Source organism: Cupriavidus lacunae (assembly GCF_003353055.1).
In the GTDB taxonomy this organism is placed as follows: Bacteria; Pseudomonadota; Gammaproteobacteria; order Burkholderiales; family Burkholderiaceae; genus Cupriavidus; species Cupriavidus lacunae.
Genome location: NZ_QKWJ01000008.1, coordinates 115,064 through 171,127, shown reverse-complemented (window position 1 = coordinate 171,127; position 56,064 = coordinate 115,064). Strand labels below are relative to the sequence as shown.

At 67.2% G+C, this 56,064-nt stretch carries 52 protein-coding genes, 1 pseudogene and 1 riboswitch (2 of these 54 only partly in view); of the genes and pseudogenes, 25 read left to right on the top strand and 28 right to left on the bottom strand.

Going from position 1 to position 56,064, the window contains the following annotated elements:
• From DN412_RS09995 to DN412_RS09980, 5 genes are all read left to right on the top strand, one after another.
• On the top strand, positions 1–869 hold the 3' portion of the coding sequence (locus tag DN412_RS09995) for an efflux RND transporter periplasmic adaptor subunit (protein WP_115014439.1). It extends 286 nt beyond the left edge of the window; 869 of the gene's 1,155 nt are visible here — the last part of the coding sequence; its start codon lies beyond the left edge, outside the window; it ends in the stop codon at positions 867–869.
• Positions 870–871: 2 nt separating this feature from the next.
• Positions 872–3,967 (top strand): efflux RND transporter permease subunit, encoded by a 3,096-nt coding sequence (locus tag DN412_RS09990; protein ID WP_115014436.1) that lies wholly within the window; start codon positions 872–874, stop codon positions 3,965–3,967.
• Between the two features lie 66 nt (positions 3,968–4,033).
• Positions 4,034–4,204, top strand: coding sequence for a hypothetical protein (locus DN412_RS43385; protein ID WP_161563993.1), 171 nt, complete (start codon positions 4,034–4,036; stop codon positions 4,202–4,204).
• Between the two features lie 265 nt (positions 4,205–4,469).
• Entirely contained in the window at positions 4,470–5,759 is a 1,290-nt protein-coding gene (locus tag DN412_RS09985; protein WP_115014435.1) for an MASE1 domain-containing protein, read from the top strand.
• Positions 5,756–6,970 (top strand): alpha/beta fold hydrolase, encoded by a 1,215-nt coding sequence (locus DN412_RS09980; RefSeq protein WP_115014432.1) that lies wholly within the window; start codon positions 5,756–5,758, stop codon positions 6,968–6,970. Before DN412_RS09985 ends, DN412_RS09980 begins: the two co-directional genes overlap by 4 nt.
• A 21-nt stretch (positions 6,971–6,991) precedes the next feature.
• Here the strand turns inward: DN412_RS09980 and DN412_RS09975 are convergent, their stop codons facing one another.
• Both DN412_RS09975 and DN412_RS09970 read right to left on the bottom strand, forming a co-directional pair.
• The gene (locus DN412_RS09975) at positions 6,992–9,301 is read right to left on the bottom strand and encodes a patatin-like phospholipase family protein (RefSeq protein ID WP_115014430.1); all 2,310 of its coding nucleotides are present in this window, start codon (positions 9,299–9,301) and stop codon (positions 6,992–6,994) included.
• Between the two features lie 192 nt (positions 9,302–9,493).
• Positions 9,494–10,459: a DNA-binding protein gene (locus DN412_RS09970; protein WP_115014428.1), complete on the bottom strand. Its 966-nt coding sequence runs from the start codon at positions 10,457–10,459 to the stop codon at positions 9,494–9,496.
• Positions 10,460–10,571: 112 nt separating this feature from the next.
• Between DN412_RS09970 and DN412_RS09965 the strand changes: the two genes are divergently transcribed.
• Complete coding sequence (locus DN412_RS09965) at positions 10,572–11,699, top strand: site-specific integrase (RefSeq protein WP_115014426.1); 1,128 nt, start codon at positions 10,572–10,574, stop codon at positions 11,697–11,699.
• 245 nt (positions 11,700–11,944) lie between these two features.
• The gene (locus DN412_RS09960; protein WP_078200037.1) at positions 11,945–12,370 is read left to right on the top strand and encodes a hypothetical protein; all 426 of its coding nucleotides are present in this window, start codon (positions 11,945–11,947) and stop codon (positions 12,368–12,370) included.
• A 31-nt stretch (positions 12,371–12,401) separates the two neighbouring features.
• Here the strand turns inward: DN412_RS09960 and DN412_RS09955 are convergent, their stop codons facing one another.
• The 4 genes from DN412_RS09955 to cls form a co-directional block, all read right to left on the bottom strand.
• Positions 12,402–12,590, bottom strand: a complete 189-nt coding sequence (locus DN412_RS09955) for a hypothetical protein (protein WP_115014424.1) — start codon at positions 12,588–12,590, stop codon at positions 12,402–12,404.
• A gap of 78 nt (positions 12,591–12,668) precedes the next feature.
• Positions 12,669–12,971, bottom strand: coding sequence for a hypothetical protein (locus DN412_RS09950; RefSeq protein WP_115014421.1), 303 nt, complete (start codon positions 12,969–12,971; stop codon positions 12,669–12,671).
• 345 nt (positions 12,972–13,316) lie between these two features.
• The gene (locus DN412_RS09945; protein ID WP_115014419.1) at positions 13,317–13,961 is read right to left on the bottom strand and encodes a TetR/AcrR family transcriptional regulator; all 645 of its coding nucleotides are present in this window, start codon (positions 13,959–13,961) and stop codon (positions 13,317–13,319) included.
• Between the two features lie 125 nt (positions 13,962–14,086).
• A complete protein-coding gene (gene cls / locus DN412_RS09940; protein WP_115014416.1) occupies positions 14,087–15,523 on the bottom strand; it encodes a cardiolipin synthase in 1,437 nt (478 codons plus the stop codon).
• 391 nt (positions 15,524–15,914) lie between these two features.
• Here cls and DN412_RS09935 point away from each other — a divergent pair, with 391 nt between their 5' ends.
• Positions 15,915–16,670, top strand: a complete 756-nt coding sequence (locus DN412_RS09935) for a response regulator transcription factor (RefSeq protein WP_115014414.1) — start codon at positions 15,915–15,917, stop codon at positions 16,668–16,670.
• Positions 16,671–16,838: 168 nt separating this feature from the next.
• Here the strand turns inward: DN412_RS09935 and DN412_RS09930 are convergent, their stop codons facing one another.
• On the bottom strand, positions 16,839–18,680 hold the full coding sequence (locus tag DN412_RS09930) for an EAL domain-containing protein (RefSeq protein WP_115014412.1): 1,842 nt from the start codon (positions 18,678–18,680) through the stop codon (positions 16,839–16,841).
• 235 nt (positions 18,681–18,915) lie between these two features.
• On the opposite strand from DN412_RS09930, the gene DN412_RS09925 reads away from it, so the two are divergent.
• Positions 18,916–20,532, top strand: a complete 1,617-nt coding sequence (locus tag DN412_RS09925) for a methyl-accepting chemotaxis protein (protein WP_115014409.1) — start codon at positions 18,916–18,918, stop codon at positions 20,530–20,532.
• Between the two features lie 193 nt (positions 20,533–20,725).
• Positions 20,726–21,322, top strand: coding sequence for an HAD domain-containing protein (locus DN412_RS09920; protein WP_115014407.1), 597 nt, complete (start codon positions 20,726–20,728; stop codon positions 21,320–21,322).
• A 74-nt stretch (positions 21,323–21,396) separates the two neighbouring features.
• Here DN412_RS09920 and DN412_RS09915 read toward each other — a convergent pair whose 3' ends face one another.
• Positions 21,397–21,903 (bottom strand): MgtC/SapB family protein, encoded by a 507-nt coding sequence (locus DN412_RS09915; RefSeq protein ID WP_115014405.1) that lies wholly within the window; start codon positions 21,901–21,903, stop codon positions 21,397–21,399.
• A 132-nt stretch (positions 21,904–22,035) separates the two neighbouring features.
• Here DN412_RS09915 and DN412_RS09910 point away from each other — a divergent pair, with 132 nt between their 5' ends.
• Complete coding sequence (locus tag DN412_RS09910; RefSeq protein WP_115014508.1) at positions 22,036–22,404, top strand: 5-carboxymethyl-2-hydroxymuconate Delta-isomerase; 369 nt, start codon at positions 22,036–22,038, stop codon at positions 22,402–22,404.
• Between the two features lie 235 nt (positions 22,405–22,639).
• Here the strand turns inward: DN412_RS09910 and DN412_RS09905 are convergent, their stop codons facing one another.
• Complete coding sequence (locus DN412_RS09905) at positions 22,640–23,098, bottom strand: HU family DNA-binding protein (protein WP_010809407.1); 459 nt, start codon at positions 23,096–23,098, stop codon at positions 22,640–22,642.
• A gap of 291 nt (positions 23,099–23,389) precedes the next feature.
• The gene (locus DN412_RS09900; protein ID WP_115014403.1) at positions 23,390–23,641 is read right to left on the bottom strand and encodes a hypothetical protein; all 252 of its coding nucleotides are present in this window, start codon (positions 23,639–23,641) and stop codon (positions 23,390–23,392) included.
• 109 nt (positions 23,642–23,750) lie between these two features.
• Here DN412_RS09900 and DN412_RS09895 point away from each other — a divergent pair, with 109 nt between their 5' ends.
• The 3 genes from DN412_RS09895 to DN412_RS09885 are packed head-to-tail and all read left to right on the top strand — an operon-like array spanning position 23,751 to position 26,142.
• Positions 23,751–24,110 carry a PepSY domain-containing protein gene (locus DN412_RS09895; RefSeq protein WP_115014402.1) on the top strand — a complete coding sequence of 120 codons (360 nt, stop codon included), beginning with the start codon at positions 23,751–23,753 and terminating at the stop codon, positions 24,108–24,110.
• Between the two features lie 16 nt (positions 24,111–24,126).
• On the top strand, positions 24,127–24,801 hold the full coding sequence (locus DN412_RS09890) for a response regulator transcription factor (RefSeq protein WP_115014401.1): 675 nt from the start codon (positions 24,127–24,129) through the stop codon (positions 24,799–24,801).
• Positions 24,802–26,142, top strand: a complete 1,341-nt coding sequence (locus DN412_RS09885; protein WP_115014400.1) for a sensor histidine kinase — start codon at positions 24,802–24,804, stop codon at positions 26,140–26,142.
• On the opposite strand, the gene DN412_RS09880 is transcribed toward DN412_RS09885, so the two are convergent.
• Positions 26,143–26,640: an Mpo1 family 2-hydroxy fatty acid dioxygenase gene (locus tag DN412_RS09880; protein ID WP_078200023.1), complete on the bottom strand. Its 498-nt coding sequence runs from the start codon at positions 26,638–26,640 to the stop codon at positions 26,143–26,145.
• 202 nt (positions 26,641–26,842) lie between these two features.
• Between DN412_RS09880 and DN412_RS09875 the strand changes: the two genes are divergently transcribed.
• From DN412_RS09875 to DN412_RS09855, 5 genes are all read left to right on the top strand, one after another.
• Positions 26,843–27,613, top strand: coding sequence for a Crp/Fnr family transcriptional regulator (locus tag DN412_RS09875; protein ID WP_115014399.1), 771 nt, complete (start codon positions 26,843–26,845; stop codon positions 27,611–27,613).
• Between the two features lie 27 nt (positions 27,614–27,640).
• Complete coding sequence (locus tag DN412_RS09870; RefSeq protein ID WP_115014398.1) at positions 27,641–28,507, top strand: arylamine N-acetyltransferase family protein; 867 nt, start codon at positions 27,641–27,643, stop codon at positions 28,505–28,507.
• Between the two features lie 231 nt (positions 28,508–28,738).
• Positions 28,739–29,503, top strand: a complete 765-nt coding sequence (locus DN412_RS09865) for an SDR family oxidoreductase (protein WP_078200020.1) — start codon at positions 28,739–28,741, stop codon at positions 29,501–29,503.
• Between the two features lie 98 nt (positions 29,504–29,601).
• A complete protein-coding gene (locus DN412_RS09860; RefSeq protein WP_115014397.1) occupies positions 29,602–31,350 on the top strand; it encodes a class I adenylate-forming enzyme family protein in 1,749 nt (582 codons plus the stop codon).
• Positions 31,351–31,383: 33 nt separating this feature from the next.
• Entirely contained in the window at positions 31,384–32,226 is an 843-nt protein-coding gene (locus tag DN412_RS09855; RefSeq protein WP_244222608.1) for an acid phosphatase, read from the top strand.
• 24 nt (positions 32,227–32,250) lie between these two features.
• Here the strand turns inward: DN412_RS09855 and DN412_RS09850 are convergent, their stop codons facing one another.
• The 3 genes from DN412_RS09850 to DN412_RS09840 form a co-directional block, all read right to left on the bottom strand.
• Positions 32,251–32,733, bottom strand: a complete 483-nt coding sequence (locus tag DN412_RS09850; RefSeq protein WP_115014396.1) for a CreA family protein — start codon at positions 32,731–32,733, stop codon at positions 32,251–32,253.
• A gap of 24 nt (positions 32,734–32,757) precedes the next feature.
• Positions 32,758–33,243 carry an acyl-CoA thioesterase gene (locus DN412_RS09845; RefSeq protein WP_078200017.1) on the bottom strand — a complete coding sequence of 162 codons (486 nt, stop codon included), beginning with the start codon at positions 33,241–33,243 and terminating at the stop codon, positions 32,758–32,760.
• 169 nt (positions 33,244–33,412) lie between these two features.
• Entirely contained in the window at positions 33,413–33,694 is a 282-nt protein-coding gene (locus DN412_RS09840; protein ID WP_010814166.1) for an HU family DNA-binding protein, read from the bottom strand.
• A 506-nt stretch (positions 33,695–34,200) separates the two neighbouring features.
• On the opposite strand from DN412_RS09840, the gene DN412_RS09835 reads away from it, so the two are divergent.
• Both DN412_RS09835 and DN412_RS09830 read left to right on the top strand, forming a co-directional pair.
• Complete coding sequence (locus tag DN412_RS09835) at positions 34,201–35,403, top strand: ammonium transporter (RefSeq protein ID WP_078200016.1); 1,203 nt, start codon at positions 34,201–34,203, stop codon at positions 35,401–35,403.
• A gap of 215 nt (positions 35,404–35,618) precedes the next feature.
• Positions 35,619–36,476: a mechanosensitive ion channel family protein gene (locus tag DN412_RS09830; RefSeq protein ID WP_115014395.1), complete on the top strand. Its 858-nt coding sequence runs from the start codon at positions 35,619–35,621 to the stop codon at positions 36,474–36,476.
• 19 nt (positions 36,477–36,495) lie between these two features.
• On the opposite strand, the gene DN412_RS09825 is transcribed toward DN412_RS09830, so the two are convergent.
• Complete coding sequence (locus DN412_RS09825; protein ID WP_078200014.1) at positions 36,496–37,701, bottom strand: Bcr/CflA family multidrug efflux MFS transporter; 1,206 nt, start codon at positions 37,699–37,701, stop codon at positions 36,496–36,498.
• 390 nt (positions 37,702–38,091) lie between these two features.
• Between DN412_RS09825 and DN412_RS09820 the strand changes: the two genes are divergently transcribed.
• Complete coding sequence (locus tag DN412_RS09820) at positions 38,092–38,679, top strand: hypothetical protein (RefSeq protein WP_115014394.1); 588 nt, start codon at positions 38,092–38,094, stop codon at positions 38,677–38,679.
• Between the two features lie 124 nt (positions 38,680–38,803).
• Here the strand turns inward: DN412_RS09820 and mdoH are convergent, their stop codons facing one another.
• From mdoH to DN412_RS09805, 3 genes are all read right to left on the bottom strand, one after another.
• A complete protein-coding gene (gene mdoH / locus DN412_RS09815) occupies positions 38,804–41,431 on the bottom strand; it encodes a glucans biosynthesis glucosyltransferase MdoH (RefSeq protein ID WP_115014392.1) in 2,628 nt (875 codons plus the stop codon).
• Complete coding sequence (locus DN412_RS09810) at positions 41,404–43,002, bottom strand: glucan biosynthesis protein G (RefSeq protein ID WP_115014503.1); 1,599 nt, start codon at positions 43,000–43,002, stop codon at positions 41,404–41,406. The genes mdoH and DN412_RS09810 overlap by 28 nt, the downstream gene beginning before the upstream one ends.
• Positions 43,003–43,384: 382 nt before the next feature.
• Positions 43,385–43,756: a hypothetical protein gene (locus DN412_RS09805; RefSeq protein WP_078200011.1), complete on the bottom strand. Its 372-nt coding sequence runs from the start codon at positions 43,754–43,756 to the stop codon at positions 43,385–43,387.
• Between the two features lie 198 nt (positions 43,757–43,954).
• On the opposite strand from DN412_RS09805, the gene DN412_RS09800 reads away from it, so the two are divergent.
• The gene (locus DN412_RS09800) at positions 43,955–44,377 is read left to right on the top strand and encodes an RT0821/Lpp0805 family surface protein (RefSeq protein ID WP_115014390.1); all 423 of its coding nucleotides are present in this window, start codon (positions 43,955–43,957) and stop codon (positions 44,375–44,377) included.
• Between the two features lie 207 nt (positions 44,378–44,584).
• Here the strand turns inward: DN412_RS09800 and DN412_RS45640 are convergent.
• From DN412_RS45640 to ribB, 5 genes and pseudogenes are all read right to left on the bottom strand, one after another.
• Positions 44,585–45,004 (bottom strand): annotated as a pseudogene (locus DN412_RS45640) (mechanosensitive ion channel domain-containing protein); the annotation flags it as partial.
• A 579-nt stretch (positions 45,005–45,583) separates the two neighbouring features.
• Positions 45,584–45,874 (bottom strand): hypothetical protein, encoded by a 291-nt coding sequence (locus DN412_RS44450; protein WP_244222607.1) that lies wholly within the window; start codon positions 45,872–45,874, stop codon positions 45,584–45,586.
• 533 nt (positions 45,875–46,407) lie between these two features.
• The gene (locus DN412_RS09790) at positions 46,408–46,635 is read right to left on the bottom strand and encodes a hypothetical protein (protein ID WP_115014387.1); all 228 of its coding nucleotides are present in this window, start codon (positions 46,633–46,635) and stop codon (positions 46,408–46,410) included.
• 162 nt (positions 46,636–46,797) lie between these two features.
• The gene (locus tag DN412_RS09785) at positions 46,798–47,385 is read right to left on the bottom strand and encodes a surface-adhesin E family protein (RefSeq protein WP_115014500.1); all 588 of its coding nucleotides are present in this window, start codon (positions 47,383–47,385) and stop codon (positions 46,798–46,800) included.
• 103 nt (positions 47,386–47,488) lie between these two features.
• Positions 47,489–48,184 (bottom strand): 3,4-dihydroxy-2-butanone-4-phosphate synthase, encoded by a 696-nt coding sequence (gene ribB / locus DN412_RS09780; protein WP_145970221.1) that lies wholly within the window; start codon positions 48,182–48,184, stop codon positions 47,489–47,491.
• 181 nt (positions 48,185–48,365) lie between these two features.
• A riboswitch (FMN riboswitch) is annotated at positions 48,366–48,524 on the bottom strand.
• Positions 48,525–48,916: 392 nt separating this feature from the next.
• Between ribB and DN412_RS09775 the strand changes: the two genes are divergently transcribed.
• Positions 48,917–49,381 (top strand): acyloxyacyl hydrolase, encoded by a 465-nt coding sequence (locus DN412_RS09775; RefSeq protein ID WP_244222606.1) that lies wholly within the window; start codon positions 48,917–48,919, stop codon positions 49,379–49,381.
• On the opposite strand, the gene DN412_RS09770 is transcribed toward DN412_RS09775, so the two are convergent.
• From DN412_RS09770 to DN412_RS09750, 5 genes are all read right to left on the bottom strand, one after another.
• Complete coding sequence (locus tag DN412_RS09770) at positions 49,356–50,249, bottom strand: helix-turn-helix domain-containing protein (protein ID WP_115014380.1); 894 nt, start codon at positions 50,247–50,249, stop codon at positions 49,356–49,358. The genes DN412_RS09775 and DN412_RS09770 overlap by 26 nt on opposite strands.
• A gap of 35 nt (positions 50,250–50,284) precedes the next feature.
• Positions 50,285–51,274: a LysR family transcriptional regulator gene (locus tag DN412_RS09765; protein WP_115014378.1), complete on the bottom strand. Its 990-nt coding sequence runs from the start codon at positions 51,272–51,274 to the stop codon at positions 50,285–50,287.
• Between the two features lie 30 nt (positions 51,275–51,304).
• Positions 51,305–52,285: an amidohydrolase family protein gene (locus DN412_RS09760; protein WP_115014375.1), complete on the bottom strand. Its 981-nt coding sequence runs from the start codon at positions 52,283–52,285 to the stop codon at positions 51,305–51,307.
• On the bottom strand, positions 52,282–53,619 hold the full coding sequence (locus DN412_RS09755) for an MFS transporter (RefSeq protein ID WP_244222605.1): 1,338 nt from the start codon (positions 53,617–53,619) through the stop codon (positions 52,282–52,284). The genes DN412_RS09760 and DN412_RS09755 overlap by 4 nt, the downstream gene beginning before the upstream one ends.
• 84 nt (positions 53,620–53,703) lie before the next feature.
• Entirely contained in the window at positions 53,704–54,648 is a 945-nt protein-coding gene (locus DN412_RS09750) for a YncE family protein (RefSeq protein ID WP_115014372.1), read from the bottom strand.
• 257 nt (positions 54,649–54,905) lie between these two features.
• Here DN412_RS09750 and DN412_RS09745 point away from each other — a divergent pair, with 257 nt between their 5' ends.
• Positions 54,906–56,064 carry the 5' portion of a hemolysin family protein gene (locus tag DN412_RS09745; protein WP_078200005.1) on the top strand. Its footprint extends 155 nt past the window's final position, so the window shows 1,159 of its 1,314 coding nt (coding positions 1–1,159); the start codon lies at positions 54,906–54,908; its stop codon lies off the right edge, out of view.

Here is a 56,064-nt window from a genome sequence, read left to right as displayed (position 1 = left end):
AAGCCAAGCTGGCCTCCGCGCGCGTGGCCGGCCGCGTCGAACGCATCCTGGTCTATGAAGGCGCGAAGGTGAGTGCCGGCCAGCCGCTGGCGGAGCTCTATTCGCCGGAATATATCGCGGCGCAGAACGAGTTCCTGCTTTCGCACAATGCCTATCACACGCTCAGCAGCAGCGACCTGAAAGAGCTGCTGGATGACGCCAGGCTGACCATGCAGTCGTCCGAGAACAAGCTGCGTGTGCTGGGTGCGACCGCCGCGGACATTGCCCGCATTCGCGAGCGCGGCGCGATTTCCGAGACGCTCACGATCCGGGCGCCGATCGCCGGCACCATCGTCAAGCGCGACATGGACCAGGGCTCGTACCTCAACGTCGGCGATTCGCTGATGAGCATCATCGACACGCGCGTGATCTGGTTCACCGGGAACCTGTATGAGACCGACATCAAGGGCGTGCGCCTCGGCCAGGCCATCGAGGTCGAGACCCCGGCATACCCGGGGCGCCGCTACACCGGCCGCGTCAGTTTCATCGCGCCGAATGTCGACGCCGACACCCACACCCTGCAGGTGCGCTGCGACGTGCCGAACCCGGACGGTATGCTCAAGCCCGAGATGTATGCCACCGCCCGCATCGTGACCGGCAACGCGCAGGCGCTGGTGGTGCCGCAGTCAGCGATCGTCAAGGACCAGGGCAAGCTGGTGTTGATGACCATGCCCGACGAGAAGCACGTCGAACGCGTGCTGGTGCAGGGCACGCCGCGCAGCGACGGCACCTTCGCCGTCACCGGCGGCGTGCCGTTCGGTGCGCCGCTCAGGGTCGTGACGCAGGGCGGCATGCTGCTCAATGAAATGCTGCTCAAGCAGGAGTCCTGATCATGGTCTTCTCGCCGATCCGCAGCGTCCTGAAACGCCGCCTGGTCATCGTATTTCTTGCCTGCGGCCTGCTGGCCGCGGGCGTGCTGAGCTTCCTGCGGCTGCCGCTGCAAGCCTATCCCGGCGTGGCGCCGGTCACCGTGCAGGCCATCACGCAGTGGCCCGGCCGCAGCACGGTCGAAGTCGAGCAGCAGATCACCATCCCGGTGGAGAACGCGCTGGCCAGCGTGCCCGACGTGCAGTCGTTCCGCTCGGTATCCTTGTTCGGTCTGTCGGTGGTGACGGTCAAGTTCAAGGAGGGCGTGGACAATTTCAAGGCGCGCCAGAACTTCGTGACCTACCTGTCGCAGGCGAACCTGCCGCAAGGCGTGCAGCCCAGCCTGTCGCCGGACGGCGACGCCACCGGCGAAATCCTGCGCTATCGCATCGAGGCCAACGGCGTGGACGTGACCACGCTCAAGACCTACCAGGACTACAGCGTCTACAAGGAGATCAAGCACGTAGCCGGCGTGGCGGATATCACCGCCTTCGGCGGCATGGTCAAGCAGTACCAGATCGTTCCCACGCCCGAGAAGCTGCAGGCCTATGGCCTGTCGCTCAAGCAAGTGGTGGATGCGGTTGCCAACGCCAATGCCAATACCGGCGGCGGCCTGATGAAGGCCGGCGAGCAGCAGTTCGTGGTGCGTGGCGTCGGCCTGCTGCAGACGCTGGACGACATCCGCAATGTCACCGTGTCAGCGGTCAATGGTGTGCCGGTGCGCGTGCGCGATATCGGCGAGGTGCGCATCGGCAACAACCCGCGCCTTGGCATGGTCCAGTTCGACCAGCACGACGACATCGTCGAAGGCATTGTGCTGATGAAGCGCGACGAGAACGCCACCGAGGTGCTGGCGCGCGTGCGCGACAAGATTGCAGAAGTCAACCAGCACGTGCTGCCGGCCAATATCCGCGTCAAGACCTTCTACGACCGCCAGAACCTGCTCGACATCACCATGGGCACGGTCGAGCATGCCCTGTTCGTCGGCATTTCGCTGGTGCTGGTGGTGCTGTTCATCTTCCTCGGCAGCTTCCGCGCGGCGGCCGTGGTGGCGGCGGTGATTCCGCTGGCACTGTGCGTGTCCTTCATCAACATGGACCACTTCAAGGTGCCGGCCAACCTGATCTCGCTCGGGGCGATCGACTTCGGGCTGATCGTGGACGCCGCGGTGATCGTGATGGAAAACATCATGCGCCACCTGGAAGAAGGGAACACGAACGTGGAGGATGCCATCGTCCGGGCCACCAGCGAAGTGCAGCGGGCCATGATCTTCTCTACGGGCATCATCATCGTCGCGTACTCGCCGCTGTTCTTCATGGGCGGCGTGGAGGGCATCATCTTCAAGCCGATGGCGTTCACCATGGGCTTTGCGCTGCTGGCATCGATCGTGCTGGCGCTCACCTTCGTGCCGGGGGTTACCTCATTCGTCTTCAGCGGCGCGCTGCGGCCGCACTCGCCGCGCTTCATCGAGGTGATCCTGCGCGGCTACAAGCCGCTGCTGCGCAAGCTGCTGCAAAGGCCCGGGCTGGTCTTCCTGGTTGCGTTCCTTGGCCTGGCCGCGACCCTGTACAGCTCGCGCTACCTGGGCACCGAGTTCCTGCCAACGCTGGAAGAAAACAACCTGTGGCTACGGATCACGCTGCCCAATACGGTCGACCTCGACTATTCGGCTTCGATCGCGCGCGACCTGCGCGGGTTCTTCCGCCAGCAGCCCGAAGTGAAGACGGTCTCGGTGCAGATCGGCCGCCCTGACGACGGCACCGATTCGACCGGCGTGTTCAACCAGGAGTACGCCCTGTACTTCAAGCCACCGGCGGATTGGCCCAAGGGGGCCACCAAGCAGCAGGTCGTGGAGCGGCTGTCCAGGCACCTGGATCGCATCCCTGGTATTGAGTACAACTTCTCCCAGTACATCCAGGACAACGTCAACGAGGCGCTGTCCGGGGTCAAGGGCGAGAACTCGGTCAAGATCTACGGCGCCGACCTGCAGACGCTGCAGGACAAGGCCAGGGAAGTCGAATCGATCCTGAAGAAGGTGCCGGGACTGGCTGATGTCGGCATCTTCAAGGAACTGGGCCAGCCCACGCTCAATATCACCGTGGACCGGGAAAAGAGCGCGCGCTTCGGCATGAACGTCAACGACATCCAGTCGGCGGTGCAGTTTGCCATCGGCGGCGATGCGGTGACGCAAATCCTGGAGGGCGAGAAGACCTTCGGCCTGTCGGTGCGCCTGAACGATGCCGCCCGCAACAATCCGGACGTGATCAGCCGCCTGCTGGTCGACACCCCCGACGGCCAGCGCATTCCGCTGTCGATGGTGGCCAAGGTGGAGGCCACCGACGGACCGTTCTTCGTCTACCGGGAATCCGGCAAGCGCTATATCGCGATCAAGTTCGGCGTGCGGGGGCGCGACCTGGGCAGCGCGGTGGCCGAAGCACAGGACAAGGTGGCGGGATCGGTGTCGCTGCCGGCCGGGTACACCATGTTCTGGGACGGCCAGTTCAACCAGATGAAGGTCGCGCAGAAGAAGCTCGCGGTGATCGTGCCGCTGACCATCCTCGTCATCTTCCTGCTGCTGTACAGCACCTTCGGCAACTTCAAGGATGCGCTGATGGTGGTGCTGAACGTGCCGTTCGCGGCCATTGGCGGCCTGCTGTCGCTGCATATCGCGGGCGAGACGCTGAGCATCTCCGCGGGCATCGGCTTCCTCTCGTTGTTCGGCATCGCGATCCAGGACGGAGTGATCCTGATCTCCTACATCAACCGCCTGGCGCGCGAAGATCACCTGCACGAAGCCGTGGTCGAGGGTGCCGCCCTGCGCTTGCGCCCGGTGGTGATGACGGCGATGCTGGCCGGCCTGGGGTTGTTGCCCGCGGCCCTGTCGCACGGTATCGGCTCCGAGGCCCAACGCCCGCTGGCGCTGGTGATCGTGGGGGGCATGGTGACAACCACCTTGCTGACGCTGCTGGTGCTTCCGGTGGTGTTCGCCTGGGTCAACCGTCATCGGGCCCGTCCGGGAGGGCCGGATGCGGTCTCCCTGACCCCGGCCGAAGGTGTCTGATCTCGTCTGAACCCTGATCGTTGCGTAGGCCGGCGCGGATTGCGCCGGCCGCCTGAGGAGCTTGCCATGTTCAAAAAGCGTGTAATCCGGATCTCGCTGGCCGCGGCGCTGTGCGTGGCCGTGTTCGGGGCCCTTGCCGCGCCGGCGAAAACCGGCCAGAAGCAAGGCCGGCAGCCGGCCAAGGCTGCCAGCCAGGCAAATCGCAACTCCGTGCTGCCCGCGAACACCCGCCGCTAGCGCATCGGGGCTGCCTGTCGCCCCCCGGCACCGGCCTGCTCGGGCCGGTGCCCGTCCATTGGCGTGCGCTGCCTGCCACCCTGCGCATCGACGCCAGCCGGCCATTCTGGCAAAGTACGATCCTTTTGCAGCCTGGATCGCCGTCTGCCGCGCCCAGGCTGCCGCGCAGTGACGCAAGAATCACAATGACGGCGCATCCAGAAAAAAACATCACACTTGGCGCCGGGAATCGGCGCAAGCCGGCAGCCAGCCAAGGAGCACCATCGTGAAACCAAGCCATCGCGCCGCCGCGTTGCTGCTATGGGCGGCGTTGTATTTCTGTTCGGGCTATATCTCCCATCAGATCAACGGGCCGTTCGCCGCCACCGGCTATATCTGGCTGCCCGCCGGCGTTACGGTGGCCGCCTTCATGCTGGCGCGGGCATCGCGCTGGCTGCCGCTGGGGCTTGCCTTTTTTGCCGCGCAGATGCTGCTGGGCTGGGTAGAAGGCCGCGAAGCCTGGCGCATGCTGCTGTTTTCCCTTGACGAGATCGGATTCGCGGCGGTAGCCGTGGCAGTCGTGCGCCTGACCGGATTTTCCACCGAAGGGCTGGCCTTTGTGCGCGGGCTGCTGACAGCCGGCCTGATATGCAGCACCGCCAGCGCCGCCTTCGGGGCCGGTTGGTTCACCCTGGTGATGGGCGTCCCCTTCTGGCCGACCGCCAGCGTCTGGGCCGCCGCGGACCTGGTCGGCATCCTGATCGTGACGCCGGTCCTGGCTGGCTGGTCGCACTTTCACGCCATGCGCTCGGGAGGCATGAGCCGTGGCGACTTCCTGTTCGGCCTGGCCGCCTTCGCCGCGCTGGTGCTGACCACCATCGTCATCTTTGACGGCGCGGGCTTGCCCGTGTTGCCGCACGGGATCGTATTCGCGCTGACCTATATCCCGCTTTTCTTCACCGCCGTGGTCACCCTGCTGTGGGGCGGGCGCGCCGGGTCGGTGACGGTGGCCATCCTCGCCTGCTTCGTCCTGCTCAACACCAGTCAGGGCGACGGGCCATTTGCCGAAAGCGCCGCCCATCACGGCCGCTCACTGCTGGAGGCCCAAATCTACCTGGCCGTCGCCGCCCTGCTCACCCTGCTGATCAACACGCTGAAGACCAGCCGTGAACAGTTGCACGAACAGGCGGCCAGCCGGCAGAACGACATGGAGCTGGCGTTGGCCGCCAGCGCGCAGTTGATCTACCGCCTGGACCCGCATAGCGGCAAGCTCCGCTGGAGCGGCAACCTGCAGCGCGCCCTGGGCGTGGCACAAGCGGCGTTCGCCGATCTGGACCAGGTGCTCGCCAGCGTGCATCCGGACGATCGCGCCAGGGTGCGGAGCCGCTGGCTGCGCGAAAGCGATGGCGAAGCGCGCGGCGACCTCCGCTTCCGCCTGCAGTTGCCGCCCGGGAGCACGACCACGGTCGTCGACATGAGCGGCCCGTTGCTGGATGCCGACGAATCGGTCGCGGTCATCGCCGGCGCCTGGCGCCTGCAGGAAGCCGCGCAGGCTGAGGGGCGGAACGCGGCATGAAAGCCCCAAAGGGCGCCGGCACCGGCGCCTTGCTGATCCACGGCCTGGGCGGCACCCAGTATGACCTGGGGCCCATGCACAAGGCATTGCGCCGCGTCGGTGTGGAAACCCATGCCGTCACGCTGCCCGGCCACGGCGGCCAGCCGGACGATCTGCTCCCGGTCGTTGCCGAGGACTGGCTGGACTCGGTCACCCGTGCCTATGACGAGCTGGTCGACAAGTATGAAACCTTCCATGTCATGGGAATGTGCATGGGCGCGCTGCTGGCCCTGGCGCTCTGCGAACGCCGGCAGCATCGCAAAGGCCAGTTGGTGGCATTGTCCGCGCCGGTATTCATCGACGGCTGGTCGACCCCCTGGTACCGTTTCCTGCGCTACCCCGTCTATCACATTCCCGGCCTGTCCGCCCGCATCAGGGTGGACGAGGACGAGCCCTTTGGCATCAAGAACGACCTGGTGCGGGCCGTGGTCAAGGCCAAGTTCGAGCGCGGCGACAACTTCCACTATCGCTGGGTCCCGCTGGCCTGCGTGAGGCAGGTCGACCGGCTGCGCCGCTGGGTACTGGGCGGCGCCCACCGGATCGCCTGCCCCACCCTGGTCGTGCATGCACGCGAAGACGAGCTGACCAGCCTGCGCTCAGCCGACTTCCTCGAGGCCGCGGTGCCGGATGTGCGCAAGGTCGTGCTGGAAGACAGCTATCACATGATCTGTGTCGACAACGACCGTGAGCAGGTCGTCAGCAGCGTGCTGGACTTCTTAGGTTTCGATCCGGCGCGCGCGCGCCGCCAGTCCCGCCGCCTGGTCGAAGTGCCGATGGAGGCGGAGGCGATCGGCACGCTGGTCGGCGAGTATATTGCGGCGCTGACCACGCAGCACTTCGAGGCAGTCTTCCCGCTGCTGGCGCCCACGGTGCAATGGCGCCACCTGGCCACCCATCCACTGGCAGGCACCTACGACGACCGGGATGCGGTGATCGCCATGTTTGCGCGGCTGGGCGAGCTCGCCGGCGGCCAGCCAGTACACATCACCGCAACGAGCGCACCCCGTATCGAAGGGCAGACCGCGGAATTCGGACTCGCGGTTTCCTTCGTCGCGGACGGTGTGCCGGTCGCATGGCGAGGCACCCAGTTCCTCCAATGCAGCAACGGCAGGATTACCGCTGTCGAATACCGGCCCTCGGCCGGCGTCAGCGCCGACACGGCCACCACCTGACGGCATCGTGCCCCCCCGGGATCAGAATACCCGGCCCAGCTGCAGATAGAGATTCCACACACCCTGCGGCGCCGCGGCAAAGCCGAAGTAGAGTGGCCCGATCACGCTGTTGCCCCCGATAAACAGGCTGGCACTGGACTTGTACGGCCCGCTGCCAAAGTTCTTGCGGCGCAGCCAGACGTCGCCGGCCTCCAGGCTGACGCCCACCACGGTGGTGCGCAAGCCTGGCAGGATGAACTCCCGCAGGTCGTTCAGGTAGGTCATGCGGCCGTACAGCAGGTAGTTGCCGGAAAACTGATCGGGCGAGTAGGCCGACAAGTGCTGGAAGCCGCCAAGGGTGAAACCCAGGCCACCGGTCAACGTGTTGTCCCCTCGGTGGTCGCCGTAGGTGAGCGCCCCTTCGGCCGCCAGGTTGAAAGTATGGCGGCCGTAGCTGGTCGCCCACAGCGCTTTGCCCCGGACGTCGTTGTAGCGGTTGTCGGTGCCACCCAGGGCCAGCTGGTTGATCGCGAACAGGTAGTAGCCCTTGCGCGGAAACAGGGAATCGTCCAGCTGGTCGATAGTCAGCTGCGCCCGGACCGTAGGCTGGCGCACGTAGCCGGTCGGGAACAGGCGGCCACGCGCGGGCGTCAGGCTGTACGCCGCGGCGTAACGGACCTGCTGGTAGTTCATGCCGGCGCGGAACTCGCCGAGCCTGCCGATCGGCACACCCAGGTCCATCCCGGCCATGGCCGTATCGACCCGCACCGCCGTCAGCGGCACAGTACTGTCACCGGACGCGCTGTCCGCAAACAGGTCGACGCGCTTGCGCTTGTATTCCGCATAAGGCGCGATATAGAACCCTTGCCGGTCGAACACGGGTTGACGCAACTCGGTATGCCACTTGGCCTGGTTGCTGCCCAGCACGATGTCATTGCGCCACTCCAGCCCGCTCTGCGTAATCCACGGATAGCGGTGGCCAAGCTGCAGATTGAAGCCGCCCTGGCCGTTGAACGTCGTGGAGACGCCGAATCCGGCCAGCAGGAAATGCGGCCCCCACGATTTTTCCTGCGCCTCCACCTTGAGCACATTGCGTCCATCTTCGTTGACGAGTTCCTGGGTCACGCTCTCGAAGTCGCCGGTGGTGGACAGCTGCGCCAGGTTCCGGTTGAGCGCACCTGCATCGTACGCATCGCCCTCGTGCAGCCCCAGGTACTGGCGCACGTATGAAGGCGGCACGCGCCCATGGGTGTGGATCTCGATCACGTCGATGGGCGTGTGCGCGGCCAGCGCCGGGCCCGGCTTGCGCGCGGCAAGATAGTCCTGCCATGCCGCGGCCGGCAGCGACAGCGCGGCCAGCCGCGAAGCGGCATCATGCGCCGCCGCCCAGCCGCCCTGCACGCCGTCGCCGGCACGCGAGAAGTCCGTGAACGAGAGCTGACCCAGCTGCGGCTCGAGCAGGATGTCACGGGCCCCGAGCAATGCCTTTTGCCCGGCCACGTTCTGGTTGGTCAGGATCGTGATCATCTGCTGCGTCACCGCAGCCGGCGATGCCAGGCTGGCCGGGTCGTCCAGCGGCGAGGCGATATTGACGGCAATGATGATGTCGGCGCCCATGTCGCGCGCAAGCTGTACCGGCAGATTGCTGACCAGGCCGCCGTCAACCAGGGTGCGCCCGCCTACCTTGACCGGCGCGAACAGGCCGGGCACCGCCACGCTGGCACGAATCGCCAGCGGCAGCGACCCGCGCGCGAGCACCACCGGCTCGCCGTTGCCAAGGTCGGTCGCCACCGCGCGGAACGGGATGGGCAACTGGTCGAACGATATGTTTGCCGGGAACTGTCCCGTCCAGTTCTGCAGCAGTGCCAGCAAGCGGTTGCCCTGCACCAGCCCGCTCGGCAGCTTGAGCTTGCCGTCGCCATAGCCGGCGGAGATGCCGATGGGATACTGGATGTCGTCTTCCCGCAGTGCCTGCGGCAATTGCGCCCGCTCGTTGCGGTCGAACACGATATCGCTAAGGTTCGTATGCAGTAGCCGCGCCTCCAGCTCGGCGGCCGACATGCCGCTGGCGTACAGTCCGCCAACCACGGCCCCCATGCTGGTGGAGGCGATGCAGTCAACCGGGATGTGCATCTCCTCGAGCGCCTTCAGCACACCGATATGCGCGTAACCGCGCGCGCCGCCGCCAGACAGGACCAGGCCGATGCGCGGACGCTTCGGCCCGGCGGTCGGCGCTCCGGGGTCCGGCTGCGCCGCGCCGGCAGGCAGGGCAATCGACAGGGCCAGTGCAAGCAACCAGGCATGCGGCAGCCATCGCCGGGGCGTGACCCGGCACCAGGTGAAGCGGTACATGAAGTAAGGCAATGGCAATGCCGGACCAGGCCGGCGACGGCGGCCGCCGCGCTGCGCGGACAGCCACGTGGGCGGTGAGGTTGCCACAATAAGGCAAGCGCGGCGGCTTGACCAGTCGGCTGCGCAACACCCGCCTGGCGTCACAGGGTTACAAGGGGTCTGGCCACGCGCTAACCCATCCCGGCCATCCCTCTACAAGCCCCGCATGCGCCGCCGGCTGCTCTTGCCGGCAGCCAGCGCAGCGCGGGCCGGCGGTGCGCGGCGGACTGCCGGATTGGCGGAACCGGCGCCGGCCGCGGTAGCCGCCCCCGCCTGGTCGCGATACTCCGCGAGCAGGTTTTCCCGCTGCCGGACGCGCTCTTCCAGCACGGCAATCGCCTGGCCGAGGCGGGTCATCTCGCTGCCCTGGCGCGACGCCGCCTCGGCGGCACGCGTCAGCCGCTCGACGGCGGCCTTGCGCTCGGCTTCCAGCAGCTTCTGGACCTCCTTTGCCGCCACGCGCGCGGCATCCAGCTCCAGTGCCATCCGGCGCTCATTGGCGGCGGCGCGCTGGGTCACGGTCTCCCGCTCCTGGTCCCACGCGGCCCGCTGCGTGGCGAAATCCTGTTGCATGGCGGTGTGGGCCAGCCGCGCCGCGGCCAACTCTGCCCGCAGGGTTTCCGCTTGCTGCTGCAAGGCCGCGCCTGCTGTTTCAGCACGCGCGGCGCGCTCCGTGGCGTCATCGCGGGCCCGCGCCAGCTCGGCCATGGCAGCCTCCGCGCCTTCCAGGCGGGCCTGCATGACCTGGCGTTCCTGCGCCAGCGCTTCACGCTCCTGCTCCAGCGCCGCGCGGGCCTCGGCCAGCGCGGCTTCGCGTTGCGTCAGCGCAGCCTCGGCCGACGCCTTTGCCACCTGCAGCGCGGCTTCCCACAGGTAGCGCGCCGCCTCGGTGACCGGCTCCGGACACCCTGGCGTGGGCGCAAAGCCTTGCGGGCCCTGGATCCGCCCGCCCAACGCCGCGAACCAGGCATCCAGATGGGGACTGACCGTGTTGGGCGAGCCCCGCCCCAGATGCAGGCGAATGCGTTCGATGGTCGGCCGCTGGCCGGCCTTGAGCAGGCTGTCGGCGGCCTGCCAGACGTCGTCTCGGGTGATGCCACGGCTGCGGAGCGTTTCCATGATGGGATCCGGGAAAATCTGTGAGGAGGACGAATAAGGTTCGATAATGGTGAATTATCGGCTGTTATTCTTTATTTACGTATGATATATTACAGCATACATCATATTTAATATGCTCAAGATCCGAGCAGCCCACGAGGCTTACTTTCCCCCCATCGCATCTGATGTCGAACTACCGGCGCCGCTCCGTCCGTCCGAACTGGATCCCCTTGCCGAACAGGCGGCCAATGCCCTGCGCCGCGAAGGCGAATCCCAAAACACCGTGGCGAGCTACCGGTCCGCGTTGCGCTACTGGTCTGCCTGGTATGCCCTGCGCTACCGGCAACCTGTGCGGCTCCCGCTCGTGCCTGCCGTCGTTATCCAGTTCATCGTCGACCACGCCACGCGCCAGACGCCGCAAGGTCCTGTCTGCGAGATGCCAGCGGCCATCGACCAGGCGCTGGTCACTAACGGATACAAGGCACGATCCGGCCCGCCCGCGCTGTCCACGCTGACCCACCGCCTGGCGGTCATCGCCAAGGCCCACCGTCTGCAAGGCCTGGCCAACCCCTGCGCGGATGTCGCCGTACGCGAACTGATGGCCGGCACCCGCCGCGCCTATGCGCGCCGCGGCCAACGCCAGGCGCGCAAGGCGGCGCTGACCCGCGCTCCGCTGCTGCGGCTGCTCGATACCTGCGATGGCTCGCTGGCTGGCCTGCGCGACCGCGCCTTGTTGCTGTTCGCATGGTCCAGCGGCGGGCGCCGTCGCTCTGAAGTGGCCCGCGCTACCGTCGACAACCTCACGCGGCTGGGTCCTGGTGAATTCGTCTATACGCTGGGCTGGTCCAAGACCAACCAGTCAGGCAGCGAACGCGCCGACACCGTCAAGCCCGTGACCGGCGCCGCGGGGCAAGCGCTGGAGGCATGGCTGGCCGCCGCTGGCATCGACCACGGGCCGCTGTTTCGCCGCATCCGCCGTGGCGGGCATGTGGGAGAAGGTTTGTCGGATGCGGCGGTGAGCCGCATCGTCAAGGCGCGCTGTGCGCTGGCCGGGCTGGACGGCGACTATTCGGCGCATTCGCTGCGTTCTGGTTTCGTCACCGAAGCCGCTGCGCAGCAGGTGCCACTGGCCGAGACCATGGCCATGACCGGCCATGCCAGCGTATCGACGGTGGTGCGCTATTTCCGCGCGGCCGACGCGCGGCGCTCGCGCGCCGCTGACTTGCTCGCGCCGGCCCCGCAATCCGCCGAGGGCGACTGAGGGACTCGCCATGTGCGCCACATCATGCGCCGTGGTCCGCCCTAATACGGGTATTTCGCTAGCTGGCGACGCTGGCGCGGGCCGCGCGGCGGTGCCTATACTGGCAGGCGCGCGCAACAGTGCCAGCCAGGCTGGACGCCGTGCCCGGACAATCCGGCAGCCAAAAGCCACCCGCAAGATGCGTCGGTGGTGCATGGGATGCGATGACGCACCGCTGCCCGACCCGAACAAGTGGAAACGCGGAGATGGGGATGCCCAACGAACAATTCCTCGCCACACAGGAAACTCGCCGCTCGGGGCTGAAGGCCCTGCGAGCGGCCTTGCTGCAGGTTCACAAGGAAGTCATCGGCTATGACAGGGCGCAGTATGAGCGCCTGAATGGCCCGATTCCGGCAGGCCTGTTTGTCCAGCTGGTGACCGAAGACAACTACTTTCGCTGGCTCGACCCGCTGTCGCGCCTGATCATCGAGATCGACGAAGAACTGGAATCCAAGGAACATCACGACGACACCTGCCGTGCTGTCGGCCGTGCCGCCGAAAAACTCTTCAGCGACGGCGCCGATGCGGGCTTTCGCAAGCGTTACCAGGAAGCGCTGCAGGATGAGTCCGGCGTCATCGTGGCGCACGGACGGCTGATGTCAGTGATCGGGCAACTGCGCCAGTTGCCATAGCGCGCCGTAGCGCGTCGTCACGCCGGAAGCGTTACTTCCCCGGCTTCGATGCTCCCGCGGGCCGGTGCGGCTCGTGGGTATCGACCGCCACCGGATCGCTGGCGGGGAACGTCTCTTCCAGCGCCTCATCCAGTTCGCGCTCGATCAGCTCGTCCTTTTCCTTTTGCCGGGCGGGCGTCGTCGACTTTTGCGGCTGGTGCTTCTGTGCGGGCTTGCTCATGGCGATCGGGCTCCGTTGGCAACCATGAGCGGATGGTAACCCCGCAAGCGCGGCATTGCCATGGTGGCCGCGCGTGGGTCAATGGCCCCTGCCCGCCCATCCACCTCTGCCGCCACCGCCATGCCATCCGCCATGGCCACCGTGATGGCCACCGCCTCCGCCATAGATGAAAGCGAAACTGCCATAGCCATAGGCAGGCCATGGACCGTAGTACGGATAGCCGCCATACACCGGATAGCCTGGATAGGCCGGATAGCCCCCGTAGTAAGGCGCCGACACGGCGTAGTCCGGATATGCCGCATACGGGTCACCGGCATACGGATACGCCACACAGCCCGCCAGGGCCGCCGCGGCAAGGATCACCCCTGTTCCATATCGCATGATCCGCTCCTCACCGTGACGTCAGCGTTCGGCCTGCCGGATCCGGTCAGGCCACAGAGTTTAGACCGCGCGGCAAGGCTTGCAATTCCGCGACGCGGCGCTGGAGGCAGTCGCGCCACGTGCCCGGATAGGAGTTCGAGTGCCTCTATCGGGACAATTCAAGGACATATTCAAGAAATGTCCGATATTCACATGAGAAACAACGGAATACATTGTCCCTGCACCCGGCCCGCGGGTGCCCCGACAGAGCCAGGTTGCCCCCCTTCTTGGTTCCTTACGCTGCCACGATGGTCCCAGCCATCGTGGCATTTTTTTCGTGCGGCTGCGTCGGGTTGCCTCAGGTTCCTACAAGCCCTTCTCGACCATATCGAGCAGGCGCTGGCCGAGGACCTCGGCCTGCTCCTTGGCACGGCTGCGCAGCGGGCCATCGATCAGCAGGATGGCAAGGCCATGCACGGCCGACCACGCCAGGTACTCGGCGCCCGGCCGGCGCTCGGGCGGCAGCACGCCGGTTTCCACCAGCATGTCCAACGCCGCGCACAGCAACTGGAATGGGTTGAGGCCGCTATTGCCGGCCTTGGCCGGGTCGGCGTCGTCCTCCACTTCGTCCGGCACCGAGAACGCGGTGCGGAACAAGCCTGTCTCGGTCAAGGCAAAGCGCAGGTAGCCCGTGCCGACCGCGCGCAGGCAGGCGCGCGCATGCGCGGCGGCGCCCCGGCCCGGACGCAGGCCGCCAATTTCAGCCTCCATGGCAATGGCAAGCGACGACAGGGCCCAGGCACGCACGGCCTGCAGCAGGTCCTGCCGGCTGGCGAAGTGGCGGTACGCCGCGTTGGGCACCACGCCGGCACGGCGCGTGGCTTCGCGCAGCACGATGGCGTCGGGGCCGCCTTCGCGCGCCAGGTCGATGCCGGCGTCAAGCAGCGCGCGGCGCAGGTCGCCATGGCGGTAAGTCGCACGCGCCGGCGGTGCGGAGGCAGCCCGGTTCATGCAAGCCCCCTGTGATCTGAATAACAGTTCATGATGCGTATGTTCTTATAGTGAACAGTGTACACAATTAAACCGTCACAAGCTTGTTGCATTGGAGACATTGCAGGACTGGGAAGGCCGCGCGCTCAGAGGATCGGCGCAAACAGCTTGGCGACGTGCATCGCCACGCGCAGCGGTGCCGGCGCGCTCAGGTACTCGTCCAGCCCGACATGGCGGGCCTGCGCGAAGTCGGCTTCGAGCATCTCCGCCACATCCGCGGCAAAGCCCTGGTCGGCGGTCATCACCATCAGCTCGAAGTTGAGCCGGAAGGAGCGGTTGTCCAGGTTGGCGGTACCCACGGCCGCGGCTTCGTCGTCGATCAGGATCACCTTCTGGTGCAGGAAGCCGGGCTGGTAGCGGTACAGCTTGATGCCGGCGGCCACGGCCTGGTACGCGTAGAGGGTCGAGGCGGCATAGACCACCAGGTGGTCGGGGCGCGCCGGAATCAGGATGCGCACATCCACGCCGCGCAGCACCGCCAGCCGCAGCACCGCGAACACCGCCTCGTCCGGCACGAAATACGGCGACGTGATCCACAGCCGGCGGCGCGCCGACTGGATGGCCTCGACAAAAAACAGCGAACAGGTTTCCTGCGAGTCCGCCGGTCCGGACGGCACCACCTGGCAGGTCATGCGCCCGCCTGCCGCGGGCGGCGGCATCAGCAAATGCGGCACTTCGCGGGCGGCCCAGTACCAGTCTTCGGCAAAGGCCATCTGCAAGTCCAGCACGGCGCTGCCGCGCAGTGCGATATGGGTGTCGCGCCACGGTGCCAGCGGCGGGCGCTGGCCCAGGTATTCGACGCCCACATTGTGGCCGCCGACAAAGGCCTCGCTGCCATCGACGATAACCAGCTTGCGGTGGTTGCGGAAATTAAGCTGGAACCGGTTGACAAAGCCGCGGTGGGTGGAGAACGCGCGCGCATCGACACCGGCATCGAGCAGCGTGCGCACATAGCGACGCGGCAATGCGTGGCAGCCGATGCGGTCGAACAGGAAATACACCTTGATGCCGGCTTGCGCGCGCTCGCACATCAGGGCCTGCAGGCGCTGGCCCAGCGCATCGTCATGCACGATGAAGAACTGCACGATCAGCACCTGGGTGGCGCGCGCCATTGCCGCGAAGATTGCCTCGAAGGTCTGCTCGCCGTTGATGAGCAGCCGCACATCGTTGTTGGCCAGGCAGGGCATGCCGGTCAGCCGCGGCAGCGCCCGCATGCACGCCTGCGCCGGCGCGTGGACCACGCAGGCGCTGCGGGCTTCGCGCTCGCGCGGGGTCATGCCATGGCGGATCTCGCGCAGCCGGTCGTCGTTGAAGCGGCGCGCATCGACATAGCCGGCGAAGGTGCTGCGCCCGAAGATCAGATAAGGCACCAGCGTGAAGTACGGCATCATCACCAGCGACCCCGCCCACGCGATCGCACCCGGCGCGGTGCGCACCGTCATGACGGCATGCAGGGCGGCCACCACGCCTACGGCGTGAAAGGCCAGCACGATGATGGCGATGACACTCGGACTCTGCAGCATCGGTTGGCTTGTGTCCCCTGACCCGGTCGCGATGCGCGCTATTTTGGCACACCGCGCTCCGGATGTTGACACCAGGGCGCGCGCAGTCTTCAGGACTGCCTTCTTTTTTAGCAGGCCGATGACATCACGGTACCAGGCCGCTGTCCGGCGACTGCCTGCTGTCTTTTCCACAGGAACTGTGGACAACTTTCCGTAGCGGCCGGGCTCGACGGCAGCCCTGACACGCCCCCTCCCCTCTACGACGCGCGCAAAACCAAAAAAAACGACAGACATTTCAGAAATGTCTGATTGTTTTGTCGACCACACCTTTTATACGCTTCTTGCCTGCGCCCTGCCTTGCTGCCAGCCGTCCATGTCACGGCTTTCATATCCCGTCCGTATTACGCCTTCGATGAATATTGCGCTACTCATGGGCAACTCGCCCCACCTTCGTACCGTGACCGAACTGCTGGACCAGACCGGCTATCGTTGCAACGTGTTTGAATCGGGCCGGGAGTTGATCCACGGCATCAGCCAGATGCCCTACGACATGCTGCTGATCGATGACGACCTGCCGGACCTGCCAGCCATCGATGTGGTCCGCGCGGTGCGCTGCGCGCGCTCGCGCGACGTGCCCATCATCCTGATGGCGGCGGACAACAGCGAAGACAACCTGGTCGCTGCGCTTGATGCCGGCGCCGACGACTACGTGTGCCGCCCGCTCAATGCGCGCGTGCTGATGGCGCGCATCACGGCGCTGCGCCGGCGTGTCACCGGCGAGCGCCTGCGCCAGGGCCTGGTGGTGCGGGCCGGCCCCTACCAGCTCAACAGCGTGGGCCGCTTTGCCACGCTGCACGGCGAACGCATCACGATGACACCAAAGGAGTTTGACCTGGCGATGATGCTGTTCTCCAACGTCGGGCGCGTGCTGGCCAGCGACCGCATCCAGCAGGCCATCTGGCGGCATGAGCTGCCGCCGCTGTCGCGGGCGCTGGCGGGCCTGATCTCGCGCTTGCGCAAGACGCTGCGGATCGGCATCGCGAACGGCATCGTCATCACCGTGGTCTACGCGCACGGCTACCGGCTCGATGTGCTGGAAGAAAGCGTTGCACCGCGGCTGCCCGGGGCAAGGCGCCGGGTCACCGGGCGCAAGCTGCCCGGCAACTGACGCGCGCTAGTTTCCTGTTCCGCAGATAACTTGCCAAAATGAAATCGTCCAGTTGGCCGTCAGGCTAGGCGCGAGGAGGCGCCATAGCCGTAGCTATGGCAACGACGAGCAACGCAGCATGGCGGCCAACTGGGCGATTTCATGGCAAGGTATTTGCGGAGCAGGACACTAGGCCGGCAGCGTCGCGGCGAGCGCCAGGAAATCGAGTACGGCCATGCCCGTCGGCGAACGCTTGGCTTCGCGCTTGGCCGCGGCCGCCGCGGCGCCGATATACTGGCTGCCCAGCCGCTGCAGGCCGGCCACCCCCTCGCCGCTTACGCACACCACGCCCACCGCCATCGACACCGGCGGAAAGAACACCGCCCGCCCGTGCCGGTCTTCGCCGTGCATGCCGCCAGCGGCACGGTCGGCCGGCGCATACATGGCGCGCGCGGCCTCGTTGAAGCGGTCGATCGCACCCCGCATGCGCTCTGACCAGTCACCGCTCTGGTACAGCACCAGGAAATCGTCGCCGCCCACATGGCCGAGAAAATCGCGGGCCGGGTCGCAGGCCTCGGCCAGGATCGCCGCCGCGCCCTTGAGCATCTCATCGCCCTTCCAGTAGCCGTACTTGTCGTTGAAAGGCTTGAAGTGGTTCAGGTCGACATAGCAGGCATGGAACTCGCTTGCGGCCTCGATCAGGCGCTCGATATGCTGGTTCAGCGGGATATTGCCCGGCAGGAACGTCAGCGGATTGGCATAGCGCGCCGCTTCCATGCGCACCTCGGTGATCGCCCGGATCAGGTCCGCACCGGTGCCCAGTCCGATGTGGCGGCCGTGGTCGGTGATCACGAAGCCATCCGCCAGCGACCGCGTATTCTCGCCCGACAGAATCTGCGCCATCTCCTCCAGGCTGGCGCGCTGGTCAAAGCATGCCGGCTCGCGGTTGGCCATCGCAATGCAGGCTTTCTTGCCATACAGCTCGCGATGAAACGGCGCTGCATAGCGGTCGATAAACGCCTGGCGGCCGATGATCGCCAGCGGCCGCCCTTCGTCATTGACCACGGCAACGGCTTGCAGCTCGGGCTGGTCCTGGAACGTGCGCAAGACCGCATCATTGCTGGTCGCGGGCGACACCGTCGGCGCGGGCCGCAACAGCCGCCCCGCGGTGATGCCCGACCAGCCGGAGCGCACCATCTGCGGAAACACGGCGATATGCTGCGATGCCAGTGCCTGGCGCACGTGCAGGTCCGCCTGCGCAGCGGGCTGCGCCACAGGCCGGCCCACGTAATAGCCTTGGGCGCCAGTCACGCCCAGGTCGCGGATCACGGCCAGCTCTTCCTCATCTTCGATGCCTTCGGCGATCACGCGTCCGCCAAAGGCACTCATCATGCGCAGCAGCCCGCGCAGGATCTCCAGCCGGCGCGAACAGGACGCGATGCCGCGCACCAGCGACTTGTCGATCTTGATGAAGTGCGGCGACAGGTGCGCCAGCAGGTCGAGGTTGGCGTGCCCGGTGCCGAAGTCATCCAGCGCGTACTGCATGCCGAGTTCGCGCAGCACCGACATCGCCACGCCAAAGCTGGCCGCGTCGCCGATCGGCGTCTGCTCGGTGACTTCGATCACCAGCCGCGACGGCGCGATGCCGGCTTCAACCAGCGCGGCCATCAGGCGCCCGCGGTCGGCCAGCAGGCGCCGCAATGTCAGCGGGCTGAAATTGAGGAAGAGCTTGCCGGGCAGGTCCAGGCTGCGCCACGCGGCCAGCGCGGTGCGCGCCGCATGGATCTCAAGCGCGATGGTTGCCGCGACACCCTGCGCGAGCCTGAACAACGCCTCCGGCGCCGCCCACGGCGAGCCCACCGGGCCGCGGATCAGGGCTTCGTAGCCCAGGATTTCGCCATTGTCCGCCTGCACGATCGGCTGGAACACCGCGTGCAACTGCGGGAGCCGCGCAAGCGCGAGCCCGGCCGGGGCCGCGGAGGCGCCGGGAGCAGGGTCGTGCGAAGGCGTGGCGGCAGGCAGGCCGTTCATGAAGGGCAATCCGGGGATGGGGTAAGGGGTGTGACGCGGCCCACATTTCATGACATGGATATGACGGCACGATGACAATCCATCTTTAACCATGTCACGCCGGCGTCACGTTGATGACCGACCATCCGTGCGCCGCAGCGACCACCCCGTACAGAGGGCAGCGTATGCGGCAAATCGGGTCAACCCCGGGCCGCGCGGGCTAGCGAAGCCAGCGCGCCCGTTTGGAGTCTTCTCCGTGTTGCAAGTCATCAAGACACGCCTGCCCGGCCGCAGCCGGGCAGTTGCCCCCGTGCGCCTGCTGTCACGGCTGGGCAGCCTGCCGCTGGTGGTGCGCCTGTGCGCTGCCTTTGCCCTGGTCTACCTGTTCGGCGCCGCGGTCGGCCTGACCGGGATCGCCAACCTGGTCTCGATCAAGGCGCGCACCGATACCCTGTATCAGCACGATATGCATGGCGCCATCTCGGCGGAGCGGGCGCAATCGGCACTGGCCGCGCTCGGGCGCGCCCAGCTGGCGCTGACCATGGCCACCAGCAGTACCGAGCGCGACGGCGCCGCTGACGAGATCTCAAGTGCCCTGGCGCAACTGGATGCGGCGCTGGCCGGCGTGCAACAGGCCGCGCCGGCACAGGCGGCGCCCCTGCTGCGCGAACGGCAGCGCACCAACGAACTGGTGCAGGCCTACCTGGCATTGCTGCGCAAGCAGCCGCTCGATCCGCTGCAGTTCGACAGCGCGGTCTCGGTCGACGGCCACTTCGTTACCGAACAGCTGAAGGCGCTCAGCCACCAGGTGGAAGCCGTGCGCCGCCAGCAGGAGCAGCAGGCCGCCGCCACCGTGGCCAGCGTGGCGGCCAGCCAGTTGCGCGCACAGGCATGGATGGCCGCGCTGCTCGGCGCCAGCCTGCTGGCCGCCGCCGCGCTGGCGTGGATCGCGGCGCGCAGCCTGCGTGCCGAACTGGGCGGCGAGCCGCGCCACGCCGCCGACATTGCCCGCCGCATTGCCGAGGGCGACCTGACCGCCACCATCGCGCTGCGCCCGTCGGACCGCAGCAGCATGTTGCACCATGTGGCCAGCATGCGCGACCAGCTTGCTGGCGTGCTCGCGCGCATCCAGGCCAGCGCACAGGAGATCACCGCGGCCAGCCAGCAGATTGCCGAAGACAATCATGCCCTGTCGTCGCGCACGCAGCAGCAGGCCCGCGCGCTGGATGCCACCACGGGCAGCATGCAGGCACTGGCCGCGCGCGTGGCCGATGCGCATGCGCAAGCCACGGAGTCGAGCGAGATGGCCAGCCAGGCGCGCGTCGCCACCGATGACGGCGCAGCCGTGGTGCGCCAGATGCGCGGCGCGATGGATGCCCTGCATGGGCACTCGCGCCATATCGCCGAGATCGTCGGCGTGATCGAAAGCATCGCCTTCCAGACCAATATCCTCGCGCTGAATGCCGCCGTGGAAGCCGCCCGCGCCGGCCCGGCGGGCCGCGGCTTTGCCGTGGTGGCGCAGGAAGTGCGCGCGCTGGCGCAGCGCAGCGCCGACGCCGCGCGGGAGATCGGCGGCATCGTAGGCACCGCCACGCATGAGATCCAGCAAGGCGCCCGCCTGAGCGCCGGCGTGGTCGCGGCGATGGACCGGATCGCCGCCACCGTCGGCCACAGCCATGCGCTGGCCGAGGCCTTGCGCACGCTGGCTGACGAACAGGCCGACAGCGTGCAGGCCGCGGGGCAGTCGGTGTCGCAGCTGCGGCAGACGGCGCAGCAGAACGCGGCGCTGGTGGACGAACTGGCCGGCCAGGCAGCGCGGCTGGACCAGCAGGCGGCCGCCCTGGCCGATGACGTGGTGCGCTTCCGCTTCTAGCGTGACTGAGTCGGGATGGCAGCCAAGATGTGTCGGGTCGAAACACTTGTCATGGCGGCGTAACCGGCATTTACGTCTTCCGCGACAAAGTTACAGATATGTTGCAACTGAACCGGCGCTGGTTACGTGTCAGCCAGGCTGCGGCGAGTAATCTTGCTTCACACCAACTGAACTGGCACCCGCACAGGAAACCATGGCTGAACGACTGATCATGCTGGACGTACCCGGCGTCCTGTACTCCGACCGCTCCCGCGCCCGCCTCGGCGGCATTCCGGATTCGGGCACGGCGCGCGACGTCAGGTTCTTCGACCCGGTCGCGCTTGGGTTCGTGCGCCGGCTGTTCGGCGTGGCCGGCGCCCGCGTAGTGGTGTCCGATGCCTGGCGCCGCGGCACGCCGGCGGCAATCCTGCAGCAGCTGGACCTGCAGGTCGAAGCCATGACGCCGCCGGTCGAAGGCGGTCACGGCGCTGAGATAGAAGCCTATTTCGCGCAAGGTGCCAGGCCGGTCCACTACGTGATCCTGTCCTGCACCGCGCCTGAGTCGATGCCCGAGGCGCTGCGCGAGCACCTGGTCACGGTCGACCCGGCCGCCGGCCTGACCCTCGAGAACTTCCAGCAGGCGCTGGACATCCTGGGCGTGGCCTGCCCGTCCACGGTCATGCCTGCGCCCAAGCTGGATGCCGGGCTGAAGGCCAAGCTGGCGCAATTGCAGCAGCTGGCACGGGAGAATCCCGCCCGCTTCGACAGCACGCTGGCGCCGGCACGTGAGCTGGCCGCCGTACACGCCTGACCTGGCGCTGCAACGGATCCCAACGGGGCGCCACCAGGCGCCCCGTTTGCTTTGGGTCCGGGCTGCCCCGCGCGCTATTGCACCTGGCCGTTATCGGACCCGTTCCCGTCGGGCCGGTGCGGCTCCCCGTGGTGTTTGCCACCATTGTTACCTTCCAGGAACCGGTGCAGTGTCACCTCGAAACGCCCGCCGACCCACAGCAGCGCCATGCCCAGCACCAGCGCGGTACCCGTGACCATGTAGTAGCCGGCACCGGAAGCAGCACCCAGCACCGCGGCAAGCCAGATTGCCGCCGCCGTGGTCAGCCCCTGCGGACGCTCCCGCACGCCATGCCGCGCAATCACGCCCACGCCCAGGAAACCAACGCCGGTCAGCACCCCCTGCAGCACCCGCGACAGCGCATCCGGCGGATGCCCGCCCAGCGTCACCAGGCACGCCGCAGTGGCGGCGCCAAGCGACACCAGCCCGAGCGTGCGCATGCCGGCTGCCTTGCCGCGCAAGTTGCGGTCCAGGCCGATCAGGGCGCCGGCCAGAAGCCCGGCAAGCAGGCGCAGGACGAGATCAAGGCTGAATGTTTCCATGGTGTTTTTGACGGGGCAGGCGCGACCGCGCAACTCAGGACGCAGCTTACCTCAGCGCGCGGATCCCGTATCATGCTCGCTTTCGCCGGCCATCAGCCGGAGCTTTTGCAGGACCTTTGCCAGGACGCCGCCATGCCCCACCTCGTCATCGAACTCACCGAAAACACCCGCCTGAACTGCTCGCCGGACGAACTGCTCGATGAAGCGAATGCGGCGCTGCTGGCGTCGGGGCAATTCCAGGAGGCGGACATCAAATCACGCTGCGTCACGCTGTCGACCTACCGCCAGGGCGTGGATGCGGTGGAGCGGGCTTTCGTCCACGCGCGCCTGTCGATCCTGGACGGCCGCGATACCGCCGTGCGCCAGGCGCTGGCGCAGGCAGTCTGCGACGTGATCGCCGAAGCGGTGCGCACCGGTGCCGACGGCGGCCGGAACGTGCAGGTGTCGGTGGAGGTCTGCGAGATGGCGCGGGCGACGTATGCCAAGCAGGTGGTCGGCTGAACGTCGCGCGCAAGTAAAAAACCCGCGGCCATCGCGGCCGCGGGCGGAAGCTTCCGGAAAGCTCCGGAAGCCCTGTCATGGGGAGCGCCCCCGCACCCATGACGTTATGGATTCTAGGTGGGGGACATTGCCGCGGATTTGACCTGGATTAAGCCTTGCAGCGATTGGCGCTCCGACGGGCATAAAAAAAGGAGCCGGCAGTGGCTCCTTTTTCGTCAGGACAGCGTGGCGCAGATCAGGCTGCAGCGTCCTTCAGCTTCTTCAGCGGACGGACCTTGACCTTGACGCTGGCCGGCTTGGCCGGGAACCAACGCTCTTCACCGGTGAACGGGTCCTTGCCGAAGCGCTTCTTCTTGGCCGGCACTTGCTGCGCCGTGACCTTCAGCAGGCCGGGCAGCGTGAACTCGCCAGCGCCCTTCTTGTTCAGCGCGCCGATGATGGTGGTTTCCAGGTGGGCCAGCACCGTCTTCACGGCCTTGGCTTCCAGTTGGGTCTGGGCTACCAGGTGAGCGACCAGGCTCGACTTGTTGAAGGTGTCCTTCAGCGGGCGCGCAACGGGCGCAGCGGCGGGAGCAGCCTTCTTGGCCGGCGTGGCCTTCTTGGCGGCAGCCTTCACGGGTGCCTTGGTTGCCGCAGCCTTCTTGGCAGCGGGCTTGGTTGCAGTCTTCGCGGTCGGTTTCGCTTTGGTCGCCATATCTATTTTCGTAAGTTGAACAGATGGGTGCCGGCAGGTGTTTTGCATTGCTTGTCAGCGTTGCGCAATCGCCTTGTCGACGCCCACTGAATCATAGCGGAAAGAACCGTAAGTCAAGGGGTTTTCGTGCATGCGAAACGCAAAACCTCGTAAAAACCCGGGGTTTTGTCGCGGCTTTGCCTCAGTGAAAACGCGAAAACGGCCTACGTACCCCCGTTTTGGCGTTCGCGGCAGCCTCGTCAGGCGTCGGCGCGCAACCTTCTGGACGTGCCCGGGCACTACCGTTCGCGCTCATTCGCCAGTGCAGACCGCCAGCAGCGCACCGGCGACGAGCGTGCCGAGCGCGATCATCGCCAGCCCCGCATCGGCATGCCGCCATGCGTGCCAGGACGCTGGCCAGCCGGCCTGCATGCCGAACACGCTCGCCACGCTCAGCAGCGCTACCGGTATCCCGGCAGCCAGCGCCAGCCGCCGCCGGCGTGCAGGTTTTGCAACGGCATGCGGCGAGGACGGATGCCTGACGGGTGGTTGTGCGGATGGCATGGCGAAACTCCTTGGCTGGGATGGCGGCCATTGTCCGCGCCGGCAACTGAACGCACCCTGAGCATTCCGTTCAGCCCGCATTCAGGTTTTTTGCTGCAAACTTCAGGCCATGAGGTCTTATTTCGAGGCACTTCCGTGTCCACGCGCGCTGGCAGCCACCGCGCTGCTGGCGCTGCTGGCGCTGACATCGGCACCGGCCGCGCATGCCGACAAGGACGCCGACCGCGCCCGCGCCGCCGTGCAGTCGGGCGAAATCCTGCCCCTGTCGCGCATCCTAGAGACCGTGTCGAGCCAGTACGCGGGCGACGTGATCGGCGTGGAACTGGATCGCGACGACGGCATCTGGCAGTACGAGGTCAAGCTGCTGCTGCCCGGCGGATCGGTGGCCAAGCTGAAATACGATGCGCGTACCGCCGCCCTGCTCAAGGCCAAGGGCCGCGGGCTGGACGACGCCCGCCGCAAACCCTGACCGACCGGAGACACCGATGCGCATCTTGCTGGTCGAAGACGAATCCGCCCTCGCCGCGCAGATCCGCGCGAGCCTGGCTGACGCCGGCTATGCCGTCGACACCGCGGCGGACGGACTGGACGGCTGGCACCTGGGCGCGGAGGGGCCCTACGACGCGGTCATCCTGGACCTGGGCCTGCCGCGGCTGGACGGGCTTTCGGTGCTGCGCCGCTGGCGCGCCGCGCAGGTGAACGCGCCGGTGCTGATCCTGACCGCGCGCGACAGCTGGACCGAGAAGGTCGAGGGCATCGATGCCGGCGCCGACGACTACCTGGCCAAGCCCTTCCGCATGGAAGAGCTGCTGGCGCGCATCCGCGCGCTGATCCGGCGCGCGCACGGCATGCCGGCCCCAGAACTGCAATGCGGCCCGGTGCGGATGAATCCGCGCGCGGGCACGGTCACCGTGGACGGCGCGCCGGTGGTGCTGACCGCGCATGAATTCCGCGTGCTGGACTACCTGATGCACCATCCCGGCGCGATCGTCAGCAAGACCGCGCTGACCGAGCATATCTACGCCCAGGACTTCGACCGTGACAGCAACACCATCGAAGTCTTTGTCGGCCGCCTGCGCCGCAAGCTCGGCGTGGACGTGATCGAAACCGTGCGCGGCCAGGGCTATCGGCTGCGCCCGCCGCCGGACGCCCAGCCCTAGATGCCCGCGCGCCTGCGCCGTTCCCTTGCGCTGCGCCTGCTGGCAGTGGCGGCGATCTGGCTGGCCGCCGCGCTTGGCGTCAGCGGCTGGCTGCTGTCGACCTTGTTCGAGCGCCACGTCAACAACACCTATGTGCGCCAGCTCGACCACCAGCTGGCAAGCCTGGCCGCGGCCCTGGACTGGAGTGCCGACGGCAAGCTTGTCCTCACCCGAAGCCCCGCCGATCCCCGCTACGAACTGCCCTATTCCGGCGCCTACTGGCAAGCGCGCGCACCCGGCGCGCTGCTGCGCTCGCGCTCGCTGTGGGATACGGAAATGCCGGCGACGGTGGAACGCCGCCTTGCCGGCGCCCAGGCCGACGTGCGCCCGGGCCCCAGCCACCAGTCGCTGCTGGTGGTGTCGCGGCAGCTGGTGCTGCCGTCCGCCGATACGCCGGTGGAGATCTCGGTGGCGCTGGACCGCACCGAGCTGCGCGCCGCGCGCCGCAGCTTCAACCAGACGCTGGCGTGGTCGCTGACGGCGCTCGGGCTGGGCCTGATGCTGGCCGTGGCGGCACAGGTGCAATTTGGCCTGGCGCCGCTGGCGCGGCTGCGGCGCGCGCTGGGCGCGATGCAGGCGCGGCGCGAAGCCCGGCTGGGCGGCGACTGGCCTACGGAAGTCGAACCCCTGGTGACCGAGATCAACGCCCTGCTGGCGCGCAATACGCAGGCGCTGGAGCGTTCGCGCCGGCAGGCCGCCGACCTGGCCCATGCGGTCAAGACGCCGCTGGCAGTACTGGCTAACGAGGCCGCGGCGCTGCCGGGTGCCGCGGCGCAGGCGGTATCGGCCCAGGTCGAAGCCATGCGCCGGCAGGTGGACCGGCACCTCGCGCGTGCCCGTGCCGCCGGCGCTGCAGCCGCGCGCGGCCAGCGTATAGACGCCGCCCCCGCGGTGCGGGCGCTGACGCGCGCACTGGGGCGGCTGCACAGTGAACGGGCGCTGGATCTGACGGTCGACGGCGCCGGGCATTTCGCCGGCGACCGGCAAGACCTGATCGAAATGCTCGGCAACCTGCTCGACAACGCCTGCCAGTGGGCGCGCACGCGCGTGCGCGTCACGCTGCGGGAGACGGATGGTGAGCTGGAAATCCTGGTCGAGGACGACGGCACTGGCATGCCGCCCGAGGCGCAGGCGCTGGCCACTGCCCGCTTTGGCCGGCTCGACGAGGCCGCCGCCGGCAGCGGCCTGGGCCTGGCCATCGTGACGGAAATCGCCGCGATGTATGACGGCAGCCTGGTGCTGGCATCCAGCCCGCTGGGCGGCCTGGCGGCCCGGCTGCGGCTGCCGGCGGTACTGCCCTGATCAGTCCGCGCGGGCGGCCATCGCATCGCGCGTGTCGCGCGCCAGACCCAGCGCAAAGGCGGTTTCAGCCACCAGGAACAGCGGGCCGATCAGCAGGCCGACCAGATCGTCGACGAACGCCGGCTTGCGCCCTTCGTAATAGTGGCCGATGAACTGGATCACCCACCCCACCACGAACAGCCCGACGCCGATGGCCAGCCACCAGGCAGTCGGCATCGCCGCGATGTGCGAGCCGGCGTAGAGAAAGAACGCCAGGATCGCCGCCATCGCCACCCCGAAGCCAAGCGACAGGCGCAGGTAGAACAGGCACGACAGGATGTACAACAGCATTGCCGGCGTCAGGTAGCCTGAACCGTCGCCTAGCGCCATCGCCGGGCGCGCCAGCAGCGTCGTCACCGCCAGCACGATCATCGGGATGCCGATGAAATGCGTAAGGACGTTGCGCGGGTCGCGATGATAGGCGGCGTAGTTGGCCAGGTGTTCGATCAGGGTTTTCACGGGGACGTCTCCTTGTCTGCGCAGGCGTGCGCGCGCGGCGCCGCAGGGCTGTCGCCTGCTGCTGCGCGGCTGGCGCGAGGTGGATTTATAGTAGTGGGCGCGCACCGGCCGGTCTGTCAGGTTTTTGACAGTCCGCCGGGCGCCGCGTGCCATCGTGTGCCCTTGCTGATACGCGGCACCGCACAGGTAAAAGGAGACCGGCATGGGAGTGGCGAGCCCGCCTGAACGACACCACCGACCCCCACGCCCCCAACCGCAACCCGCGGGCGCGGTACCCGGCACCAGGTCGCCAGTTGAAGACCCGCTCGCCGCGGTGCGCGCCGGGGCCTGGTTCAGCCAGTTGCCGCCGGCCCTGCGCCAGGCGCTGCTCGATGACGGCAGCATCCGCCGGCTGGTTGCCGGCGAGACCTTGTTTGCCCGCGGCGACCGTTTCGACGGCCTGTTTTGTGTCGCCAGCGGCACCATGCAGATCCACGCCAGCGGTGAATCGGGCAAGGCAGCGTTGCTGGGCCTGCTGGAGCCCGGCACCTGGTTCGGCGAGATCTGCCTGTTCGACGGCCTGCCGCGCACCCATGACGCGCGCGCGGTCAGCGCCACCGTGCTGTGGCACGTGCCGCGCGCCAGCCTGGAGCGGCGCCTTGTGCAGCAGCCGGCGTGGTGGCAGGCCTTCGGGCAATTGCTGGCGGCCAAGACGCGCCAGGCCTTCAACTATGTCGAGGAAGCGCAGCTGCTGCCGCCGCCGGCCCGCATCGCCCGGCGCCTGGCCGCGATCGCCCGTGGCTATGGCAACCTGCCTCAGGCCCAGGCCACGCAGCGCGTGCGCATCCCGCAGGAGCAGCTGGCGCAGATGCTGGGCCTGTCGCGCCAGACCGTGAACCACGCGCTGCGCGAACTGGAAACGCGCGGCCTGCTGCGGCTGGAATATGGCGGCATCGAACTGCTCGACCTGTCCGCGCTGGAAACGCTCAACTGAACGCATCGCACCGGAGTCCCGCACACCATGACTACCCTCGACGCAGCGCAACTGGACGCCTGGCTGGCGCGCCTTGGCATCGCTGCCCCGCCCTCGCCCACGCTGGAGGCGCTGGACGCCGTGCTGGACGCGCACCTGGCCAGCATTCCGTTCGAGAACGTCGATCCGCTGCTGCGCCGCCCGGTGCGGATCGAACTGGACGCGGTGTTCGACAAGCTGGTGACCCGCCGGCGCGGCGGCTACTGCTTTGAACTCAATACCCTGCTGGCGGCCGGGCTGGGCGCGCTCGGCTACGCGGTGACGCCGCTGGCCGCGCGCGTACGCTGGGGCGTGCCCGATGACGTCCCGACCGTGACCTCGCACATGCTGCTGCGCGTGGAAGTGGCGCACCGCAGCTACCTGGCCGATGTCGGCTTCGGCGGCCCCACGCCGTTCCGGGCCATGCCGCTGTCCGAGCCTGCCGATGACGGCTTGCCGTACCGGCTGGCGCCTTCGCCGGCGCAGGCGGGCGCCACCGCGTTCCACAGCTACGACCTGGAGGTGCGCGGCGATGCCGGCTGGATCAAGGTCTACCGCTTCGACCTGACGCCCCAGCCGTGGATCGATTTCGTGCCGCGCAACTGGTATGTGTCGACGCACCCGGACAGCATCTTCCTGCAGCAGCTGATGGCCGCGCGCACCGACGGCGGCACGCGGGTGACGCTGGCCAACGGCGAGCTGGCCGAGCGCGCGCCGGACGGCAGCGTGCGGCACACGCAGCTGGCGTCCGCCGAGGCCGTCGTGCAAGTCTTGTCCGACCGCTTCGGCCTGCTGCTCGACGACGACCTGCGGCGCGGCCTGATGAATGCCCTGCCTCCGCTGCTGACTTCCGCCACGCCGTCCACCGGCAACTGAGCCGGGCTATTCCGCGCTGCAGCATGCGTTCCATGCACGGCGCGCATTGCCCGCAGAAAGAATGCTGATATGACCTGTCCACGGCACCCGGCGCCGTGGACTTGGGCACTGGCGCCCCACCATAATGTCCTGGCGATGCCGCCTGCGGGCGCGTCCGCTGGACAACAGTGCGGCACCCGCCGCCAGCACAAAGCCGGCCCCTGATGCCGGCGCAGTCATACAGGAGACTCCATGTCATTGTTCGATCTGACGGGCAAGGTTGCCATCGTCACCGGCTCTTCCCGCGGCATCGGCCGCGCCATCGCCGAGCAGATGGCTGTGCAGGGCGCCAAGGTGGTGATTTCTTCGCGCAAGGTCGAGGCCTGCCAGGAAGTGGTGGATGCCATCAACGCCCGCCACGGCGCCGGCACCGCGATCGCGGTCCCCGCCAATATCTCGTCAAAGGAGGACCTGCAGCATCTGGTCGACGAGACCAACCGCGCGTTCGGCAAGATCGACGTGCTGGTCTGCAATGCCGCGTCCAACCCGTACTACGGGCCCATGAGCGGGGTGTCGGACGACCAGTTCCGCAAGGTGCTGGACAACAACGTCATCTCCAACCACTGGCTGATCCAGATGGTGGCGCCGCAGATGATCGACCGTAAGGACGGCTCGATCATCATCGTGTCGTCGATCGGCGGCCTGCGCGGCTCGCCCACCATCGGCGTGTACAACATCTCCAAGGCCGCCGACTTCCAGCTGGCGCGCAACCTGGCGGTCGAGTTCGGGCCGCACAATGTGCGCGTCAACTGCATCGCGCCGGGGCTGATCAAGACCGACTTCGCGCGCGCGCTGTGGGAAGATCCCGAGCGCTACAAGCAATCCACGCAGGGCGCCCCGCTGCGCCGCATCGGCGAGCCCGTCGAGATCGCCGGCGCGGCCGTGTTCCTGGCCTCCGCGGCCAGCACCTTCATGACCGGGCAAGCCATGGTCGTGGACGGCGGCGTGACCATCTGAGCTTCTGACGCAAGCGCTGCGCGGGCGCCGGCCGTGGCCGGCGCCCGCCGCTTTCCTGCATTTCCCTCAACCTGCAGTGCAGCTCCGGGAGGCAGTCCATGTCAAGCAATCCGCAGTTGGCCGGCACCTGGCCGGTCATGTCACTGGCCGAGGCCCACGCCCGGCTTACCGCGCCCGGCGCGCCGTTCGAAACCGAAACGCGCGTGATCCGCGGCATCCCCACCACGGTCTGGAAGAACGCACCGCCCACGCTGCGCGAGCTGCTGCTGGCCACGCGCGCGTTTGCCGAGCGCACCTTCGTGGTCTACGAGGATGAGCGCGTCTCCTACGATGCCTTCCTGCGCGCCGCCATCGCCATGGCCCATGCGTTGGTGCGCGACGGCGTGCGCAAGGGGGACCGCGTGGCGGTGGCCATGCGCAATTTGCCCGAGTGGCCGGTGGCGTTCTACGGCGCGCTGCTGACCGGCGCGATCGTGGCGCCGCTCAATGCATGGTGGACCGGCCAGGAGCTGGAGTACGGTCTGGCCGATTCAGGCAGCCGCGTGGCAATTGTCGATGCCGAACGGCTCGACCGCATCCTGGAACACCTGCCAGGCTGTCCGGCGCTGGAACGCGTCTACGTATCGCGTGCCGGCACCACGCTGGCCGATCCGCGGGTGACGGCACTGGAAAGCGTGATCGGGCCAACGGCGGGCTGGGCGTCGCTGCCGGACCAGGCGCCGCCGCAGGTCGATATTGATCCGGACGACGACGCCACCATCTTCTACACCTCGGGCACCACCGGCAAACCCAAGGGTGCGCTCGGCACGCACCGCAACTCCACCACGGTGGCGGTCGCCGGCAGCTTCAGCCCGGTCCGCAACCTGCTGCGCCGGGGCGAACCGATTCCCGCCCCGGACCCCGCCGCGCCGCAGAAGGCCATGCTGCTGGCGGTGCCGTTCTTCCATGTCACCGGCTGCATGGCGGTGCTCAACGGCGCCATCGCCACCGGCGGCAAGATCGTGCTGATGCACCGCTGGGACGCGCTGCGCGGCATGGAACTGATCGAGCGCGAGCGCTGCACCGCAGCCGGCGGCGTGCCCACCATCGCGTGGCAGATCCTGGAGCATCCGGAGCGCGGCCGCTTCGACCTGACTTCGCTGGAGAACGTCAACTACGGCGGCGCGCCGGCCTCGCCCGAACTGGTACGGCGTATCGGCGAAGTATTCCCGCTGGCCGCCCCCGGCATCGGCTGGGGCATGACGGAAACCTCGTCCACCTTCACCAGCCACAGCGCCGAGGAGTACGTGCAGCGCCCGGACAGCAGCGGCCCGGCACTGCCCATCGGCGAGATGAAGGTGGTCGACGGGCGCGGCGATGCGCTGCCCCCCGGCGAAGCCGGCGAGCTGATGGCGCGCGGCGCCAATGTCGTGCGCGGCTACTGGAACAAGCCCGAGGCCACCGCGCAGACCTTTGTCGACGGCTGGCTGCGCACCGGCGACATTGCGCGGCTGGACGAAGAAGGCTACGTCTATATCGTCGACCGGATGAAGGACATGCTGATCCGCGGCGGCGAGAATATCTACTGCATCGAAGTGGAAAGCGCACTGTACGAGCATCCCGCGGTCATGGATGCTTCAGTGGTCGGCCTTGCGCACAGGACGCTTGGCGAAGAGCCGGCCGCCGTGGTCAGCCTGAAGGCCGGCATGCAGGCGACCGAGGGCGAGCTGCAGGATTTCGTGCGGGAACGGCTGGCGGCATTCAAGGTGCCGGTGCGTATCCTGATTTACCGCGAGATGCTGCCGCGCAATGCCAATGGCAAGATCATGAAGTCGAACCTGCGCAAACTGTTCGACGCGGCCGCGTAAGTCGGAATCGACACAACAACAAGGAACGACAAATTGACGGAGCAAGCGAAGCGGGAACCGACCCTGTCCAACCCCGTGCGGGCCATCAGCGCCGTGGCGCTCGCCGCGCTGCTGGCGGGCTGCGCCAACGGCGGCACCAACCTGTCCGCGGTGCCGGAACTGCGCCCGGGCGTGCCGGCCGGCTACCTGGCGGCCGACGCGCGCCCGGACAGCCTGAAGCTGCTGCCCGCGCCGCCGGCGCAGGGCTCGGCCGCGCTGGCGGCGGATGAGGATGCGGCGCGGCAGGCCGGCACGCTGCGCGGCTCGCCCCGCTGGCAAATGGCTGGCGAGGATGCCGTGCTGACGTTCCCGCAAGCCGCCAGCGCCTTCTCTTGCGCGCTGGGCGTGCCGGTCAGCGAGAAGGAGACGCCGTACCTGAACATCCTGCTGCGCCGCAGCCTGGTCGATGCCGGCCTGTCCACGTACAAGGCCAAAGACCACTACCAGCGCACCCGCCCCTTCGTTGCGACGAGGACCCAGATGTGCACGCCGGCCGAGGCCGCCAAGCTGGAAAAGGACGGCTCATACCCGTCCGGCCACAGCGCCATCGGCTGGGCCTGGGCGCTGATCCTGGCGGAGGTTGAGCCGGCACGCGCCAATGAGATCCTGGCGCGCGGGCGTGCCTTCGGCCAGAGCCGCGTGGTGTGCAACGTGCACTGGCAGAGCGATGTCAACGAGGGCCGCATGATGGCCGCGGCCACCGTGGCACGGCTGCATGGCGATCCCACCTTCCGCGCCGACCTGGAACAGGCCCGCCGCGAAGTGGCGGCGGCACGCGCCAGCGGCGCGCGGCCATCGCGCGACTGCCTGGCGGAGAGTGCGGCGCTGGCGCCCTGATCAACTGACGAAGCGCTGGCGCGGTTATTTCACCGGAATCACCGTGCCGGCCGGCACCGGCACGGCGGTCACGCTGTTCTGCGGGCTGCCGCTGACGATGCGGTCGGAATACGTCAGGTACACCAGCGTATTGCGCTTGCGGTCGACCGCGCGCACCACGTGCAGCGCCTTGAACAGGATCGACATGCGCTCGGAGAAGACGTTGTCCTGCTGCCTGATCGGCCCCTTGAAGCTGATAGTGCCGACCTGCCGGCAGGCGATCGAGGCCTCCGGCGGGTCTTCCGCCATGCCCAGCTGGCCCTTGATCCCGCCAGTGCGGGCACGCGACACGTAGCAGGTAATGCCGTCCACCTGCGGGTCGTCATAGGCTTCGATCACGACCTTGTCGGACCCCGTCATGCGGAAATTGGTGCTGACGCTGCCGATCTCCTCGGCACTGGCGCCCATGGCGGCGGCCACGCAGGCGGCGGCCAGGATGGTGCGGATGTGGTGGCGATGGCGCTTCATGGCTCGATCGAGAGTCATCGATACTCAGTTCACCGACGACTTGATATCGTCGTGGCGCTTTTCCATTTCCTGGCGCAGCGCGCGGCGCTGCTGCGCGGCGGCAAAGCGCTGGCGCTCCGCCTCGTCGCGCGGCTCCAGCGGCGGCACCTCGGCCGGGGTGCCGTTGTCGTCCACGGCCACCATGGTGAAGTAGCAGCTATTGGTATGGCGCACCAGCTTGCTGCGGATGTTTTCGGTCACCACCTTAATGCCGATTTCCATCGAGCTGCGGCCGGTGTAGTTGACCGAGGCCAGGAAGGTCACCAGCTCGCCCACGTGGATGGGCTGGCGGAACACCACCTGGTCGACCGACAGCGTGACCACGTAGCGGCCGGCGTAGCGGCTGGCACAGGCATAGGCCACCATGTCCAGGTACTTGAGGATGGTGCCGCCGTGGACGTTGCCGGAGAAGTTGGCCATGTCCGGCGTCATCAGCACGGTCATGGAAAGCTGGTGGGACAGGTCGTTCATGATGCGGGATACGAAGATTGCGGGGGCGGAATTGCCGGCATGCAGGCGCCGGCAGTTTAACCCGGATCGCCACCGCCGTTGCCGGCCGCAACGCCATCCGGTCAACCCATCCGGCCAACAAAAAAAGCGGCCTCCCCGGCCGCTTCTTTCACTTTGGACGCAAAACTGCTTACTTCTTCTTGTTCACCGCGTCCTTGAAACCCTGGCCGGCCGAGAACTTGACCGTCTTGGCGGCCGGAATCTTGATGGTTTCGCCGGTGCGCGGATTGCGACCGGTGCGGGCAGCGCGCTTGCCGGCGCTGAAGCTGCCAAAGCCCACCAGCGTCACCGAATCGCCCTTTGCCACTGCCTTCTTGATACTGTCCAGCGCTGCGTTGAGCGCACGCTCGGCGGCGGCATTGCTCAGTTCTGCTTCCGCGGCGATGGCCGATACCAGTTCACCTTTATTCATGGCTGATTTCCCTTGTTGGTCGTCGTCACCGATGTGCTTGCCTCGCGGCAAGCCATCGATCGGCGCAGTCTAATCTGCCCGTTGTGCGTTGAGCAATCCCCAGTGGCACCAATGCGACAAAAAAACCCGCAAATCCTTGCTTGAGGCCAGTTAGCGGGCAATTTCCCACGCTGTTTCCGCTTGCCAGACGTCATCTTTGCCCTGGTCGGGCCGCACCCGCCCGGGCCGGGCCCAGGCAGCGGCCACAATCGCCAAGCACAGGACAAATGCCCACAAATGGGGCAACGCACCACAATGGGTCAGCGCGGGCGGATCGGAAGGCTCCATTCTGGCGCATCCGCAGTCCGGCAAGGACACAAGACCAGCCGGACTCCGCCCCAGCAAGCAGCCTGAGTGCGGCATTCCGGTGCGGTTTTTAACTGGCACGGTGCAATCGGCACCACGATGCAGCCCTCTCTGGAACGCTTTTTGCATACCCATGCGCCCATTTTGAGCATAAGGTCACTATGGACAACTGGAAGACCGGCACCGACGCCTTGTTTATCCTCCTTGGCGCCATCATGGTGCTGGCCATGCACGCCGGCTTTGCATTCCTGGAGCTCGGGACGGTGCGCAAGAAGAACCAGGTCAATGCGCTGGTAAAGATCCTGGTGGATTTTGCGGTTTCCACCATCGCCTATTTCTTTATCGGCTACACCATTGCGTACGGGGTGCAATTCTTTTCCGGCGCGGAAACACTGGTCCAGAAGAACGGTTACGAGCTGGTCAAGTTCTTTTTCCTGGCGACATTTGCCGCGGCCATTCCGGCGATTATCTCGGGCGGTATTGCCGAGCGTTCGCGCTTCAATCCGCAACTGGTCGCTACGTTCGTACTGGTGGGTTTTGTTTACCCGTTCTTCGAAGGCATTGCCTGGAACCAGCGCTACGGCGTGCAGGACTGGATCACGCACGTGGCCGGCGCGCCCTTTCATGATTTTGCCGGCTCGGTGGTGGTCCATGCGCTGGGCGGCTGGATCGCGCTGCCCGCGGTGCTGCTGCTGGGTGCGCGGCGCGGGCGCTACCAGAAGGATGGCCGCATCAGCGCCCATCCGCCGTCGAACATTCCCTTCCTGGCGCTGGGCGCCTGGGTGCTGGCGGTGGGCTGGTTCGGCTTCAACGTGATGAGCGCGCAGACGGTCGACAAGATCAGCGGCCTGGTGGCGATCAATTCCCTGATGGCCATGGTCGGCGGCACGCTGGCGGCCTGGGCGGCCGGGCGCAATGACCCAGGCTTTGCCTACAACGGCCCCCTGGCCGGGCTGGTGGCGGTATGCGCGGGTTCGGACCTGATGCACCCGCTCGGCGCGCTGGTCACCGGCGCGGTGGCGGGCGTCCTCTTCGTCTATATGTTCACGCTGGCGCAGAACAAATGGCATATCGATGACGTGCTCGGGGTCTGGCCGCTGCATGGACTCTGCGGTGCCTGGGGCGGCATGGCCGCGGGTATCTTCGGCGCGAAGGCGCTGGGCGGACTGGGCGGCGTGTCGCTGGGCGCGCAGGCACTCGGTACCGTGCTCGGCATCGTGGTGGCTCTGGTCGGCGGCACGCTGGTTTACGGCACCCTGAAAAAGCTGGTTGGCATCCGGCTCGATGCCGAGGGCGAATTCAACGGCGCCGACCTGACGCTGCACCGGATCTCCGCAACCCCCGAGCGGGAAACCAACTGGTAATACCCGTCAGCGCTATCTGATCTCAACAGACAAGCTGCGCAACGCAGCTTGTCTTAACAATTATTTGCTTGCGCTTCCGGCACGGCGTCTCAATAATTGCCGTGCCATGTATTGCGCCGCAACAGCGCGCAGGGCTCTCACGCAGCAGCCGGCTGGTTCGGGGGGATGTTGGGTCGGCGGCTGGCCGGTTACACCATCACGAAAGGAATACGCCGATGGATGCCTCTACCTTCGACAACCTCAAGACCCTGGTTGTCGCCTACGCGACCGAATTCGGAGTGAAGATCCTGGCGGCCCTTGCCTTCTGGGTCGTCGGCCGATGGCTGATCCACTTTGTTGTGCGCATGGTGCAGAACGCGCTCGGCAAGCAGAAGGTCGATCCCACGCTGCTGCGCTATGTCGGGTCGATCGTTACCGTGACGCTGAACGTGGTGCTGGTGATCGGCATCCTCGGTTTCTTTGGCATCCAGACCACCACTTTTGCCGCGCTGATCGCCGCCGCGGGCGTGGCCATCGGCCTGGCCTGGTCGGGACTGATGGCGAACTTCGCCGCCGGCGCCTTCCTGGTGGTGCTGCGGCCCTTCAAGGTGGGCGACTTCGTAACGATCGGCGGCGTGACCGGCACGGTGCGCGAGATCGGCCTGTTCGCAACCTCGCTCGACACGCCGGACAATGTCCAGACCGTGGTCGGCAACAACAAGATCTTCAGCGACACCATCCAGAACTTCACGGCCAACCCGTACCGGCGCGTGGAACTCAAGGCGCAGCTTGCCGGCAGCACCGACGCGGCCGATGCGGCAGCGTTGCTGAAGGCCCGTATCGCGGAGATCCCCAACGTGCTGGCTGAACCCGCGGTCGACGTCGAGATCCTGGAGTTCACGCTGGTCGGCCCGGTGCTGGCGGTGCGTCCGCACTGCCACAACGACCACTACTGGCAGGTCTATTTCGAAACCAACCGAGTCATCCGCGAGTGCTTCGGCCAGGCCGGCTATGCCGCACCGATGCCGGCGCAGATGGTGGTGGTGCAACAGGCCGCCGCGCAACAGGCCGCCGCTGCGCAACAAGCCGCCTGACGACGGCTTGCAGGAGGTATCAGCGGGAGCCTGAGCGCCCGTAGTAGCGCATCAGCACCGCGCCGGCGCCGCAGGCCGCCATCACCACGCCCAGCGGCAGCGCGGTGCCGTCGCGCCACACGCTGACTGCAGCGCCGCCCAGCGTGCCGAGCGAAAACTGCAGCGTGCCCATCAGCGCCGAGGCCGTGCCGGCGCGATGGCCCTGATGGGCGAGCGACAGTGCCGACGCATTCGGCGATACGCAGCCGAGCGCGCCGATAAAGACGAAGAAGCCCGCCAGCAGCACCGGCAACACCGCCACGCCCGCCAGCGCTGCAACCGCCAGCGCCAGGCCCGCGGCAAAAGCCGCCAGCAGCGCGCCGCCCAGCACATGATCGAGCGAGCGCCCACGTACCAGCCTGGCATTGAGCTGCGACATCGTGATCAGCCCCAGCGCGTTGGCGCCGAACACAAAGCCGTAGTGCGACGGCGCAATGCCATGCAGTTCGATCAGCACGAACGGCGAGCCGGAGATATACGCGAACATGCCCGCCGAGCCGAAACCCGCAGACAGCGAATAGCCCAGGAATTCCCGATCGCGCAGCAGTTCGGCGTAGCTCCTCGCCACGGTGCCGAGCCGCAGCGGCGCCGCATGGCGCCGGTCCAGTGATTCTTCCATGCGCAGATGGACCAGCAGCAGGATCAGCAGCCCGGCCACCGCCAGCAGCCAGAAGATCGCGCGCCATCCCGACACGGTCAGAACAGCGCCGCCGATGATCGGGGCCAGGATCGGCGCGACCCCCATCACCAGCATCAGCGACGAAAACGCGCGCGCCGATTCATGCGCCTCCAGCCGGTCGCGGATCACCGCGCGCGCCATCACCATGCCGGCGCAGCCGCCCAGCGCCTGCAGGAAGCGCCATAGCATCAGCGACTCCACATTCCGTGCCAGCGCGCAACCGATGGCGGCCAACACATACAGGCACAGCCCGACGTAGAGCGGCGGCTTGCGTCCGAAGCGGTCGCTGAACGGGCCATAGAAAGCCTGCCCGATCGCCAGCCCTACCAGGAACGTGCCAAGGGTCAACTGGATCTGGCCGATGTCGACACCGAGATCGCCCGCCAGCGCCGGAAAGCTCGGCAGGTACATGTCGATCGACAGCGGCGCGATCGCCATCAACGAACCGCAGATCAGCAGCCAGGCAGGAAAACGCGCCGGCGAGGCAGCGCTCGGGGAATGAGGCATGGGGGACAGTATCCGGGGCAATGGCGTTGCCATGCGCGGCTAGTCCGCACGAGCAACCCCCTGAAAAGGCGCAATTGTTGCACACGATAACCAAGACAGCGCGGCACCGGCGTTCAGCGTTTTGAAACAGTCGTTCAGAAAATCTGCCGGGCAGATTGCCATGCCAAAGTCGGGTTCGATGAGGCTGGCAAGCTTGGCACTATTGGTGATTAGTGATGTCAGGGCATTGCGGTCATGGCATCAACAAAACAGCATTGCGTGGGTCCTTGCCTGGGGCGCGACTTTCATGCGCGGCAAGGTGGAGGGTACAATGCCAGCCTGTCGGCGTAAGACTCGCCGTCGGCCTCGCAGAGAGGGACGACAGTACCAGTCCCGGCAACGTTAGCCTGCATGAGAATACGACACACGCCGCTTCCCGCTTCGCTTGGCCTGGCCGCACTCGCGGCCGCGCTGCTGTTACCGCTGCCCCTGACGACCAGGGCCGCGTCGGCGCAGTTGCGCAACGCCGCCGCCTCGGCGCCCGCCCCCGTGATCGACGAAGCCGACCCGTTGTCGCGCATGCTCAAGGGCGCCGCCACCGGCCAGAACACCGGCGCCGCCGGCGTGCCCGAACTGCTGCGCAACACCACGCGCCCCGACAACGTGCTGGCGCGCGCCTGCCGCCAGCTCAACGACGCCCTGCCGATCGAAATCGACGGCGAGACGCGCCTGCGCCGCTGCCAGTCGATTCCGGGCAAACACGTGCTGTTCCAGCTGGAACTCACCAACTACCGCGGGCCGATGCTGGACCTGGCCAGCTTCGAGGTCAACTACGCCGCGCCGCTGCAGCGCAATATCTGCGCGAACCGCGACGTCGAGATCCTGACCAAGCTTGGCGTCAGCCTGATGTTCCGCTACATGACCCGCAAGGATCGCGGCGAGCGCCGCATCGGCGACGTCTATATCAATGCGCCTATCTGCACCGCGGCACTGCGTTAAGACACCAGGCAACACAAACAAGAATCGATTGCATCTGAAGCGAGCCCACAAGCCGGCAGCACAATGAACGACGGCCCGCATCTGCGGGCCGTCGTTCATTGCGAGCAGCTTCGCTCAGGAGCGGTCAGGCAGCACGCGGGCGCAACGGCAGCACGTTGGCGGCGCGCCGCACCAGGATGCGCGTGTCCTTCCAGCCGGCATCGGCCAGCGGCGAGCCCCACACCAGTTCATGCAGGCGCGCCAGCGCGAACGGATTGCCCAGCAAGACATGCTTCTGCGCCGGCGTGAGCGCGCGCGGGCCATTCGTGAGCGCATGCTGGACCAGCGACTCGTGGCGCCTGCGCGCCGACTCCGGCTGGACCACGCGTGGCGTGGCGGTGGCGCACATCAGCGCATTGGTGACCGGGTCCACCACGGCATCGACAAAGTCTGGTGTTTCGGCTGCGTTTTCGACATGCTGCTGCGTCTCGACGATCTCGCGCGGCACCAGCGTCTCCTCGGGGATCATGAACAAACCCGCGTTGCGCGAGGCACGGCCCAGCGACACGCGCGACAGCATCACCGACAGCGGGATCGACAGCGCCAGCGAACCGACGATCGGAAGCAGCCACAGCACGTACGAGGGGTTCAGCCAGTACACCAGCCCGCCCCAGGCCAGCCCCAGCGCCGTATGCCAGCCGTGGCGGCGGAAGGCTTCGCCCCAGGTGGTCTCGGCGTCTTCGCGCGGGGGCGACTTCCAGGAGATGCCCCAGCCGCTGTATGCAGCGATCACGAACTTGGTGTGGAACAGCATGCGCGTGGGCGCCAGCAGCGCGGACAGCAGCACCTCGATCAGCATGCTGGCAATCAGCTGCACCGCCCCGCCATATCGCCGCGCCTGCTTCATCAGCAGTACCACGCTGGCCAGCTTGGGCAGGAACAGCAGCGTGGCCGTGGCGGAGAACAAGGCCAGCGCTTTCTCCGGATGCCATTCGGGCCAGGTCGGAAACAGCTGGTACTGCTGCGTGAAGTACTCCGGCGGCACCAGCGCGTGCTTGGCCAGCATCGCCGTGGACAGCAGCAGGAACAGCAGCCACAGCGGCGCGGACAGGTAGGCCATGATGCCGGTCAGGAACACCGCGCGGTGCACCACGTGGAAGCCCTGCTTGAGCCACAGCCTGAAGTTCATCAGGTTGCCCTGGCACCAGCGGCGGTCGCGCTTGACCTCGTCCAGCAGGTTGGGCGGCAGCTCCTCATACGAGCCTTCCAGGTCGTAAGCGATCCACACGCCCCAGCCGGCACGGCGCATCAGCGCGGCTTCGACGAAGTCGTGCGACAGGATTTCGCCCGACAGCGGCCCGCGGCCGGGCAGCGGCGCCAGCGCGCAGTGCTCGATGAACGGATGCACGCGGATGATGGCGTTATGGCCCCAGTAGTGCGATTCACCCAGCTGCCAGTAATGCAGGCCGGCCGTGAACAGCGGCCCGTACACGCGCGTGGCGAACTGCTGCACGCGGGCGTAGAGGGTCTCGCGGCCCACTGCCAGGGGTGCGGACTGGATGATGCCCGCGCCGGGGTTGGCTTCCATCAGCCGCACCAGCGTCGCCAGGCAGTCGCCGCTCATCACGCTGTCGGCATCGAGCACCACCATGTAGCGGTACTTGCTGCCCCAGCGGCGGCAGAAGTCGGCCACGTTGCCAGTCTTGCGCTTCACGCGATGGCGGCGCCAGCGGTAGAAGATGCGGCCGAAGCCGCCGACCGCGCGGCACAATTCCATCCACGCGTCATGCTCGGCGGTGCGCAGGTCAGGGTTGCCGCTGTCCGACAGCACGATGAAATCGAAGTTGGACAGGTGACTGGTGCGCGCGAGCGATTCATAGGTGGCGCGCAACCCCGCGAACACGCGCGTCACGTCCTCATTGCAGATCGGCATGATGATCGCGGTGCGCGCCTCGGGCGCTATCGGCCCGTCGGGCGCGGCCGAACGCGAGATCAGATGACGGTCGCCGCCCTTGGCCAGCACCAGGAAGCCCATCATCGCAGTCCAGAAGCCGGCCGACACCCATGAGAACAGGATGGCGAACAGCACCAGGATGGCGATTTCAAGCGGATCCGTGCCGTGGTACGGCAGCACATTGGTCATGAAGTACGTGGCCAGCACGGTCTGCATCACGACCAGGCCCAGCAGGAACCAGCGGCGGTGCGAGCCGGCCGGGTGCCATTTGCCTTCGGCGTCGGGGCCGTCATGCAGCGTGTCCCAGGTCTCGGGCACGGGCGGGCGGCCCAGCATGCGGCGCCAGGTATTGCGCAGCCAGCCGGTGACGATATGCGGCGGCCACTGGCGCGGCACCATCGAGCTGCGCTCGGGCTCGGGGCCGGTGTCGACCTTCACGGTGCCGTCTTCGCGCCGCTGCAGCAGCGGCGCGCCGTCAACCTGCGGATTGCCGTATGCGATGGTGAAGCGCCGGCCCACCGAGGCATAGGCGCTGCTGCCTTGCGCCGGCGGCGTGTCCTTGGCGGCCAGGCGCGACTGCAGGCGCGTGATCGCTTCCTGCGCGTCGCGGCCGTCGACGGTGACGGGGATCACCGGGGCAACCGAAGTCACCGGCATGACCGGTGGGACCGGCGCAACCGGCGCGGCGGCCATGCCCGGGCCGTCCGCCAGCAGTTCGCTGCGCATTTCAGGCGATACGGGCAGACGGTCGACATAGCGCTCGCACGCCGCCGCCTGGGCCGGTCGCTGCTTTAGCCTGGGGGTAAGATGTAGCTCCACGTCTCGGATAGGGTTGTATTGCCGTTGCGAAGATAGCCGCGCAACTCTACCGGCTTGGTTTCATCCTTGCGGCGCATCACCATGGTCATGCGCCAGCCGCCGGTCGCATCATTGCGTTGCACCGACGTTTTCAGCAGTTCACCGTTGGCATCGGCCGAAACCACCGGGTCGATGCGCACGTCCGCGGGCAGCCTGCGGAAGGCCGGGCCTTCGAAGTCCACCACCAGCGAAAAACTCGTGTCCTCCTTGTTGCGGGTCTGGCCCTGGCCCAGGCGGGTCTGGGTCACCCACGACAGCGGCGGCAGTTGTTCGCCGTCCTTCTGCCACAGCAGCCGGTACTCATAGTCGAAGGGTTGCCTCGGCTTGGGCGGGTTGTCAGGCACCCAGTACGCGACGATGTTGTCATTGGTCTCGTCCGGCGTCGGGATCTGCACCAGTTCTACCCGGCCCGAGCCCCAGTTGCCGCGCGGCTGCACCCAGCCACTGGGCCTGCGCTCATACCAGGCGCCGATCTCCTGGTAGCTGTCAAAGCTGCGGTCGCGCTGCATCAGCCCGAAGCCCTGCGGATTGGTCGCCGCGAACGAAGTCACCAGCAGGCGCTTGGGATTGACCAACGGACGCCAGACCCATTCGCCGGTGCCCAGCTGGATCGACAGGCCGTCCGAGTCATGCACCTCGGGTCGGAAATCCTGCGTGGCCGACGGCTGGTTCTCGCCGTACAGGAACATGCTGGTCAGCGGCGCCAGGCCCAGCTTGGTCACGTTCTCGCGCAGGTAGAGGCGCGACTTGACCTCCATCGCGGTCTCCGCGCCGGGCTTGATTGTGAAGCGGTATGCGCCGCTCATGCGGCGCGAATCCATCAGCGCGTAGATCGTGATGTCCTTGGCATTGGGGCCCGGGCGCTCGATCCAGTATTCGACAAAGCGCGGGAATTCCTCGCCCGAGTTGAGCGCAGTGTCCACCGCCAGGCCGCGTGCCGACAGCCCGTACCACTGGTCCTTGCCGAGCGCACGGAAGTAGCTCGCGCCGAGGAACGACGCCAGCTCATCCTTGCGCTTGCCCTGGTTCAGCGGATACAGGATGCGAAAGCCTGCATAGCCCAGTCCCTTGAGCTTGGCGGCATCGACCTTGTGCGGGCCGTAGTTGAACGCGGAAGGGTCGAAGCGGAATTCGCGCACGCTGTTGCCCACCACTTCATGGATATGCACGGGCTGGTCGAACACCATGCCCTCGTGGAAGAACGACAGCTCGAATGGCGAACGCGTGCCGCGCCAGGCAAAACGCTCGGACTTGTATTCGATCTCGCGGTAGCGCTCGTAGGAGAGCTCGCGCAGCTCGCGCGGCAAGTTCTGCGGCGGCGCCTTGTAGGGCGAGGCTGCCAGCTGGCGCGCGCGCGCCGCGACCGTATCGAAGTCGAACGCATGGGCCGCCATCGCACACAGCGCCAGCGCCCCGCCCCCGAGCCAGGCCGCAATCCGCACGCCGGCCCGCGCCCCGCGGCGACGGGCACCAGGCCCGGCGGCGGGCAAGGTAAACGGTTCGGAAAATCGTGGCGTGGCGATCTGTGACATGTATGCCAGGGTGAGCGGTTGAATCGGCGTGACCGGCATCGGCGGTCAGAACGAAGGAGGACACAGCAAGAGATGGGCCCGGCGCTGAGTGGCGAGGCCCGGAAACGGGGAAGAACAGCCCGGGGCGGACGTCCCGCGGAGCACTGTGTCCGGTTTGTTGCGATGCGCAATAAACCATAGCAATTCGAGACGCAAAAGTCACGTTTCGATCACGCAAGGTTTGAAACAAAATGTTGGCCAGGTTGCCCGAAAGCCGCTCCGGGCAACGGTTTCCGGGCGCCGGGGTCACACCGCCGCGAGCGTCGCCGGGAACGGCACCTGCCGGCTGCGCTCGCCTGCCAGAGATCCGGGCCAGGCGGCGCCCGGCCCCTTTAATACACGGTTACTTTTTTGCCCCTTCGCTGTACGGATCGAACTTGTCACTTTTGGCGCCTTCGGAATACGGATCGAACTTGCCGCTGTTCATGCCGCCCTGGCTGTAGGAGTCAAAAGACTTCTGTGCGCCGCCCTGGATCGGCTCCATCTGGTCGGGGCGAGCGCCCGGGTTCAGCGAGTTCACGTTATCGCTTTTTGCGCCATCCGAGTATGGGCTGAATTTGTCCTGCTTGGCGCCGTCGGTGTAGGGATTGAACTTGTCTTGTTTGGCGCCGTCGGTGTACGGGTTGAATTTGTCGGTCTTGCCCGTGGTCTGGGCGTGCAGCGTGCCGAAGGCGCAGGCGGCGGCCAGACCGATGGTGAGGTAGCGCAGCTTCATGGGGATCTCCTCTCGCAGGAAAGGCGCCTGCCATGCATAGGGCACAGCGTGCACCGCTGCCGGCCAACGCAGCGCGCGGGGGCAACAATCAACGCTAGGTCAGGGCCACGCAGGTGTCAACCGCACCGCGCGCGCTGCGGACCCGCATTGCGCTTACAATGCCAACCAAACGCCACCAAGACGCTACAAGGAATCGACATGCTCCCTCGGCAAACCGACGCTATCGCCCGCCCTGCCCTGCGTACCGCCATCGCCGGCGCACTCGGTGCCGCCCTGCTGCTTGCAGCCGCCGCACCGGCGCAGGCGTACTTCGACAACTACCTGACCGGCACCATCATCGGCACGCTCAACGACAAGGAAGGCGCGTCGCTGGCCAAGTCAGTGCGCAAGGCGCTGAACGATACGGCCGATGGCCACGCCGTCGAATGGACCTTCCCGGCGGCCGGGCGCCGCCAGCAGATCGACGGCACCATCACACCGGTCGAAAGCAAGACCGACAAGGGCCAGTCGTGCCGGCGCCTGAAGTCGGACCTCAAGCGCGGCAGTGCCGAAGAACACTGGAACGGATGGTTCTGCAAGCAGCCCAACGGGCAATGGAAGTCGCGCCAGGTGAGTGAATAAGCGGCGCTGAGCCTTGCCGGCGGCGCTCACGCCGCGTTCGACGGCGCGCGATGCGGCCGCGCCGCAGGATCGACCTGCGGCGAACCCGGACGCTCGTACCACTTCGGCTCCGGGACGTAGACCGTGTTGTCCGGCTGCGCCATCAATGATCTGGACGCCGTGGGTGTTGAACTGGTCCTGGGTCGCGGCGTGCAGGGCCGACAGCGCGTAGAAGCGGTTGCGCGGATGATCCAGCGCGGCAAACAGCTCATATTCGACGTAGAAATCCGACAGCCCCCGCTGCAGCACGAACGGCGTGGGCGACGGCGCGATATGCGCCGCCTCAGCGGCGGCGGCCAGCAGCATCGCATGGACCTGCCGCCACGGCGTGTCGTAGCCAATCGTGACCGAGGTGGAAACCAGCGCGGCCTGCCAGCTCTCCTGCGCGGCGGGGTCGCGCACGCTGCCGTGACGCGTGTAGTTGTGGATGGCGCTGCCGACCACCACCGCATTGGGTAGCGTCACCTCTTCGTTGCGCAGGTTGATCACCTTGACCGACAGCGCATCAAGCGAGGCCACGGTGCCCACCGTATCGCCGATGCACACCATGTCGCCACGGCGCAGCGCGCGCGAATACACCACCACCATGCCGCTCATCAGCTGGTTGACCACATTGGCCGACCCCAGCGTCACCATGAAGCCGAGCAGCACCGACAGCCCCTTGAACACATCGCTTTCCGAGCCGGGGATATACGGGTAGGCAAAGGTGAAGCCCAGCGCCCAGATCACCGCCGCCGCCAGCCGCCGCGTGGCTCCTGCCGTCTCCGGATGCAGGCCGGGCACCGAGATCTGGCCCTTCTGCACCGCCTTGAAGATGTTTGATACCAGCCGCTGCACCGCGCGCGTGATCAGCAGGATCACCGCCACCGTGACCAGGCCCGGCACCGACGACACCATCGACAGCGCGATCTGCGACAGCAGGCCGATGATGAAGGCGCCCATGCGGTCGCCCATCGGCTGCGTCAGCGGAAACTGATCGAGGGCGAATTCCAGCCAGATAAAGACCAGCACCAGCACCAGGCCGATCGTCAGGATCTGCACGATGCGGGCGACCAGCTGGTAAAGCGCGCCGGTCCAGTCGAACTGCCCGCTGACCCGCTGCGCCAGGTGCCGCTCCAATGCCAGCTGCAGGCGCGCGCGCAGGCCCACGCCGGCACGCGCCACGCCCTATGTCAGCGCCGCCAGCACGGCCAGTCCAAGCAGGCTCAGCGCGGCGGCGGCCTCAAGGGTCAGGCTGTCTTCGGGGGAAAGGTCTTGCGCGGTGAGAGCAAACAGCAACTGGTCCCCGAGCCGGAAGGCGATCATCGGCGCGCCGTCGACGGTGCCGCTGACCTGTACCAGTGGCAGTACCAGGTCGCGTTCGGCCAGGTCGCCGAACATCTGCTGGGCACGCGCGGCCCGCATGGCGGGCGTGGCGCCCGCGATCTCGGCCCGCAGCGTGGCGATGGGGCGGTCCATCAACCGCAGTTCAGCCAGCGTTGCCGCTGCGCACCGCTATCGATGCCTGCGCGGCTGTGGGCACGGACGCCGGCGCAGCCAGGCTGCCGGGCGCCCACAGCGCGCATGCCAGCCAACCCAGTCCTGCCATCCACCATGCCGCCAACCCCTGCCACCGCCGCCAGGCTGCTAGCACTGCCATAAATACACTCCGGTCAAGTTGGCTTGCGCCGGCGCGATGGCTACACGCCAGGTCCGGCACGTTGCCCGCAAGCATAACGTGCGCTGGCGCGCACGCAAAGCCGGCGCAGCGGCTACCCCGGCGGCGGACAAAAAAAAGGAGGCCGAAGCCTCCTGTTTCGATCCGCCGGACAGCCCTTGCCCTTTCCCCCCGGAAGGCACGCGATGCGTGCCACAAGGCTGCCCTGTGCACGGCAGTGCCGCGCCCTGCCGGCGCGGCCAGCCTTTCGTTGCTTGGCGGCATGGCCGTCACGGGCGCAGCCTGCGTCCCCGCTTGCCGGGGAGCCGTGCGCCCGCCGCCATCGGCGGCGCGCTCAGGCGCCTTTGTTGGTCATCGGGGCTTTGGCGTGGCTATTCTTTTTCTTGGCGCTGGTCTTCTTGGCCTTGGCCTTGCTGCTGTCAGCCTTGGCCGGCGCGGCCTTGTCAGTCGACGCTGCCGCCGGCGCGGCCGGGGTGGCGGGCGTGGCCGGAGTTGCCGGCGCCTGCGCCATCGCGCCCGCGCCGAACATTGCCATCGACAGCATGACGATCCATTTCTTCATTTCCATCTCCTCGTTTGCCTGCTGGTAGGGGTGGCAGCAGTGCCTGCCACGACGGACGCCATTGGCTCGCGTCCCGTCATCAGCATCAACGAGGAGGGTTCGTTCACCGTTGACCGGGACAAACCCTGAGATGGCACGATGGAGCGCCCTATGGCGCTCAGTTCACCGGCACAGCTTGCGCAGCAGTTCCCCGGCGATCGTGCCGGGGCCGGCGACCTGGAAGGTGCCGTACTGCGGGGCGCGGATGGTATAGAGCGAGTCGCCGCGCGCAAAGCGCTTGCTGTAAAGCGTCTGCTCGACCACGGCGAACATCGACGTGGCGCAGTTCAGCACCATGCGCCTGAGCGACGAGCGGATCGGGTCGCCGCTGGTGGTGCGGATCACGCCGGCCGGCGAATTGCGCATCACCACCACGCCGACTTCGGTACCCTGGCGGCGCACCGCGGACTGGTCGAAATAAGAGATCACGCCATTGGCGCCCATCAGGGGAAGCCAGCGCTGCGGATCGGGAGCGCCGGATTCGGAGGCGGCCGCCAGGCGGCAGCCTTCCTTGGGCGTTGAGCGGAACACCGTGCCGGCGCCGGCAACCTGGCACTCGTACAGGCCGGCGGCAGCGGCCGGGCGGGAGGCGGAGGCAGAAGGGGTGGACGGGGCCAGCGCGGCGCCGTCATCGGCATGCGCCTGCGGCACGGCCAGTCCGAACACGCAGCCAGCCAGCGCGGCTGCGTGCCCAAAAATGCGGAACATCATGGAATCGCCCTCGAATAGACGGGAAAAATCGATCCGCATTGTCGCACAGGATGCATGCATTCCGGCAGGTTTGAACGCCGCAATGCATGCAGGCAAGGCTGTTTCAGCCGTGCAGGCGCCGCCAGGCGACCAGGTCCTCGATGGTCAGCACCGGCAACTGGTACATCTCGGCAAAGGCCAGCGCTTCCGGGCGGCGCGCCATGGTGCCGTCCGGGTTCATCAGCTCGCACAGCACCGCGGCCGGCGACAGCCCGGCCAAGCGGGCCAGGTCGACCGAGCCCTCGGTATGGCCGCGGCGCTCCAGCACGCCGCCGTCGCGCGCCACCAGCGGAAACACATGGCCGGGGCTGACCACCGCGTCGACGCCCGCATCTTCGGCAATGGCCGCGCGGATGGTGGTGATGCGGTCGGCGGCGCTGACGCCGGTGCTGACGCCCTCGCGGGCCTCGATCGACACGGTGAAGGCCGTGCCGTACTGGCTGCGGTTGTGCTCGACCATCGGCCGCAAGCCGAGGCTGCGCACCTTGTCCGTGGGCAGGCACAGGCAGACGATGCCGCTGCATTCGCGGATCATCATGGCCATATTGGCCTGGGTCAGGCGCTCGGCGGCCAGGATCAGGTCGGCCTCGTTCTCGCGGTCGTCGTCGTCGAGCAGCACGACCGGACGGCCTGCGCGCATGGCGTCCAGCGCCTGCGCGATGCGCACGGCCAGGGAACGGGCATCGGAATCAACCGCGGTATCGGCGGCAAGATCCGCGGACACCTCGGGTGCAACAGCTTCGGTGGAAAGGCTAGACATGAAACGCTCCTGGTTCAGCATCAATGGGCGTTCCAGGGGAAGGATCAACGGAGCCGCAGCGTCCGCGCGCCGCGCCGCAGGCGCACGCACGAACAACCGCGCCCTGCGCGCGGCTGTTCGTGCGCAGGACAACAGCGAACCGCATGGCCGGGCAAGGCGCCAGGCCACGCGGGGAAGCTCCGCCCATCTTCTTTCATCCGGACTATGACCGTCGGCCCTGGCCTCTCACCAGGTCTGCTGACCTCGCACGGGAATGCGAGCGCTCGCGGGCTCGCCGGACACGCACTGCGCGCCGCGGCATACCGCCGGTGGGGACTTTCACCCCGCCCTGAAGACGTAACGAAACCGATGCGGCCATGCGGCCGGCACCGGACCGCGAATGTTAGCACGATTGGTATTGTTACTTTGTCGGCGTTGCTGCGCGGCGTCGGCCACACATGCGGTTGCTGCAATGTGTCGTGCCGTGTACTACAAATATGGGGAGGAGGCAGCGCATGTGGTGCCACCAGCGGCGGCCGCCCCAAGCCTTGCCTGACAACAACGCAGCATCTTTTCAACGTGCTCCCAATGCGCCGACCAGAACAAGAAGCCAGACAAGACAGCCGTGCGAGTAGTTTCTCTTTACCCCCGACATCACCCACCCACCAGCGCCGCTGGCCGCATCGCGCAGCGATCGCCGGACTGCTTGCCCTGCCCTGGTGTCTGTGTGCGTCAGCGCTCGCAGCACCCGCTGTGCAGCTCGGCTACGGCTTCGACGATTCCCACCACGTGCAGAAGGCGGAAATCGCCATGCTGTGGGATTCGGGCTTTGCCTGGGGCAACCCGCAGGGCTGGCAGGTGGACCTGCAATGGGAGGTCAACGTTGCGCACTGGCGCAGCACCAGCGACAACAACCCGAACAATCTGTGGGAGTTCGGCGCCTCGCCGGTGGTGCGGGTTGCATGGTGGCGGCACACCTGGGTGCCGTTCGTGGAGTTGTCGGTCGGCCCGCGGCTGCTGACCAGCACGCATACCTCGGATGACCACGTCATTTCCACCGCGTTCCAGTTTTCGGAATACGCCGGGTTCGGCATGACGGTCGGCAAGAACCGGAACTTTACCGCGGGCTACCGCTACCAGCACCTGTCCAATGCCGGCATCAAGGAGCCCAATCCTGGCACCACCTTCCACGTCATCTACCTGCGGTACCACTTCTGACGGCAGGATGCCGTAGCCCGCCCCGCGTTTCAAACAGAAGGCGCGTGGCGTCGTCGGCCGGAAAGAAGCATTCGATGCGCAGTTCCTGCAGCGTGATGTCCTGCGGAATGCCGAGCGTGGTCAGCGTCGAGAACAGCGACGCCCGGAACGCGCCGGCATGCAGCACCACCGGCAGCAGCGGCGACGGCGGCCCATCGGTGCCGTCGTCCTCGGGCAGCAGCACGCCGCCCGGCCCCACCATGTCCGGATGCCAGTCGGCAATGCGCCCGAAGATCGCGCGCGCGGTCTGGTCGTGCGCTTGCACCTGCAGCTCCTGCCAGACGCGCCGCAACAGGTAACGGCCGACCTGACGCGCGTTTTCGATGACCGGCCACAGGCCATCGGGATCGAACACCGTCAGCATCAGGTTGATCCGGCGCGTGTCCTCGGCCAGCGACGCCGGCGGACGACCGCCCAGCAGCGTGTCGAGCATGCCGCAGTAGGCCGCATTGGCATCCACCAGGTTCCAGAAACGGTCCAGCACCACGGCCGGGTACGGCTCCTGCTTGGCCAGGATCAGAGCGATCGCCTGCTGCACCATCTGCAGCGGCGGCGAGGCCAGCGCGTGCTCGCTGTAGGCCGGGGCAAAGCCGCTGGCCAGCAGCAGCCGGTTGCGCTGGCGCAGCGGCACGCCCAGGCGCTCGGCCAGCGCCAGCACCATTTCGCGGCTGGGGCGGGCGCGCCCGGATTCAAGGAAGGAAATATGCCGCTGCGACACCCCGGCGGCCAGCGACAACGCCAACTGGCTGTAGCCGCGCTTGCCGCGCCAGTAGCGCAGCAGGCCGGGGAAGTCGAGGGTGGCTTCGGAGGCGGGGGTCAGCGTTTCCATGGCTGCATTACAGCATGGAGGACGAGGGATGACGATTACCTGTCGGGTAATGGCAGCGATTCAAACAGCGCCTGCGCCCCGCCGGGCCGCGCCGCGCGCACCGCGTCGATCAGCAGCCGCATGGCCGGCGTGGCGGCACGGCGCCGGCGCACCACGATCCCATAGGGCACCAACTGCCCTCGCATCGGCACCGGCAGGACTGCCAGCGCGCCCAGCGAGCCGAAGTAGTCCGCGATGGCACCCGGCACGACAGCAATGCGGTCGCTCTCGGCCAGCAGAGGCAGCGTGCCCATGATCGACGAGGTCTCGATAATGTCGTCCGGCAGCGGCACGCGGTTGTCGCGGAAGGTCTGGTCGATGATCTGCCACATCGCCACGGCCGCAGGCGGGATGATCCAGGGATAGCCAGCCAGGGAAGCCAGCTTGACGCTGCGTTTGCCTGCCTGCGGATGGCCGGCACGCGCCACGATGGCCAGCGACTCCTCGAACAGCGGCTCAAAGTCGAGATCGTCGGCCATCGTACCTTCGGGAATGCGTCCGATCACCACGTCAAGCGCATCCTGCCGCAGGGCCTGCACCAGCACGTCGCTGGTATCGACCTGCATCACGATATGCAAATGCGGATAGCGCGCCTTGAGCGCGTTGATGACGCCGGACAGCACCGAAGGCACCGGGGCCAGGATCGAGCCGAGCCGCACCTTGCCCACCTCGCCCGCGGCGATGGCGGCAAATTCATCATGCAGGGCATCCAGGTCGGCCAGCACCACGCGCGCATAGCGGATCAGCGCCTCGCCGAATACCGTCGGCTCAATGCCGCGCGCATGGCGCGTGAACAGCAACGTGCCGACCACGCTCTCGAGCTCGTGCAGGGCCTTGGTGACTGCCGGCTGGGACAGCGCCATCTGCGCTGCGGCACGGCGCAGCGAGCGATGTTCTGCCAGTGCCAGGGCCAGGCGCAGGTGTCGCATATGGAGGCGTTTGCGCAGGGTGGCAGCGCTGGAGAGGGCGGCGGGGAAGTCTGGCATGGTGGCCGGGGTTTCGGCGAAGATTGGGACTTATAGCATGCTTGTGATGGCCGGTGGACTCCCCATTCCCGCCTGCGGCCTTGGCACGCTGATCCGATAGAAACTCGCCGCATTCCCAGCCAGCACGCGCTGCCTGGCCACAGGATCCGGCAACGCCTCGCACACCATGCCGAGGACTGTGCCAAAGTCCGTGCTCAAGCCCGAGACCGGCAGGTTGCTGCCGAACATCGCCCGCTCATGCCCGAATATCGCCAGCACCTCGCGCACGATGCGGCGGTTGCCCTGCGCATCCCAGCGCCCGCCGGCCAGCCCGAATTCCGACAGCTTGACCGACACATTGGCGCAGGCGGCCAGAGCCTCCATGCCGGCGCGCCAGCAGGCCAGGCCCTCCTCCGAGCGATCCAGCGGCAGGCCCGCGTGATTCAGCGCGATGGGCACGCCCGGCAAGGCGGCCGCCACCCGGGCCGCCTCGCGCAAGTGCCAGAACGGGACCCGCAGGTCCCAAGACAGGCCAAGGCGTTCCAGCCGCGCCAGGTCATCCAGCCAGTCCTGGTCCTGCATCGACCCGGGGCGCCCGGCCACCGACTCGCCCGGCGCCGCCGCCGTCAGCGGTTTGCAGCGAATCCCCCTGACCCGCGCGAAGCCAGCCTGGCGCGCCAGCAGTTCGGCGCACGCGGGGGTCCCGAACGGCGCGTAGGCCACCACCGCGGCAGCCATGCCGGGGCGCCAGGCTTGCCGATGCAGCCACGCGGTCTCGTCGATGGCTTCGCGGCGGTCGCGTTCAGCCTCTACGTGGACGGTGGCCAGTACGGTGACGGCGCGGGTGTCATGCGCATACTGCGCCTCCAGGTAATCGCGGCGCAGAGTCTCGTAGTCGCCGAGAAAGAAGGTCTGCGGCCGGTATGCGTCCTGCAGCCAGGGATAGCAGCCGCGCCCAAGTTGCCACAGGTGGTGGTGAGCGTCGACGATGGCCAGACCCGGGGGCAGCGCGTCTTTTGCTCTCTGGTTCATCGGCACCGCCCCGGCAGGGTGGCGGCCAGGGCGCCGGCCAGCACCAGCGCGGCGACCAGCAGGTAGACGCCGGCGCCCGCGCCGACGCGCTCGATCAGCACGCCCGCCGCATAGGGGCCGCAGAATCCGCCCAGGTTGCCGAGCGCGTTGATCACGCCACGCGCCACACCCGCGTGCTCGGCGGCCAGCAGCCGCGGCGGCAAGGTCCAGAATACCCCTGCGGCGGATTGCAGGAAGAAGCCGCTGCCGACCAGCAGGCCGTAGGACAGCCAAGTATTGTCGTGCCACCACACGGAACCGGCCAGGCAGGCAGCGAAACCCAGCAGCGGCCAGACCACGAAGACCTTGCGCCGGCCGGTGCGGTCCGACAGCGCGGAGATCGCGAGGATGCCCGCCATGGTGCCCACATAGGGCAGCACGGCCAGCATGCCGACCTGCCCCATGCCGCCTCCGGTCAGGCCCTTCAGGATAGTGGGCAGCCACAGCGTGTAGCCGTAGATCCCCATCTGGTAGAGAAAATTGACGGCGATCAGGCGCCAGATCACGTCCTGCGACAGGATGTGCGCCAGCACCGCCCGCGTGCCGCCGGCGCCCTGCCCCACGTCCGCACCAGCGGCGGCAGCTTGCTGTTCTTCCTCGCGCAGGCGAGCCAGGAGATAGGCCTTCTCGTCGGCGGAAATCCAGCGCGCCTGCTCCGGCCGGTCACAGGCCAGCTTCCACCACACGCCGAGGCAGGCCAGCGAGATCATGCCTTCCACGATAAACAGCCAGCGCCAGTCGAGCGCCGCGATCACCAGGCCCGACAGCGGCGCGGTGATGATGCCGGCGATCGGCACGAACAGGATCACCAGGGCGTTGGCGCGTCCGCGCTCGTGGTCAGGAAACCAGTTGCCCACCATGGTCAGCACCACCGGCAGCATGCCGCCCTCGGCCACGCCCAGCGCAAAGCGCAGCACCAGCAGTTCGGCCTCGTTGCGCACCAGGCCAGTCAGCACGGAAATGACGGCCCAGGCCAGCATCGACCAGGCGATGAAGTTGCGCCCGCTGCCGCGCACGGCCAGCTTGCCGCCGGGAATCTGCAGGAAAAGATAGCCGACAAAGAAAATGCCGCCGGCCAGGCCGGCCATGCTGGCGCCGATACCGAGCGCGTCGCTCATCCCACCCGGCATCGCGAAGGCGATATTGACGCGATCCATGTACGAGACGATGCAGACCATCAGGATCGGCGGGATGATGCGCCACCAGCGCTGGGCGGGAATGCCGGCGGCACCGGTGATGGGTGCCGCGTCAATGGCGACGGACGTGCCGGCGCCGGCCTGGTCCAAGCCTTTCATAATCTGTCTCCGTATTTGTTTCTGTTTATCAGCCGCCGGCGTCTGCGCTGCCTTCGCGGCCTGGTCGGTTGAAACGCCCGCCTGCTACCGCGGCGGCAAAGCCAGGATGGCAAGGCCGTCCGGCTCCTTGCCGGTGGCGAAGGCATGGCGCAGGGTCAGGCCAGGCAGGTCAAGCTGACCGACGGTGTGGTCGTTGAGCGCGACATAGGCGCGGCTCGGGTCTGCCGGATGGAATGCGAGCGCGATCGGCTTAGCGCCGGTATCGACCCGGCCGGTCTCGGCGAGCGTGTCGGGGTCGAAAATGCGGATGCTGCGCTCGCCGTAGTTGAGCACGAACAGGCGGTCGTCCGGCGACCAGTAGATGCGGGTGGGGTCCTCGCCGGTCGGCACTGTGCGCACCGCTTCCATCGTGCGCGCGTCCAGCCGGGTGAGACTGTGATCGTCGCGGCTGGCTACGTAGAGCGCCGATTCGTCTCGACTCAGGCAGCAGCCTTCGGGGCGCCTGCCGGCGTTGGCCGCGCGCGGTGCGCGGGTGGCATCGTAGGGGTGCACCAGTGTCACCGTATGCGACAGCAGGTTGGTCACGTAGGCACGCTCGCCATCGGCCGACAACACGAACAGATGGCTCTTCACCCCGCCCGCCGGCACGGCGCGGTCCGGCACCAGGCGCTCCAGCGGCGCCTCAAACACCAGCAGCATGTTGTCGCGCTCGCTCAGCGCATAGACGCGCCCTTGCCGGTCGATCTGCAGGCCATGGATGCGGTAATAGGGCGAGCAATCCAGCCGTGCCCCGACCGTGCCGCGCATCAGGTCGACGGCGATCACCGCGGCGCCACCGTCGCCTGCATGTGCGAAGGTCTGCACACCATAGTGGCCAACGTAGCCGTGCAGGCGCTCGCGGTCCACCACGAACTCATGAGGATAGTCCGGCAACTGCACGCTGAAGCGGCGCTCACCGCCTGCCAGTTCGTAGGCGCTGAAGCTATGGCCGAATTTCTCCACCAGCACGGCTGTCCATTGGTTGTCCATTCTGTCTCCTTGTGATTCGCTCGCCTGTGGAATCCAGGCTTTTCGTAAGGGGGCAGCGGGTACTGCCACGGACAGAAGTTTGGCGCAGCCAACGATAACTAACTATTGAATATTTGGCATCGAGCTATCTCCACAGGTTATCGCTGCGCGACCGGAGCGGCCGCCGGCATCGCCAGCCTGCCCGGCACCGGGTCGTCATGCGCGAATGGTATGCTTGGTCTTTTCGAACACCCGGCGCGCAAAGGGCGCGCACCCTGATGGAAATTGCCATATTACTGGCGCTGATCCTGCTGAATGGCCTGTTTGCGATGTCCGAGATCGCACTGGTCACAGCCCGCAAGGCACGCCTGCAACGCCAGATCGAGAACGGCGACCGCGGCGCCATTGCGGCGATCAAGCTGGGCGAGGATCCAACCCGCTTCCTGTCCACCGTGCAGATCGGCATCACGTCGATCGGTGTGCTCAACGGCGTGGTCGGCGAATCCACGCTGGCGCAGCCGCTGGGCCTCTGGCTGCAGGGCTTCGGCATCTCGGCCACCACCGCCGGCTATGGGGCAACCGCCATCGTGGTGGCAGGCCTGACCTACTTTTCCATCGTGCTGGGTGAACTGGTGCCCAAGCGCCTGGGCCAGATGGCGCCTGAGGCCATCGCGCGGCTGGTGGCACGGCCGATCGGCTGGCTGGCCGTGGCCTCCACCCCCTTCGTCAAGCTGCTGTCCAGCTCCACGCGGCTGGTGCTGCGGATGCTCGGCACCAAGGTCGACCGCGGGCCCGGCGTGACCGAGGAAGAAATCCACGCACTGCTGGTCGAGGGCTCTGAAGCCGGCGTGATCGAGCAGCATGAGCACACCATGGTGCGCAACGTGTTCCGGCTGGACGACCGGCAACTGGCATCGCTGATGGTGCCGCGCGGAGACGTCGTCTACCTGGACGTGGAAGAGACGCTGGATGAAAACCTGCACCGCATCGAGGAGTCCGACCACTCGCGCTTTCCGGTGGTGCGCGGCGGCATGCACGACATCATCGGCGTGGTCAGCGCGCGCCAGCTGCTGGCGCGCCGCCTGCGCGGCGAGGAAGCCGACCTGAAGGGCGCGGCACAGCCAGCGGTGTTCGTGCCGGAGAGCGTGACGGGCATGGAGCTGCTGGAGAACTTCCGGGGCTCGGGCGGCCAGATGGCCTTTGTCATCGACGAGTATGGCGAAGTGCTGGGCCTGGTCACGCTGCAAGACCTGATCGAAGCCATCACCGGCGAATTCAAGGCCGACGCCGCCGGCGAGGAATGGGCGGTGCAGCGCGACGACGGCTCATGGCTGCTGGACGGCCTGATCCCGATCCCGGAACTGAAGGACCGCATCGGCCTGCGTCAGGTGCCCGAGGAAGAAAAGGAGCGCTACCACACCCTGTCCGGCATGCTGC

Bases quoted from the DNA above. Each gene is read 5' to 3' on its own strand.
- DN412_RS09990 (WP_115014436.1), top strand. From the start codon at position 872: ATGGTCTTCTCGCCGATCCGCAGCGTCCTGAAACGCCGCCTGGTCATC.
- DN412_RS43385 (WP_161563993.1), top strand. From the start codon at position 4,034: ATGTTCAAAAAGCGTGTAATCCGGATCTCGCTGGCCGCGGCGCTGTGC.
- DN412_RS09980 (WP_115014432.1), top strand. From the start codon at position 5,756: ATGAAAGCCCCAAAGGGCGCCGGCACCGGCGCCTTGCTGATCCACGGC.
- DN412_RS09975 (WP_115014430.1), bottom strand. From the start codon at position 9,301: ATGTACCGCTTCACCTGGTGCCGGGTCACGCCCCGGCGATGGCTGCCG.
- DN412_RS09970 (WP_115014428.1), bottom strand. From the start codon at position 10,459: ATGGAAACGCTCCGCAGCCGTGGCATCACCCGAGACGACGTCTGGCAG.
- DN412_RS09965 (WP_115014426.1), top strand. From the start codon at position 10,572: ATGCTCAAGATCCGAGCAGCCCACGAGGCTTACTTTCCCCCCATCGCA.
- DN412_RS09960 (WP_078200037.1), top strand. From the start codon at position 11,945: ATGGGGATGCCCAACGAACAATTCCTCGCCACACAGGAAACTCGCCGC.
- DN412_RS09955 (WP_115014424.1), bottom strand. From the start codon at position 12,590: ATGAGCAAGCCCGCACAGAAGCACCAGCCGCAAAAGTCGACGACGCCC.
- DN412_RS09950 (WP_115014421.1), bottom strand. From the start codon at position 12,971: ATGCGATATGGAACAGGGGTGATCCTTGCCGCGGCGGCCCTGGCGGGC.
- DN412_RS09945 (WP_115014419.1), bottom strand. From the start codon at position 13,961: ATGAACCGGGCTGCCTCCGCACCGCCGGCGCGTGCGACTTACCGCCAT.
- cls (WP_115014416.1), bottom strand. From the start codon at position 15,523: ATGCTGCAGAGTCCGAGTGTCATCGCCATCATCGTGCTGGCCTTTCAC.
- DN412_RS09935 (WP_115014414.1), top strand. From the start codon at position 15,915: ATGAATATTGCGCTACTCATGGGCAACTCGCCCCACCTTCGTACCGTG.
- DN412_RS09930 (WP_115014412.1), bottom strand. From the start codon at position 18,680: ATGAACGGCCTGCCTGCCGCCACGCCTTCGCACGACCCTGCTCCCGGC.
- DN412_RS09920 (WP_115014407.1), top strand. From the start codon at position 20,726: ATGGCTGAACGACTGATCATGCTGGACGTACCCGGCGTCCTGTACTCC.
- DN412_RS09915 (WP_115014405.1), bottom strand. From the start codon at position 21,903: ATGGAAACATTCAGCCTTGATCTCGTCCTGCGCCTGCTTGCCGGGCTT.
- DN412_RS09910 (WP_115014508.1), top strand. From the start codon at position 22,036: ATGCCCCACCTCGTCATCGAACTCACCGAAAACACCCGCCTGAACTGC.
- DN412_RS09905 (WP_010809407.1), bottom strand. From the start codon at position 23,098: ATGGCGACCAAAGCGAAACCGACCGCGAAGACTGCAACCAAGCCCGCT.
- DN412_RS09900 (WP_115014403.1), bottom strand. From the start codon at position 23,641: ATGCCATCCGCACAACCACCCGTCAGGCATCCGTCCTCGCCGCATGCC.
- DN412_RS09895 (WP_115014402.1), top strand. From the start codon at position 23,751: ATGAGGTCTTATTTCGAGGCACTTCCGTGTCCACGCGCGCTGGCAGCC.
- DN412_RS09890 (WP_115014401.1), top strand. From the start codon at position 24,127: ATGCGCATCTTGCTGGTCGAAGACGAATCCGCCCTCGCCGCGCAGATC.
- DN412_RS09885 (WP_115014400.1), top strand. From the start codon at position 24,802: ATGCCCGCGCGCCTGCGCCGTTCCCTTGCGCTGCGCCTGCTGGCAGTG.
- DN412_RS09875 (WP_115014399.1), top strand. From the start codon at position 26,843: ATGGGAGTGGCGAGCCCGCCTGAACGACACCACCGACCCCCACGCCCC.
- DN412_RS09870 (WP_115014398.1), top strand. From the start codon at position 27,641: ATGACTACCCTCGACGCAGCGCAACTGGACGCCTGGCTGGCGCGCCTT.
- DN412_RS09865 (WP_078200020.1), top strand. From the start codon at position 28,739: ATGTCATTGTTCGATCTGACGGGCAAGGTTGCCATCGTCACCGGCTCT.
- DN412_RS09860 (WP_115014397.1), top strand. From the start codon at position 29,602: ATGTCAAGCAATCCGCAGTTGGCCGGCACCTGGCCGGTCATGTCACTG.
- DN412_RS09850 (WP_115014396.1), bottom strand. From the start codon at position 32,733: ATGAAGCGCCATCGCCACCACATCCGCACCATCCTGGCCGCCGCCTGC.
- DN412_RS09845 (WP_078200017.1), bottom strand. From the start codon at position 33,243: ATGAACGACCTGTCCCACCAGCTTTCCATGACCGTGCTGATGACGCCG.
- DN412_RS09840 (WP_010814166.1), bottom strand. From the start codon at position 33,694: ATGAATAAAGGTGAACTGGTATCGGCCATCGCCGCGGAAGCAGAACTG.
- DN412_RS09835 (WP_078200016.1), top strand. From the start codon at position 34,201: ATGGACAACTGGAAGACCGGCACCGACGCCTTGTTTATCCTCCTTGGC.
- DN412_RS09830 (WP_115014395.1), top strand. From the start codon at position 35,619: ATGGATGCCTCTACCTTCGACAACCTCAAGACCCTGGTTGTCGCCTAC.
- DN412_RS09825 (WP_078200014.1), bottom strand. From the start codon at position 37,701: ATGCCTCATTCCCCGAGCGCTGCCTCGCCGGCGCGTTTTCCTGCCTGG.
- DN412_RS09820 (WP_115014394.1), top strand. From the start codon at position 38,092: ATGAGAATACGACACACGCCGCTTCCCGCTTCGCTTGGCCTGGCCGCA.
- DN412_RS09810 (WP_115014503.1), bottom strand. From the start codon at position 43,002: ATGTCACAGATCGCCACGCCACGATTTTCCGAACCGTTTACCTTGCCC.
- DN412_RS09805 (WP_078200011.1), bottom strand. From the start codon at position 43,756: ATGAAGCTGCGCTACCTCACCATCGGTCTGGCCGCCGCCTGCGCCTTC.
- DN412_RS09800 (WP_115014390.1), top strand. From the start codon at position 43,955: ATGCTCCCTCGGCAAACCGACGCTATCGCCCGCCCTGCCCTGCGTACC.
- DN412_RS44450 (WP_244222607.1), bottom strand. From the start codon at position 45,874: ATGGACCGCCCCATCGCCACGCTGCGGGCCGAGATCGCGGGCGCCACG.
- DN412_RS09790 (WP_115014387.1), bottom strand. From the start codon at position 46,635: ATGAAGAAATGGATCGTCATGCTGTCGATGGCAATGTTCGGCGCGGGC.
- DN412_RS09785 (WP_115014500.1), bottom strand. From the start codon at position 47,385: ATGATGTTCCGCATTTTTGGGCACGCAGCCGCGCTGGCTGGCTGCGTG.
- ribB (WP_145970221.1), bottom strand. From the start codon at position 48,184: ATGTCTAGCCTTTCCACCGAAGCTGTTGCACCCGAGGTGTCCGCGGAT.
- DN412_RS09770 (WP_115014380.1), bottom strand. From the start codon at position 50,249: ATGGAAACGCTGACCCCCGCCTCCGAAGCCACCCTCGACTTCCCCGGC.
- DN412_RS09765 (WP_115014378.1), bottom strand. From the start codon at position 51,274: ATGCCAGACTTCCCCGCCGCCCTCTCCAGCGCTGCCACCCTGCGCAAA.
- DN412_RS09760 (WP_115014375.1), bottom strand. From the start codon at position 52,285: ATGAACCAGAGAGCAAAAGACGCGCTGCCCCCGGGTCTGGCCATCGTC.
- DN412_RS09755 (WP_244222605.1), bottom strand. From the start codon at position 53,619: ATGAAAGGCTTGGACCAGGCCGGCGCCGGCACGTCCGTCGCCATTGAC.
- DN412_RS09750 (WP_115014372.1), bottom strand. From the start codon at position 54,648: ATGGACAACCAATGGACAGCCGTGCTGGTGGAGAAATTCGGCCATAGC.